The organism is Vibrio sp. TH_r3 (assembly GCF_033101115.1).
Lineage (GTDB): Bacteria > Pseudomonadota > Gammaproteobacteria > Enterobacterales > Vibrionaceae > Vibrio.
The window spans coordinates 1-57,671 of sequence record NZ_JAWMPW010000004.1 but is presented as its reverse complement, the minus strand read 5'-3'; the positions used below and the strand labels follow the sequence as shown (position 1 = coordinate 57,671).

General features: G+C 39.9%; 53 protein-coding genes, 1 tRNA gene, 1 pseudogene, 1 riboswitch and 1 other annotated feature (1 of these 57 running past the window's edge). Of the genes and pseudogenes, 31 read left to right on the top strand and 24 right to left on the bottom strand.

The window, feature by feature from the left end:
* Positions 1 to 517, top strand: the 3' portion of a protein-coding gene (locus R3X26_RS05720; protein WP_317716262.1) for an inosine/guanosine kinase. 788 nt of this gene lie to the left of the window's left edge; 517 of the gene's 1,305 nt are visible here — the last part of the coding sequence; the start codon falls outside the window, past its left edge; it ends in the stop codon at positions 515 to 517.
* 162 nt (positions 518 to 679) lie between these two features.
* Here the strand turns inward: R3X26_RS05720 and R3X26_RS05715 are convergent, their stop codons facing one another.
* Entirely contained in the window at positions 680 to 1,090 is a 411-nt protein-coding gene (locus R3X26_RS05715; protein ID WP_317716261.1) for an H-NS family nucleoid-associated regulatory protein, read from the bottom strand.
* A 392-nt stretch (positions 1,091 to 1,482) separates the two neighbouring features.
* A riboswitch (Lysine riboswitch) is annotated at positions 1,483 to 1,661 on the top strand.
* 91 nt (positions 1,662 to 1,752) lie between these two features.
* Here R3X26_RS05715 and R3X26_RS05710 point away from each other — a divergent pair.
* The 9 genes from R3X26_RS05710 to hisIE all read left to right on the top strand — a co-directional run bounded on the left by R3X26_RS05710 (position 1,753) and on the right by hisIE (position 10,968).
* Positions 1,753 to 3,336 carry a Na+/H+ antiporter NhaC family protein gene (locus tag R3X26_RS05710; RefSeq protein WP_317716260.1) on the top strand — a complete coding sequence of 528 codons (1,584 nt, stop codon included), beginning with the start codon at positions 1,753 to 1,755 and terminating at the stop codon, positions 3,334 to 3,336.
* Between the two features lie 109 nt (positions 3,337 to 3,445).
* Positions 3,446 to 3,573 (top strand) — a sequence feature (His leader region).
* 89 nt (positions 3,574 to 3,662) lie between these two features.
* Positions 3,663 to 4,559 (top strand): ATP phosphoribosyltransferase, encoded by an 897-nt coding sequence (hisG, locus tag R3X26_RS05705; RefSeq protein ID WP_317716259.1) that lies wholly within the window; start codon positions 3,663 to 3,665, stop codon positions 4,557 to 4,559.
* Positions 4,560 to 4,562: 3 nt separating this feature from the next.
* Positions 4,563 to 5,876, top strand: a complete 1,314-nt coding sequence (gene hisD, locus R3X26_RS05700) for a histidinol dehydrogenase (protein WP_317716258.1) — start codon at positions 4,563 to 4,565, stop codon at positions 5,874 to 5,876.
* A gap of 3 nt (positions 5,877 to 5,879) precedes the next feature.
* Positions 5,880 to 6,923, top strand: a complete 1,044-nt coding sequence (gene hisC / locus R3X26_RS05695; RefSeq protein ID WP_317716257.1) for a histidinol-phosphate transaminase — start codon at positions 5,880 to 5,882, stop codon at positions 6,921 to 6,923.
* Positions 6,924 to 7,029: 106 nt separating this feature from the next.
* Positions 7,030 to 8,103: a bifunctional histidinol-phosphatase/imidazoleglycerol-phosphate dehydratase HisB gene (gene hisB / locus R3X26_RS05690; protein WP_317716256.1), complete on the top strand. Its 1,074-nt coding sequence runs from the start codon at positions 7,030 to 7,032 to the stop codon at positions 8,101 to 8,103.
* 47 nt (positions 8,104 to 8,150) lie between these two features.
* Positions 8,151 to 8,771, top strand: a complete 621-nt coding sequence (gene hisH / locus R3X26_RS05685) for an imidazole glycerol phosphate synthase subunit HisH (RefSeq protein ID WP_317716255.1) — start codon at positions 8,151 to 8,153, stop codon at positions 8,769 to 8,771.
* 69 nt (positions 8,772 to 8,840) lie between these two features.
* Positions 8,841 to 9,578 carry a 1-(5-phosphoribosyl)-5-[(5-phosphoribosylamino)methylideneamino]imidazole-4-carboxamide isomerase gene (gene hisA, locus R3X26_RS05680; RefSeq protein WP_317716254.1) on the top strand — a complete coding sequence of 246 codons (738 nt, stop codon included), beginning with the start codon at positions 8,841 to 8,843 and terminating at the stop codon, positions 9,576 to 9,578.
* On the top strand, positions 9,560 to 10,333 hold the full coding sequence (gene hisF / locus R3X26_RS05675) for an imidazole glycerol phosphate synthase subunit HisF (protein ID WP_317716253.1): 774 nt from the start codon (positions 9,560 to 9,562) through the stop codon (positions 10,331 to 10,333). Before hisA ends, hisF begins: the two co-directional genes overlap by 19 nt.
* Positions 10,330 to 10,968 carry a bifunctional phosphoribosyl-AMP cyclohydrolase/phosphoribosyl-ATP diphosphatase HisIE gene (gene hisIE, locus R3X26_RS05670; RefSeq protein ID WP_317716252.1) on the top strand — a complete coding sequence of 213 codons (639 nt, stop codon included), beginning with the start codon at positions 10,330 to 10,332 and terminating at the stop codon, positions 10,966 to 10,968. The genes hisF and hisIE overlap by 4 nt, the downstream gene beginning before the upstream one ends.
* A gap of 144 nt (positions 10,969 to 11,112) precedes the next feature.
* Here hisIE and R3X26_RS05665 read toward each other — a convergent pair whose 3' ends face one another.
* The 4 genes from R3X26_RS05665 to R3X26_RS05650 form a co-directional block, all read right to left on the bottom strand.
* A complete protein-coding gene (locus tag R3X26_RS05665) occupies positions 11,113 to 11,565 on the bottom strand; it encodes a YchJ family protein (protein ID WP_317716251.1) in 453 nt (150 codons plus the stop codon).
* A 68-nt stretch (positions 11,566 to 11,633) separates the two neighbouring features.
* Entirely contained in the window at positions 11,634 to 12,851 is a 1,218-nt protein-coding gene (locus R3X26_RS05660) for an EAL and HDOD domain-containing protein (protein WP_317716250.1), read from the bottom strand.
* Between the two features lie 116 nt (positions 12,852 to 12,967).
* On the bottom strand, positions 12,968 to 13,699 hold the full coding sequence (gene lpxH, locus R3X26_RS05655; RefSeq protein WP_317716249.1) for a UDP-2,3-diacylglucosamine diphosphatase: 732 nt from the start codon (positions 13,697 to 13,699) through the stop codon (positions 12,968 to 12,970).
* Between the two features lie 160 nt (positions 13,700 to 13,859).
* Positions 13,860 to 14,357 carry a peptidylprolyl isomerase gene (locus R3X26_RS05650; RefSeq protein WP_317716248.1) on the bottom strand — a complete coding sequence of 166 codons (498 nt, stop codon included), beginning with the start codon at positions 14,355 to 14,357 and terminating at the stop codon, positions 13,860 to 13,862.
* 170 nt (positions 14,358 to 14,527) lie between these two features.
* On the opposite strand from R3X26_RS05650, the gene cysS reads away from it, so the two are divergent.
* Positions 14,528 to 15,910 carry a cysteine--tRNA ligase gene (gene cysS, locus R3X26_RS05645; RefSeq protein ID WP_317716247.1) on the top strand — a complete coding sequence of 461 codons (1,383 nt, stop codon included), beginning with the start codon at positions 14,528 to 14,530 and terminating at the stop codon, positions 15,908 to 15,910.
* A 233-nt stretch (positions 15,911 to 16,143) separates the two neighbouring features.
* The gene (locus R3X26_RS05640; RefSeq protein ID WP_317716246.1) at positions 16,144 to 16,722 is read left to right on the top strand and encodes a thymidine kinase; all 579 of its coding nucleotides are present in this window, start codon (positions 16,144 to 16,146) and stop codon (positions 16,720 to 16,722) included.
* 201 nt (positions 16,723 to 16,923) lie between these two features.
* On the opposite strand, the gene R3X26_RS05635 is transcribed toward R3X26_RS05640, so the two are convergent.
* The 5 genes from R3X26_RS05635 to cmoA form a co-directional block, all read right to left on the bottom strand.
* A complete protein-coding gene (locus R3X26_RS05635; protein WP_317716245.1) occupies positions 16,924 to 17,880 on the bottom strand; it encodes an alpha-L-glutamate ligase-like protein in 957 nt (318 codons plus the stop codon).
* A 4-nt stretch (positions 17,881 to 17,884) separates the two neighbouring features.
* Positions 17,885 to 19,393: an inactive transglutaminase family protein gene (locus R3X26_RS05630; protein WP_317716244.1), complete on the bottom strand. Its 1,509-nt coding sequence runs from the start codon at positions 19,391 to 19,393 to the stop codon at positions 17,885 to 17,887.
* Positions 19,394 to 19,456: 63 nt separating this feature from the next.
* Positions 19,457 to 20,305, bottom strand: a complete 849-nt coding sequence (locus tag R3X26_RS05625; RefSeq protein ID WP_317716243.1) for an ATP-dependent zinc protease — start codon at positions 20,303 to 20,305, stop codon at positions 19,457 to 19,459.
* A 185-nt stretch (positions 20,306 to 20,490) separates the two neighbouring features.
* A complete protein-coding gene (gene cmoB, locus R3X26_RS05620; protein WP_317716242.1) occupies positions 20,491 to 21,465 on the bottom strand; it encodes a tRNA 5-methoxyuridine(34)/uridine 5-oxyacetic acid(34) synthase CmoB in 975 nt (324 codons plus the stop codon).
* A gap of 119 nt (positions 21,466 to 21,584) precedes the next feature.
* The gene (gene cmoA / locus R3X26_RS05615) at positions 21,585 to 22,313 is read right to left on the bottom strand and encodes a carboxy-S-adenosyl-L-methionine synthase CmoA (protein ID WP_317716241.1); all 729 of its coding nucleotides are present in this window, start codon (positions 22,311 to 22,313) and stop codon (positions 21,585 to 21,587) included.
* Positions 22,314 to 22,630: 317 nt separating this feature from the next.
* On the opposite strand from cmoA, the gene aspS reads away from it, so the two are divergent.
* The 17 genes from aspS to nadA all read left to right on the top strand — a co-directional run bounded on the left by aspS (position 22,631) and on the right by nadA (position 38,302).
* The gene (gene aspS, locus R3X26_RS05610) at positions 22,631 to 24,406 is read left to right on the top strand and encodes an aspartate--tRNA ligase (RefSeq protein WP_317716240.1); all 1,776 of its coding nucleotides are present in this window, start codon (positions 22,631 to 22,633) and stop codon (positions 24,404 to 24,406) included.
* Positions 24,407 to 24,750: 344 nt separating this feature from the next.
* A complete protein-coding gene (locus R3X26_RS05605) occupies positions 24,751 to 25,437 on the top strand; it encodes a hypothetical protein (RefSeq protein WP_317716239.1) in 687 nt (228 codons plus the stop codon).
* Between the two features lie 75 nt (positions 25,438 to 25,512).
* Complete coding sequence (gene ruvC, locus R3X26_RS05600) at positions 25,513 to 26,031, top strand: crossover junction endodeoxyribonuclease RuvC (RefSeq protein WP_317716238.1); 519 nt, start codon at positions 25,513 to 25,515, stop codon at positions 26,029 to 26,031.
* 89 nt (positions 26,032 to 26,120) lie between these two features.
* Positions 26,121 to 26,741: a Holliday junction branch migration protein RuvA gene (gene ruvA / locus R3X26_RS05595; RefSeq protein WP_317716237.1), complete on the top strand. Its 621-nt coding sequence runs from the start codon at positions 26,121 to 26,123 to the stop codon at positions 26,739 to 26,741.
* Between the two features lie 68 nt (positions 26,742 to 26,809).
* Entirely contained in the window at positions 26,810 to 27,820 is a 1,011-nt protein-coding gene (gene ruvB, locus R3X26_RS05590) for a Holliday junction branch migration DNA helicase RuvB (protein ID WP_317716236.1), read from the top strand.
* A 554-nt stretch (positions 27,821 to 28,374) separates the two neighbouring features.
* Positions 28,375 to 29,961 (top strand): cytochrome ubiquinol oxidase subunit I, encoded by a 1,587-nt coding sequence (cydA, locus tag R3X26_RS05585; RefSeq protein WP_317716235.1) that lies wholly within the window; start codon positions 28,375 to 28,377, stop codon positions 29,959 to 29,961.
* Between the two features lie 13 nt (positions 29,962 to 29,974).
* Positions 29,975 to 31,111, top strand: coding sequence for a cytochrome d ubiquinol oxidase subunit II (gene cydB / locus R3X26_RS05580; protein ID WP_317716234.1), 1,137 nt, complete (start codon positions 29,975 to 29,977; stop codon positions 31,109 to 31,111).
* A gap of 12 nt (positions 31,112 to 31,123) precedes the next feature.
* Positions 31,124 to 31,231 (top strand): cytochrome bd-I oxidase subunit CydX, encoded by a 108-nt coding sequence (cydX, locus tag R3X26_RS05575; protein ID WP_009842723.1) that lies wholly within the window; start codon positions 31,124 to 31,126, stop codon positions 31,229 to 31,231.
* Entirely contained in the window at positions 31,224 to 31,529 is a 306-nt protein-coding gene (ybgE, locus tag R3X26_RS05570) for a cyd operon protein YbgE (protein WP_317716233.1), read from the top strand. Before cydX ends, ybgE begins: the two co-directional genes overlap by 8 nt.
* Positions 31,530 to 31,680: 151 nt before the next feature.
* A complete protein-coding gene (gene ybgC, locus R3X26_RS05565) occupies positions 31,681 to 32,079 on the top strand; it encodes a tol-pal system-associated acyl-CoA thioesterase (RefSeq protein ID WP_317716232.1) in 399 nt (132 codons plus the stop codon).
* 1 nt (position 32,080) lies between these two features.
* Entirely contained in the window at positions 32,081 to 32,764 is a 684-nt protein-coding gene (gene tolQ, locus R3X26_RS05560) for a protein TolQ (RefSeq protein ID WP_317716231.1), read from the top strand.
* Between the two features lie 2 nt (positions 32,765 to 32,766).
* The gene (gene tolR, locus R3X26_RS05555; protein WP_317716230.1) at positions 32,767 to 33,210 is read left to right on the top strand and encodes a protein TolR; all 444 of its coding nucleotides are present in this window, start codon (positions 32,767 to 32,769) and stop codon (positions 33,208 to 33,210) included.
* Positions 33,211 to 33,222: 12 nt separating this feature from the next.
* A complete protein-coding gene (tolA, locus tag R3X26_RS05550; RefSeq protein ID WP_317716229.1) occupies positions 33,223 to 34,320 on the top strand; it encodes a cell envelope integrity protein TolA in 1,098 nt (365 codons plus the stop codon).
* Positions 34,321 to 34,346: 26 nt separating this feature from the next.
* Positions 34,347 to 35,699, top strand: a complete 1,353-nt coding sequence (tolB, locus tag R3X26_RS05545; RefSeq protein ID WP_317716228.1) for a Tol-Pal system beta propeller repeat protein TolB — start codon at positions 34,347 to 34,349, stop codon at positions 35,697 to 35,699.
* Between the two features lie 33 nt (positions 35,700 to 35,732).
* The gene (gene pal / locus R3X26_RS05540; protein WP_317716227.1) at positions 35,733 to 36,254 is read left to right on the top strand and encodes a peptidoglycan-associated lipoprotein Pal; all 522 of its coding nucleotides are present in this window, start codon (positions 35,733 to 35,735) and stop codon (positions 36,252 to 36,254) included.
* A gap of 15 nt (positions 36,255 to 36,269) precedes the next feature.
* The gene (gene ybgF, locus R3X26_RS05535) at positions 36,270 to 37,043 is read left to right on the top strand and encodes a tol-pal system protein YbgF (protein WP_317716226.1); all 774 of its coding nucleotides are present in this window, start codon (positions 36,270 to 36,272) and stop codon (positions 37,041 to 37,043) included.
* Positions 37,044 to 37,255: 212 nt separating this feature from the next.
* Positions 37,256 to 38,302, top strand: a complete 1,047-nt coding sequence (gene nadA / locus R3X26_RS05530) for a quinolinate synthase NadA (protein WP_317716225.1) — start codon at positions 37,256 to 37,258, stop codon at positions 38,300 to 38,302.
* A gap of 184 nt (positions 38,303 to 38,486) precedes the next feature.
* Here nadA and R3X26_RS05525 read toward each other — a convergent pair whose 3' ends face one another.
* Positions 38,487 to 39,056: a UPF0149 family protein gene (locus R3X26_RS05525; protein ID WP_317716224.1), complete on the bottom strand. Its 570-nt coding sequence runs from the start codon at positions 39,054 to 39,056 to the stop codon at positions 38,487 to 38,489.
* A 357-nt stretch (positions 39,057 to 39,413) separates the two neighbouring features.
* Between R3X26_RS05525 and R3X26_RS05520 the strand changes: the two genes are divergently transcribed.
* On the top strand, positions 39,414 to 39,863 hold the full coding sequence (locus R3X26_RS05520) for an L-alanine exporter AlaE (protein WP_317716223.1): 450 nt from the start codon (positions 39,414 to 39,416) through the stop codon (positions 39,861 to 39,863).
* A gap of 65 nt (positions 39,864 to 39,928) precedes the next feature.
* Here R3X26_RS05520 and R3X26_RS05515 read toward each other — a convergent pair whose 3' ends face one another.
* From R3X26_RS05515 to R3X26_RS05475, 9 genes are all read right to left on the bottom strand, one after another.
* Positions 39,929 to 40,771 (bottom strand): hypothetical protein, encoded by an 843-nt coding sequence (locus R3X26_RS05515; RefSeq protein WP_317716222.1) that lies wholly within the window; start codon positions 40,769 to 40,771, stop codon positions 39,929 to 39,931.
* The gene (locus tag R3X26_RS05510) at positions 40,771 to 41,661 is read right to left on the bottom strand and encodes an ABC transporter ATP-binding protein (RefSeq protein ID WP_317716221.1); all 891 of its coding nucleotides are present in this window, start codon (positions 41,659 to 41,661) and stop codon (positions 40,771 to 40,773) included. Before R3X26_RS05510 ends, R3X26_RS05515 begins: the two co-directional genes overlap by 1 nt.
* Positions 41,658 to 42,047, bottom strand: a complete 390-nt coding sequence (locus tag R3X26_RS05505; protein ID WP_317716220.1) for a GntR family transcriptional regulator — start codon at positions 42,045 to 42,047, stop codon at positions 41,658 to 41,660. The genes R3X26_RS05510 and R3X26_RS05505 overlap by 4 nt, the downstream gene beginning before the upstream one ends.
* 153 nt (positions 42,048 to 42,200) lie before the next feature.
* On the bottom strand, positions 42,201 to 43,256 hold the full coding sequence (gene fbpC, locus R3X26_RS05500) for a ferric ABC transporter ATP-binding protein (RefSeq protein ID WP_317716219.1): 1,056 nt from the start codon (positions 43,254 to 43,256) through the stop codon (positions 42,201 to 42,203).
* 19 nt (positions 43,257 to 43,275) lie between these two features.
* Entirely contained in the window at positions 43,276 to 45,375 is a 2,100-nt protein-coding gene (locus R3X26_RS05495; RefSeq protein WP_317716218.1) for an iron ABC transporter permease, read from the bottom strand.
* Positions 45,376 to 45,535: 160 nt separating this feature from the next.
* Complete coding sequence (locus R3X26_RS05490; protein WP_317716217.1) at positions 45,536 to 46,573, bottom strand: ABC transporter substrate-binding protein; 1,038 nt, start codon at positions 46,571 to 46,573, stop codon at positions 45,536 to 45,538.
* A gap of 329 nt (positions 46,574 to 46,902) precedes the next feature.
* On the bottom strand, positions 46,903 to 48,234 hold the full coding sequence (gene uhpC, locus R3X26_RS05485) for an MFS transporter family glucose-6-phosphate receptor UhpC (protein ID WP_317716216.1): 1,332 nt from the start codon (positions 48,232 to 48,234) through the stop codon (positions 46,903 to 46,905).
* Positions 48,234 to 49,964 carry an MASE1 domain-containing protein gene (locus R3X26_RS05480; protein ID WP_317716215.1) on the bottom strand — a complete coding sequence of 577 codons (1,731 nt, stop codon included), beginning with the start codon at positions 49,962 to 49,964 and terminating at the stop codon, positions 48,234 to 48,236. The genes uhpC and R3X26_RS05480 overlap by 1 nt, the downstream gene beginning before the upstream one ends.
* Positions 49,961 to 50,590: a response regulator gene (locus R3X26_RS05475; protein ID WP_317716214.1), complete on the bottom strand. Its 630-nt coding sequence runs from the start codon at positions 50,588 to 50,590 to the stop codon at positions 49,961 to 49,963. Before R3X26_RS05475 ends, R3X26_RS05480 begins: the two co-directional genes overlap by 4 nt.
* 288 nt (positions 50,591 to 50,878) lie before the next feature.
* On the opposite strand from R3X26_RS05475, the gene R3X26_RS05470 reads away from it, so the two are divergent.
* A tRNA-Ser gene (locus tag R3X26_RS05470) sits at positions 50,879 to 50,966 on the top strand.
* A 677-nt stretch (positions 50,967 to 51,643) separates the two neighbouring features.
* On the opposite strand, the gene R3X26_RS05465 is transcribed toward R3X26_RS05470, so the two are convergent.
* From R3X26_RS05465 to R3X26_RS05450, 4 genes and pseudogenes are all read right to left on the bottom strand, one after another.
* Complete coding sequence (locus tag R3X26_RS05465; protein ID WP_317716213.1) at positions 51,644 to 53,002, bottom strand: hypothetical protein; 1,359 nt, start codon at positions 53,000 to 53,002, stop codon at positions 51,644 to 51,646.
* A complete protein-coding gene (locus R3X26_RS05460; protein WP_317716212.1) occupies positions 53,002 to 54,099 on the bottom strand; it encodes a hypothetical protein in 1,098 nt (365 codons plus the stop codon). Before R3X26_RS05460 ends, R3X26_RS05465 begins: the two co-directional genes overlap by 1 nt.
* A 69-nt stretch (positions 54,100 to 54,168) precedes the next feature.
* Positions 54,169 to 56,952: an AAA family ATPase gene (locus tag R3X26_RS05455; protein WP_317716211.1), complete on the bottom strand. Its 2,784-nt coding sequence runs from the start codon at positions 56,950 to 56,952 to the stop codon at positions 54,169 to 54,171.
* Positions 56,953 to 57,443: 491 nt separating this feature from the next.
* Positions 57,444 to 57,671, bottom strand: a pseudogene (locus R3X26_RS05450) (transposase); the annotation flags it as partial.

Genomic DNA, 57,671 nt, shown 5'->3' with positions numbered 1-57,671 from the left:
ACTGTCAGATCCACTGCTAGCGGCAGATAAAGCATTAGAATGGGTGGATTTAGTATTATGTACTGCTGGTCCTGTTGGACTTTATATGGCTGGCTATACCGAAGATTCTGCTAAGCGGACAACTTCATTGCCATTATTGCCGGGTTCGATTGCAGAATTTAACCAATACGAATTCAGTCGCCCCAGTATTAAAGCTTCATGCGAGTCGCCGATCAAAGTCTATTCACATATAGCTCCTTATATGGGCGGTCCTGAAAAAATAAAGAATACCAATGGCGCTGGTGATGCTGCGCTGTCCGCTTTATTGCATGATATGGCTGCTAATCGGTATCATAAAGATAACGTGCCTAATTCGAGCAAACATCAATATCCTTACTTAACTTATTCTTCGTTTTCTCAAGTATGTAAATATGCTAATAGAGCTAGTTATGAAGTATTAGTGCAGCATTCTCCAAGATTATCTAGAGGCTTACCAGAAAAAGAAGATAGCTTAGAAGAAGCGTATTGGGAACGATAAACGTATATGTGTATTTATTTATAGGAATGATTAGAGCTCCATACGGAGCTCTAATTATATTCAGCTGGCAGACTCATATTATTTAACTTGAAGGGTTAACATTATAAAATTAACAAACTAAATTTATATGCTTCAAGTTTCTTAATATCAGAGTCTTCTATTTTAAATTAAGAAGTCGTCAAGCGATTTGCCTGCATCTAGCTGGGTTTGGATTGATGAAGGTGTTCTACCTTGACCCGTCCAAGTTTTTTCTTCGCCTGTTGCAGCATCAATATATTTATATTTTGCAGGGCGTGGTTCACGTTTTTTACGTGGTTTGCTCTTAGTTTCGCCAGACAGTGCTGAAATTAAATCTTCAACATCAATTCCATCTTTTGCTATCATCTGTGCGTATTCAGCTAATTTAGCTTCTCTTTCTGCTAATGCTGCTTTCTCTTCTTCTGCAGCTGCACGACGCTCTTCAACCACGATTGTTAATTTCTCTAAGGCTTCTTCAAGTTGCTCAAACGTTAATTCACGAGCAAAAGCGCGCAAACTGCGAATATTTAGCAATGTTTTTGTAAGTTCTGACATGTGTATTACCATCTGATTATTATTAAACGTTGTAATGATAACAGTCAATTTTAATTATACAAATTATTTTAATTAAAATATTATATTTAATCTGATATTTTATTAAATATAAATGTTAATTCCATTTGTATTCTTTAGATATAAAACTATAGAATTGTATTAATTTATAATCCTACTAAATGGTTTTCGATAATAATTATTCTAATGTATAGTTTATAAGAAATACATTGTTGTTTCATTCAATGTATTGTGCAATCTTATGCGCATTTCTATTGCTTTGTGGCTGTTTATTAGAACTTTGATCTTGCAAATGGCTTATGAATCCGTACAATCCTGCCAAACTTATTCGGTATGGCAGTTTATGAATTTTTTATTCATAGTTATTAACTGAGTACCGAGGTAGAGGCGCAATAACTATCAGTACATTCTATTGGGGTGATGCCATTGAATAGTTTAGAAAGGAGTTGTTGCCGAAGTACGTATGTTTATCGAGCCACGTACTGGGGTTGTATTTAAAAAATATAACACTGCCATAGTCCTTTTATTTTAACTATGGAGCGCTACTGTAGATTGGAGGAATTATTTTTCTCTTTTACTTACTATTAACATATGTCGTTGTTAATTTTGCAGTAGATCTCTAGCCAATTTGGTTTTTGCAGATCATGAACTTAGTCGATTTTTCTTTTTCTCCTTTATCTTTACTGCCTCCTTTATTAGCTCTCGGGCTTGCTATTTTGACGCGCCGTGTACTTATTTCTTTAGGCGTGGGCATTATAGTCGGGGCTGTCCTATTAGCTGGTTATTCGCTACCTAATTCACTTCACTATATTGCTACAACAGTGAAAGGTGTCGCTATAGACGATGGTGAGCTTAATACTTGGAATATGAGTATCGTCGCTTTCTTGTTGTTACTTGGAATGATGACCGCAATACTCACGTTATCAGGAGGAACTCGAGCTTTTGCTTTATGGGCTCAAACCAAGATTAAAAGCAAACGAGGTGCTAAATTACTAGCGGCATTTTTAGGCGTATTCATTTTCGTAGATGATTACTTTAATAGCCTAGCTGTTGGTGCAATTTCACGTCCTGTTACTGACCGTTACAATATTTCACGAGCCAAGCTTGCTTATATTTTAGATTCTACTGCTGCCCCTATGTGTGTGTTAATGCCAGCCTCTAGTTGGGGAGCGTATATAATGACAATCATCAGTGGTATTTTAGTTACCCATGGTTTAACTGAATATTCCGCACTGGGTGCCTATTTACGTTTAGTTCCGATGAATTTTTATGCGGTCTTCGCACTGTTAATGGTTTTTGCTGTTGCATGGTTCCAATTAGATATTGGTAGTATGAAACAACATGAGTTGAATTCATCTAAAAATAGTTCGGCTCCTGAGGGACAAGAAAATAATGCTGAATATGAAGCATCTGACGATTTAAATATTGCTGAAAGTGAATACGGAAAAGTTTCAGATTTAGTGCTACCTATTGTATTTCTAATATTAGCAACCATCGGTTCGATGTTATTAACCGGTGGTCAAGCACTAGCAATTGTCGGAGAAAAATTTACGGTATTGGGTGCTTTTGAAAATACTGATGTAGGGACTTCGTTAGTCTATGGAGGACTAACTGGTCTAATTGTTGCTTTAATTACCGTAATAAAACAGAAACTTTCTATATTAGATATTGGCAAAACCGTTTGGATTGGTGCTAAATCAATGTTTAGTGCAATTTTAATATTAGTTTTTGCTTGGTCTATTGGTTCGGTTATAGGCGACCTGAAAACAGGTGTTTATTTATCTTCATTGATTCAGGGTAATATTAGCGCTCATTGGTTACCTGTCATTCTATTTTTATTATCTGGCGTAATGGCTTTCTCGACAGGAACGTCTTGGGGAACATTTGGAATTATGTTACCCATTGCTGGGGATATGGCCGCGGTAACAGATTTAACCTTGATGCTACCCATGTTAAGTGCCGTTTTAGCTGGGTCGGTATTTGGTGACCACTGTTCACCTATTTCAGATACAACTATTTTGTCCTCTACTGGTGCGCGCTGTAATCATATTGATCATGTTGCTACGCAATTGCCATACGCTATAAGTGTTGCTTTAGTCTCTTGTATTGGTTTCATTATGTTAGGATTTACTAATTCGGTTATTACTTCCTTTACTGTCACTTTTGTTGCATTTATCTTAGTTTGTTTCATTTTGTCGATAATATCTCGTTCGACAAAGTTACAGTGAAAAAATAGCTAAAAAAAACGAATTTTTGGTTGAATATTTTACTGAGCTTAGTTAGTGTGTTCATAAGCTAAAGGAGCGACACAATTATGCGCAAATTTATAATGAACATTCATCACCATCATCACCCTGAGTAGTCTTTCGGGCGATGTGCGCATACCCGGGAGATTATTACTCCCGGAGGTCAAATCAGACAAAGATTCGAACCCTCGGGAATTTAAATTCCGAGGGTTTTTTTTGGTTTAGATACATTAAGCAGCAAGCTTAACGATGATATAAAATATAATTTAGAAAATTTGAAATAACGAATTTAGACAGGGAATAGAGAAATGCAAACACAGCGATTAAGAATTGCCATCCAAAAGAAAGGCCGCTTGAGTAAAGAGTGCCAAAATCTACTAAAAAAATGTGGTGTTAAATTTAATTTAATCGGCGAACGCCTTGTTGTTCATGCTGAAAATATGCCAATTGATCTTTTATTGGTACGTGATGACGATATCCCTGGCTTAGTAATGGACGGGGTCGTTGATTTGGGGTTCATTGGCGAGAATGAGTTGGAAGAAGTTCGCCTAGATCGTGTTGCATTGAATGAACCGAGTGAATTTGTTGCTTTGCGCCGTTTGGACTTTGGTGGTTGCCGTTTGTCTATTGCAGTAAACAAAGACGATGAGTACAACGGCCCACAAGACTTAAATGGTAAGCGTATTGCAACGACTTATCCTCACCTTTTGAAAGCATTTATGGATCAACAAGGTATTGAGTTTAGTACTTGTAACTTGCAAGGTTCTGTAGAAGTTGCCCCTCGAGCAGGACTGGCTGATGCCATTGCAGATTTAGTTTCAACCGGCGCAACATTGGAAGCGAATGGGCTGAAAGAAGCCGAAGTAATTTTCCGTTCGAAAGCAACTTTGATTCAACGCGCAGGTGACTTTGAGCTTGATAAACAAAATCTAATCAATAAGCTTTTAACGCGCATGCAAGGTGTGATTCAAGCTAAAGAATCTAAATACATTATGTTGCACGCACCAACAGAGCAACTAGAAGCGATAAAAGCGCTGTTACCTGGCGCAGAAGATCCAACCGTTCTTCCTTTGGCTGCCGAGAAAAATCGCGTGGCGGTTCATTTAGTCAGTACTGAGAATCTTTTTTGGGAAACAATGGAGCAACTAAAAGCGTTAGGTGCGAGTTCTATTCTTGTTCTTCCTATCGAAAAAATGATGGAGTAAGCGATGAAAACTGTTGTCTGGCAATCTTTAAGTGAATCTCAGCAAGACTCGGTATTGCAGCGACCTGCGATAACTGAAGGTGCGAATATTACATCTGCAGTTGAACAGGTTATAGCTCAAGTTCGTGCCGAAGGTGATACAGCCTTGTTGCAACTGACGCAAAAATTTGACGGTGTGACACCAGAATCTATTCGCGTTTCAAACCAAGAAATAGAGGCAGCTAGTGATCGTCTTTCACAAAAAATGAAAGAGGCACTACAACAAGCGTATAATAATATTTCTGTGTTTCATAAAGCACAGAAGCCGCAACCGCTTAAAGTAGAAACTCAAACAGGTGTGGTTTGTGAACAAATAACTCGGCCAATAAATAAAGTTGGGTTATATATTCCCGGTGGAAGTGCACCATTGCCTTCTACTGTGCTTATGTTAGGTGTTCCGTCACAGATAGCAGGGTGTCGTAAAGTGGTACTTTGTTCTCCGCCACCAATCGCCGATGAGATCCTTTACGTTGCTAAGCTGTGCAACATCGATGAAGTATATAATGTGGGTGGTGGCCAAGCGATTGCCGCAATGGCTTACGGAACAGAAACGGTCTCAAAAGTTGAAAAAATATTTGGCCCTGGTAATGCCTATGTGACGGAAGCTAAACGCCAAGTCAGCAACGATTTTCGTGGTGCCGCAATTGATATGCCAGCGGGGCCTTCTGAAGTATTGGTTATTGCCGACGAAAGTGCTAATCCAGAGTTTGTTGCTGCCGATTTACTTAGTCAGGCTGAACACGGTCCAGATTCACAAGTTATCTTACTGACACCTTCTGCGATCATTGCAGATAAAGTCGCAGACGCAGTTCAGGCTCAGTTAAAGCGGTTGTCTCGTGCTGACATTGCGCAACAAGCATTAGCTTCTAGTATTATCGTGATTGCTGATTCTATTCCACAATGTGTGTCTATTTCTAATGCTTACGGCCCAGAACACCTAATTGTGCAAACTCGCAATCCACGAGAATTATTACCATTGTTAGATAATGCTGGATCAATTTTCCTTGGTGATTGGTCTCCGGAGTCGGCTGGAGATTATGCTTCTGGAACCAATCACGTGTTACCAACATATGGATACACGAGAACCTATTCAAGTCTAGGGTTAGCCGATTTTTCTAAGCGTATGACAGTACAAGAGCTCACTGCGGATGGTTTAAAAGGACTGGCTCCAACGGTGGTGACAATGGCGGAAGCTGAAGGGTTAGATGCGCATAAACGCGCTGTTACTGTTCGTATAGAAGAGCTTGCTCGTACAGATGCCTTAGCGAAAGGAGAGTAGTTAATGGAAAAACTCGCTCGAAAACAAGTCCAGCAGCTTACTCCTTACCTATCAGCAAGAAGAATAGGGGGAAGCGGTGATGTGTGGTTAAATGCCAATGAATCACCATTTGATAATCAATATAAAACCACGTTTGATAAACTCAACCGTTACAGTAGTTGTCAGCCGACTGAATTGATTGAAGCTTATGCGTCTTATGCTGGCGTTTCCGCTCAACAAGTACTTACTTCCCGCGGTGCGGATGAAGGGATTGAGTTATTGATTCGGGCATTCTGTGAGCCAGGTGAAGACGCGATACTGTATTGTCCTCCTACTTACGGGATGTACGCTATTAGTGCTGAAACGATAGGTGTTGAACGAAAAATAGTCCCTTCTAAATCGGACTGGCAGTTAGATCTTGAGTCGATAAAAGCCAATCTCGATGGCGTTAAATTGGTTTTTGTCTGTAGTCCGAATAACCCGACCGGCAACCTAATTGATCGCCAAGATATTATTGCTTTGTTGGAAATGACTAAAAACAAGGCGATTGTTGTTATGGATGAAGCGTACATCGATTTTTGTCCAGAAGCATCGACGAAAGGTTTGCTGGCGGAGTACGAAAACCTGGCTATTTTGCGTACCTTATCAAAAGCGTTTGCTTTAGCAGGATTAAGATGTGGGTTCACCTTAGCTAATAAATCCATTATCGATGTTTTACTAAAAGTTATTGCACCATACCCTGTTCCGATCCCAGTCGCTGATATCGCTTGTCAGGCACTATCTTCAGCAGGCTTACAAAGAGCACGAGCTCAAGTCGAGGAACTCAATAAAAACAGAGCCTATTTGGCCGAACAGCTCTCAAGTATTGATGAGGTAAAGGTTTTTGAAGGCTGGGGCAACTACCTTTTAATTCAATTTCCTAATGGCGATGATATATTTAAAAGCGCATGGGATAATGGCATTATTTTGCGTAATTCGCCTATTAAGGATTGCATTCGTATTAGTGTTGGCAGTAAGCAAGAGTGCCAAACAACCGCCAATTTTATAAAAAAGCAATTGCAAGGCTAGAAGATTGTTACAACACTACAAAACAGTTACAACACTAGTTAATTTAATATAGAACCAGTTACAGATTAAGCATAGTCGACAGCACGCACGGTATAAGGAAAGTTAAGTGAGCAACCAACAAAAAATTCTATTTATTGACCGCGATGGTACATTAATCGTCGAACCACCTATCGACTTTCAAGTTGACCGCCTAGATAAATTAAAACTAGAACCGTATGTTATTCCTAGCCTGCTTGCGCTACAAGATGCTGGATACCGATTGGTTATGGTGACGAATCAAGATGGTTTAGGTACAGAAAGTTATCCGCAAGAAGAGTTCGATGCTCCACATAATATGATGATGGAAATCTTTGAATCTCAAGGTGTTAAGTTTGATGATGTGTTACTTTGCCCACATTTTGAAGCAGATAATTGTACTTGCCGTAAACCTAAATTAGGTATGGTTAAGGACTATCTCAAAGATGGCAAAGTGGACTTTCAAACGTCCGTGGTCATTGGTGACCGTGAGACGGATCTACAACTAGCGGAAAACATGGCCATTCGTGGTATTCAATATCATCCGGAAAAAATGGGTTGGCCGCAAATCTTACGTGATTTAACTGTAAAAGAACGCACCGCAAAAGTGGTGAGAACGACTAAAGAAACCGATATATCTGTTGCTGTTAATTTAGATGTTCAAGGCGGAAATAAAATTTCAACTGGCCTCGGTTTTTTCGACCATATGCTCGATCAAATCGCGACTCATGGCGCGTTTCAGCTGCAAGTTAATGTGGATGGTGATTTGCACATTGATGACCATCACTCAGTTGAAGATACGGCCTTGGCCTTAGGCCAAGCACTGAAAGAAGCGCTTGGTGATAAACGCGGTATTGGTCGATTTGGCTTTAGCCTGCCAATGGACGAATGCTTAGCACAATGCGCATTAGATCTCTCTGGACGTCCTTTCCTTAAATTTGAAGCAAAGTTTGGTCGTGAAGTGGTTGGTGATCTTTCTACTGAAATGGTGGAACACTTTTTCCGCTCATTAACTGACACTCTTGCGTGTACGTTGCACTTGTCGTCGGCAGGTCATAATGATCACCATATTATCGAAAGTTTGTTCAAAGCATTTGGACGTACACTTCGTCAAGCGATTAAAGTTGAAGGTAATGAAATGCCAAGTAGTAAAGGTGTTTTGTGATGGTAAGTTCTGCAATACGGTGCTCAGAATTAGAGAGGGAAGCAACGATGACTCAAAATCAGAAAGTTGTCATTATTGATACTGGTTGTGCCAATGTTTCATCGGTTAAATTTGCCATTGAGCGTTTAGGCTACAAAGTTAGCATTTCTAAAGACCCTGAGGTGGTATTGGCGGCAGATAAGCTGTTTTTACCCGGCGTAGGTACGGCAAGTGAAGCAATGAAGAACCTTGCCGAACGTGATTTGATTGAATTAGTTAAAAAAGTACACAAGCCGCTACTTGGTATCTGTTTAGGTATGCAATTACTCGGTAAACTTTCTTATGAAAAAGGTTCAAATGGTAATGAAGCCGTATCATGTTTAGGTCTGTGCGAAGGTGAAGTCCGTTTAATGGAAACAGGTGATTTACCGTTGCCACATATGGGTTGGAATACGGTTACTGCAAACGAAGGTAACCCATTATTTGCTGGTATTGAAAAAGACGAATACTTTTACTTTGTGCACAGCTATGCGATGCCTGTCGATGCCAATACAATAGCATCGTGCGATTACGGTAACCCTTTTACTGCTGCTGTACAAAACGGCAACTACTACGGTGTTCAGTTCCACCCAGAACGTTCCAGTAAAGCAGGTTCTCGTTTAATTAAGAACTTTTTAGAGCTCGTTTAGGCACAAATTATGGCTCAACTGAGATGACTTGTGTTTCAGTTGACCGCAAAAGAATAAAAGGATTCAGTAGTGATTATTCCAGCACTCGATTTAATTGAAGGCCAAGTGGTTCGCTTATTTCAAGGCGATTATGGCCAAGTTACAGAATATAAAGTTAATCCAGCAGAGCAATTCGACCTTTACCATAAAGCTGGCGCAGATTGGCTGCATTTAGTGGATCTTACCGGTGCTAAAGATATTAAGGCACGTCAACTCGATCTTATTGCTAGCTTGTTAGCGAGTACCCCAGCTAAAGTACAAATTGGTGGTGGAGTAAGAACCGAACAAGACGTTATAGGATTGCTAAATGCCGGTGCAGAACGTGTTGTAGTCGGTTCTACCGCGGTTAAGCAACCTGAATTGGTAAAAGGTTGGATGGAAAAGTATGGTGCAGAAAAAATTGTACTGGCGCTGGATATTAATATTAATGACAAAGGCGAACGAAAAGTAGCCATTTCGGGTTGGCAAGAAGACTCTGGTGTCACAATTGAAGCGTTAATTGAGGATTATCTGACGGTTGGCTTACAACACGTTTTGTGTACTGATATTTCAAGAGATGGAACATTGACCGGTTCCAATGTAGAGCTTTATGTTGACCTTTGTAAGCTGTATCCACAAGTACAATTTCAGTCATCTGGTGGAATTGGTAGCCTAGCGGATATTGAAGCTCTTAAAGGTTGTGGTGTTGCCGGTGTGATTGTTGGCCGCGCGTTGTTAGATGGTAAATTTACCGCAGAGGAGGCTTTCCAATGTTGGCAAAGCGAATAATTCCTTGTCTTGATGTCCGTGATGGTCAAGTAGTTAAAGGTGTTCAATTTCGTAATCACGAAATCATTGGTGATATCGTTCCTCTTGCCCAGCGTTATGCTGAAGAAGGCGCAGACGAATTGGTGTTTTATGATATTACGGCCTCTTCTGATGGCCGAGTGGTGGATAAAAGTTGGGTAGCGAGAGTCGCGGAAGTTATTGATATCCCGTTTTGCGTTGCTGGTGGTATTAAATCGGCACAGGATGCGTCGCGTATTTTGGAGTTTGGGGCAGATAAAGTCTCAATCAACTCACCAGCGTTAGCGAACCCTCAATTGATTACTGATCTGGCCGATAAATTCGGCGTACAGTGTATCGTGGTGGGTATTGACTCTTATTTTGATGCAGAAACTGGTAAGTATCAGGTTTATCAGTTTACCGGTGATGAACAACGTACTAAAGCCACTCAATGGGAAACACGTGATTGGGTACAAGAAGTGCAAAAACGTGGCGCGGGTGAAATAGTGCTCAATATGATGAACCAAGATGGCGTGCGTAATGGTTATGATCTTGAGCAGTTAAATATGGTGCGCGAAGTGTGTCATGTTCCTTTAATTGCTTCTGGAGGAGCAGGCGCTATGGAGCACTTTGCTGAAGCGTATAAAAAGACCAATGTAGACGGTGCGCTTGCGGCATCGGTTTTCCACAAACAAGTCATTAATATTGGCGAACTTAAACAATACTTAAAACAACAAGGAGTGGAAACACGTTTATGAGCACTGCAGTAGAAAATAATAACGTGAGCTTAGTTGATAGAATTGATTGGGATAAAGTAGATGGTTTAATACCTGCCATTGTACAAGACTTTCAATCTAGCCAAGTGCTCATGATGGGCTATATGAACGCCGAGGCGCTTAACAAAACCTTGCAAACTGAGAAGGTAACGTTTTTCTCTCGTACTAAAGCGCGTCTTTGGACCAAAGGTGAAACGTCTGGTAATGTCTTGCAACTAAAAAATATCTCTTTAGATTGCGATAATGACACCTTGTTGGTGCTGGTTAATCCGATTGGGCCAACATGTCACACTGGAACCACAACCTGTTTCGATGGCGATAAGCAAGAAGTATCTCAATTGGTGTGGCTTCACCAACTTGAAACTCTGCTGGCCGAACGAAAAAATGCCGATCCAGATTCCTCTTATACAGCCAGTTTGTACGCCCGTGGTACCAAACGTATTTCGCAGAAAGTGGGCGAAGAAGGGGTTGAAGTTGCGCTTGCGGCAACGTCGGGCGATAAGGCGGAATTAGTCTGTGAATCAGCCGATTTGATCTATCACTTGTTTGTTTTATTGCAAGACCAAGGTTTATCAATGAATGATGTGATTAATAAGCTAAAAGAAAGACATAAGTAAGTTGTTTGTTTTTTGAAGCTAAAATCCCCGCATAAGGCGGGGATTTTTATATCAACCAATAGTTTTTATATCAACCAATAACTTTTACATCTACCAATAAGTACTAAATAACCAAGAAGTAGTAGATAACCAAGGCCGCTAACGCTAAGCGCAACACTTTTTGTATTTTTTGCCGCTACCGCATAAACAAGGATCATTACGACCTATTTTTTGTACTGGAAAGTGGCCATCTAGATAATACCAATGTCCCTTTTCTTTAATAAAGCGGGAACGCTCATGCATATATTGTTCGGAGAGTGCTTCAATATAGTAGGCTTTAAATTCGACAATACCAGTGCTTCCATCAGGTTCAGGCGCTGCAATTATCTCTAAGCGCTGCCAATTGAGTTGAACAGAATCGGTAATACCTTGTCGATCGTTGTGCGCATTGCAACTGGGGTGATATGTATCGACGATAAAATCAATATTCTTTACGATGTGAGCGGAATACCGAGCTCGCATTAATTGCTCTGGCCTAACTGCCATCGCATGATTATCATGCACTTTTTTACAGCAACTATTATAGTTATTATTGCTTCCACAAGGGCATAAGGTCATACAAACATCCTTTTTAGTCGCCATAAATATTTTTGGGTTGGTCATGCTATCTTTAGGTACTGAGCAGTCTAAATATCAGACACGCCAAATAGTTCTTCAGTCCACTCTATTGACTGTTGGTAGTATCCGACCAACTGATCTTCATCTAGGTTCAATTTAGTCTGCAATGTGTGGGCTGTTTCCCAATCGGCTGATTCATAAGCCGTTACCATAGTAAGAATGTCGCCTAACACGCCTTTACGTTCTAGCAGCGCCGATTTAATCGCCTGATCAATTGGAATTGAGTGCACAATCAATTCAAGTGGTTGGTCTAGTAAAGAGTCTAATAACGAAAACATCCCCGTTAAGAAAGCTTGGCTACGTTGGTTTGGACCACAAGCAGTTTGTGATATCAACTCACAAAATCTTGCACGTTGTATTGACAGTGAATAGAGAGATTCAGGTTTGTCTCTATCGCTGGAAGCAACCGCAACAAGAGAAACAAACTTTCTAAGTTTCTGTTCACCTAAGTAAGCCAAAGCTTGGTGAAATGATTGAATAGGTGAAGAGAGCAAAGACGACGAATTAACATAACGCAGTAATTTATAAGAGAGTGTCACATCACCAGTAATAATGTGCTCTACCTCTCGGTAATCCACTTCGTCAGCGGCTATCACTTTACATAATTGCACAATAGTTAAAAAAGATGGCTCGATAGACTTTTTTTGGATTATTTCTGGTTTACTAAAAAAATAGCCTTGAAAATAGTGGAAGCCAGCTTGAACTGCTTTTTGATATTCTTGATGGCTCTCTACTTTTTCGGCTAAAAATTCTATTTTTGAACCTTCTAACTTCTGGATGAATTTTTGAGCTTTTTCAATGGGTACGATTTGAATATCAAACTTAATCAAATGAATATGTGGTAGGAAGCGTCGCCACTCTGGACTAGGTACAAAATCATCTAACGCGATCTTATATCCTTTCTTTTCTAAACAAATAATTGCTTTAAGTAACAGGTCAGTAGGTTGGCAATCTTCTAATATTTCAACAACAATTTTCTCTTTTGGGAACAGGCCAGGAATTTGGTTGATTAAACTGCGATAGGGAAAATTAACAAAGGCTAATTTATCACCAATGACACTGTAATCATCGCCTAAAAATTGGTCCGAGAGTAGGCGATTAGTGGCTTTTTCTGGTTCGATTTCAGGAAAGGTGTTTTTGGGACCGTCTCTAAAAAGAAGTTCGTAAGCAACCGTATTTTTATTTATGTCTAGTATTGGTTGGCGAGCAACGTACGAATATTTCATATAAGCGTTAATTCCAATCTATCAAACTGCGTTAGTAAGATTAAGCAAGATTAGTTATGTTTTGTAATATAACATCATTGAAACTGTTTTTTTCTAAAGTGTTATTATTATTTGTTTTAGTTTGTATAAGTCTCATTTTCGAATGAAAATGATGTTTTATCAAGCTTTAATATTGAACTTTGTGCATACCAGTCACCGAGAACGATTCTGGTGCATCTATTTTGGCCTTCAATATTAAAATGATGAATATTAGGTCGGTGAGTATGACCGTGAATCATTAGATTACACTGATATTGTTCTAGGACTGATTCAACCTCTTGTTGATTCACATCCATTATATCAAGAGATTTCTCTTGCTTGTCTTGACCAATATCAGACTGAACTTTAGAGACAATTTTCTTTTTTATAAATAATGGTAAGCGATTGTAAACCCACTGTAACCAAGGTTGGTGTACTTTTTCTCGGTAGGCTTGGTATTTCACATCATCGGTACAGAGCGTATCACCATGCAAAATAACCGCTTTCTGCCCATATAGATCAATTAAGGTTACATCATCAAGTATTTGCATACCTGTCTCTTGTTCGAAGCGTTTCCCTACTAAGAAATCTCGATTGCCTCTAATGAAATAACAAGGAACACCTGCTTGAGTTAGGGTTTTAAATTCATTTTTGATTGATTGATTAAAATCGCTTCTGTCATCGTCACCTACCCAAAATTCGAATAAATCCCCAAGTACGTATAAAGCGTCAGCGTTGATGGCTTGTGTCGCCATGAATTGTTTAAAGCTCTTAGTAATGTCGGGTCGTGAAGGGGTAAGGTGTAAATCTGATATAAATAAAGTCGTCATAGTAATAAGTTATTAAGAGCGAAATAAGGCATTAACAACGCAATAAGCCACTAATGGTCAGTTTGAGCGGTCAACGGTAGCAACAGGTAGCAGAGAAAATTAACCCACAGTAAGCAAGCTAGATAAATAAGGGAGCTTTAAATCGCTCCCTAACTAACTTTTACTCTTCAGTAATTGTTGTGCTAGTAATGACAACTTCTTCTAGAGGCACATCTTGGTGCATACCCATCGAGCCGGTGCTTACTGCTTTAATTTTGTTTACTATTTCCATACCGTCAACAACATGAGCAAATACACAATAGCCCCAGCCATCCATGCTTTCAGATTTAAAATCTAGGAAAGTATTGTTGTTAACATTGATGAAAAATTGTGAGCTTGCAGAATGAGGTTCCATCGTACGAGCCATCGCTAGTGTGCCGACACTATTGCTTAAGCCATTGTTGGCTTCATTTTTGATTGAGGCGCGAGTGGCTTTCTCTTTTAAGCCAGATGTCATGCCACCACCTTGAATCATAAACCCATCAATTACTCGGTGGAAAAGAGTATTGTCGTAAAAACCATCGCGACAATATTGCAGAAAGTTCGCGCTAGTTTCTGGTGCTTTCTCTTCGTTTAACTGAACTGTAATATCACCGAAATTAGTGTGAAGGATGATCATGGTTTAAACCCTTTTTAGATTGTATTGTTTGCAAGTGTGAATTCTAGCTTATCACAGCCGCTAAGCAAATTATTCTGATTTTATTTGACCGCATAAAAACGGTTACCTATTCAAATCGGAATTGATATACTCACCATCAATTTTATTTTCATAAAGACCAGATAAAGATTATGTTAAAAATATACAACACACTCACGCGTCAAAAAGAAGAATTTAAACCAATCACCGCTGGAAAAATTGGCATGTATGTGTGTGGGGTAACCATTTATGATCTTTGTCATATCGGCCATGGACGTACCTTTGTTTCATTCGATGTGGTTTCTCGTTATCTTCGATTTTTGGGTTACGATCTGAATTTTGTCAGAAATATCACAGATATAGACGATAAAATTATCAAACGTGCCGCTGAAAATGGTGAAAGTTGTGAAGAGTTAACGGAGCGACTGATTGAAGAAATGTATCAAGATTTTGATGCGCTTAATATGAAACGCCCAGACATAGAACCTAGAGCGACACACTTTATCGCTGAAATAATCGATTTAGTTGAGCGATTAATTGAGCGTGGATTTGCTTATGTCGCAAGCAATGGCGATGTGATGTTTGAAGTGAAAAAATTTGAACAATATGGTCAATTGTCAAAACAAGATTTGGACCAACTACAAGCCGGTGCGCGAGTAGATATAGATAGCGCCAAGCGTAGTCCGCTCGATTTTGTGGTATGGAAAATGTCTAAACCAGGCGAGCCTACTTGGTCATCTCCGTGGGGAGACGGTCGTCCAGGGTGGCACATTGAATGTTCGGCGATGAATTCGGCTATATTAGGTAACCATTTTGATATCCATGGTGGTGGTTCAGATCTGCAATTTCCACATCATGAAAATGAAATTGCTCAATCATGTTGTGCGCATGATACAAAGTATGTCAATACTTGGATGCATAGTGGCATGGTGATGATTGACCAAGAGAAAATGTCTAAATCCTTGGGTAACTTTTTTACCATTAGAGACGTGTTGCAACATTACGATGCCGAAACGGTGCGCTATTTCTTAATGTCAGGCCACTATCGCAGTCAACTTAATTACAGCGAAGATAATCTTAATCAAGCACGTTCAGCCTTAGAGCGCTTATACACAGCGTTACGTGGGTTAGATAGAGATGCCGTGCCAGATACCAAAAGTGACTATGTGCGTCGCTTTACCGATGCAATGAATGACGATTTTAATACTCCAGAAGCGTATTCAGTTTTGTTTGATATGGCGCGAGAAGTCAATCGCCTTAAAACAGAAGATTTAGCTGCTGCGTCAAAACTTGGTGCCTTAATGCGTGAACTTGCTGATGTTATCGGGATTCTGTATCAAGACCCGGATACTTTTTTACAAGGCGATTTAAGCAACAATGATGAAGTGTCCGAGATAGAAGCACTAATTAAGTTACGCAACGATTCTCGTGCTTCTAAAGATTGGGCCAACGCTGATTTAGCGCGTAACAAGTTAACTGAAATGGGTATTATCTTAGAAGATGGTCCTGAAGGGACAACGTGGCGCAAAGGTTAATGCGTATTATATAACTTAATAAATAAACCGTTATAGCCGCTATATTGAATTTTATGTTCGATGTGAAAAACCTTAGGATATAACTTTATTACGGGCAGTTGACTGGTAATACGTTTCTCGGTTCGCGTATTAATCACGTTGCTGCCTTTGCTATGTTTTGTGGAGTAACTTTCACAAGATGAAAAACAAGAACCGCAAGTTAATAACCGAAAATCAGTAACCGAGAACAAATCATGGCTCAGATGTACTTCTATTACTCGTCAATGAATGCGGGTAAATCTACTACGCTTCTTCAATCTTCCTTTAACTATCAAGAGCGTGGTATGAATCCGTTGATTTTTACCGCTGCACTCGATGATCGCTATGGAATGGGAAAAGTCAGTTCCAGAATTGGCTTACAATCCGATGCCCAGTTATTCAATGCCACCACCGAAATGTTCCAACAAATAGACCAACTGAATAACCAACAGAAGCTGCATTGCGTTTTGGTTGATGAGTGCCAATTTCTATCTAGACAACAGGTTTACCAGTTAACTGAAGTGGTTGATAAACTGCATATTCCAGTGCTTTGTTATGGTCTGCGTACTGACTTTCAAGGTGAATTATTTGAGGGCAGCAAGTACTTGCTTTCTTGGGCTGATAAGTTGGTAGAACTAAAAACCATTTGTCATTGCGGAAGAAAAGCCAACATGGTTATTCGTACCGATGAAAACGGCAAGCCAATCGCAGAAGGCGATCAGGTTGCTATAGGTGGTAATGATAAATATGTGTCTATGTGCCGAGCGCATTATAAAGAAGCGTTGGGTAAATGAAGATGTCACTATTTGGTGGGGTAAATGGTTCTTTAAATCAAGCCCATGGTTATTTATGGCACTAATTAGTATGAACATAATTCAGACACTAAAACTATTGGTGTCCGAATCATATTTTTAATAAATAATTGCCTTAACTTAACCAGTTAGTTTGTCTAAAACGAGTGTTCTGGGTTGCAAATAATGCTCTGATTGACAACACTATGCACCAAACTGCTTTGCTGCATATGCAACCCTTTCTGCTGGTTTTGGATAATCGTTCTCGTGCTCTAGAGCTTCTATATGGCGAAGTCTTGGTAGTAATCCTTCACCATTGGCAATTTGAATGGCTAAGCCGGGTCTAGCATTCAGCTCCAGTACCATGGGCCCTTCTTCTCTGTCCAAAACCATATCGGTTCCCATGTAGCCAAGTCCGGTCATTTCCCACGCACTCGATGCTAATACCAACAGTTTTTGCCAATGAGGGACTTGAAGTAAAAATAGGTCTTTGCCGGTATCTGGATGTTGTTTGATAGGTTGGTCGAATTGCACTGCGCGAACTGCTTTACCTGTCGCGATATCGATACCAACACCTACCGCACCTTGGTGTAAGTTTGCTTTTCCGTCAGAGGCCGCCGTTGATAAACGCATCATCGCCATAACAGGGTAGCCTTTAAATACGATAATTCTAACGTCAGGCACACCTTCGTAGCTGAACCCTTCAAAACAGTCGTCGAATTTAATTAAGTTCTCTACAACGGCAACATCATTTTTACCGCCTAACGAGAACAGTCCTGCTAGTGTGTTACTAATGTGGCGCTCTACATCTTGTTCGTTACAGGTTGCGCCAGATGGCTTGGTGTAAACACCATCTTTGTGCGACACAATAACTAAGATACCTTTTCCGCCACTGCCTTGAGCGGGCTTAATAACAAAACCCGGCCACTGCTTAACCATGGCATGAACCTTTTTTACTTCAGCTTGTTGTCTTATCACACCAATCAGAGCGGGTGTAGTTGCACCAGCTTTTTCGGCGATTATTTTGGTCTTAAGTTTATCATCGACTAAAGGATACTTGGAACGGTCGTTATATCGTCCGATATAGCTGTGGTTCCTTGTATTCATGCCCATAATGCCTTTGTCTTTAAGTTTTATAGGGGAGGTGAAACTTGCAAACATGTTGTTAATCCTCCGCCAATGGCTTAAAGCGGCGCAATTCTGTTAATCGATACCCTGTGTAATTACCTAGAGCTAAAATAGCCGCTAAAATCAACAGTTGTATGCCAATGAAGTTAAACGTTAGGTGTTGGATGATATCGTTGGTCATGGCCAAATAAACAATAACTGAGGTTAATAATGATCCTCCACCTTGCATAAAGACTTCTTTCGGCCCTTCTTCTTCCCATAAAATGGACATACGTTCGACTGTCCAAGAAAGAATGATCATTGGGAAGAAAGTAATACTGAGTCCTTCTGTTAATCCGATGCGAAAGGCGACCACGGTAAACACAGAGATAATCAGTATTACCGTTATGATCACAGCGGATATTCTTGCCACTAATAATAAATTAAGCTTGGAAAGATAACCGCGTATAATTAACCCTGTTCCGACAATAAGTAAGAAGCCAATGATACCCGTGAGCAGCTGAGTTTGAACAAACGCTACAGCGATTAAAACCGGCATAAAGGTACCAGATGTTTTGAGGCCAATAATGACGCGTAAAAACACCACAATCAACGCGCCAATAGGAATGAGCATGATGGTTTTAAACATGGATTGCTCTTCTAATGGCAGAGTATGGATAGAAAAATTGAGTAGATTATCAGCATTGACCTTGCTATCAGTCGCGGCCGCAGGAGAGATATCTTGCGCTATCATTGAGAAATGTACTTGGCTATTTTTGCCTCCAACCACATCGAGCAGTGACACATTCGATTCGTCCCAAATTAATACGCCATCAGATTTTCCTTGGGTGCCGGAATCTGGGTCGAATAATACCCAAGTTTGGTTGTCCCACACTTGAACCATTTTATTAATATTTTGTCGACGACGGCCATCTTCAAGATAGATTACGCCAACAATTTTGTTGGGGATCTGTGCATAGGAAAGCAGTTTGGATATCATTTTTGTTTTACTTGACTGATCAAGCAGTAATGCTGCATTTTGGCTATCAGCATCGTTCAACCGTTTTATTAATTCTCGAGTAAAAGTAGCGTTATCAGCACTGCGTTGCGAAGCTTGATCAATGAGCGATTTTGCCGCTGCGTCTTGAGGACCATCAAACGTGGGCTGTAAAATCGGTTCGTCAGAAGGTGGTATAGGTTGGACGTCGGCTTGCTCATCGCGCAAAAATTGTGTTTTGTAATAAATAGTCTGTGCGCCACTGGCTTGTCGTATTGACCATTCCGCACGTCGACCAGCATCTGAGTCGACGTATGCAATTCCATACCCCGGTGATGATGCGGATTCATTTATTAATGTATATCCAGATTGTGTATTAGGGGCAGCAAGAGATACTTTGGCTGGTTGATCCATTCCATTGAATTCTATCCGCGCTTCTACTTCCCAAACTTGGCGTTTTTCTCCCGGAGACCAAGGAACACCATAGTTATCATGACGCATGATATTTAACCAAGTTCCGACTGCAACCAATATTGCAATCAGAAAGTAAAAAGGAATTCTTGAGGTCATAGTTGTTTCCTTGGCATCATAGTGGTTTACTTAAGATCATGATTGTTTCCTTGAAGATAATCATTATTCTTTTACAGTTAGTTTTGTCGCTATATTGGCATCATTTATGTTTTCTTTGGTTAGTAGAAATTTTTTACTGACATCGACTAGAGCAATATCTCGAATAAATTCTCTGCCTAGTAAGATAGGTTGGCTCATTTGATCTCTATTCGCCAGTGTAAATTGCGCTTTTTCATGAATATTGCCTATTTTTACCCATAATTCGACTACGGCACGTTTTTCTAACGACTCGGAAGCCAATAAACGAATATTGGCAAACCTTACAATCGGTGCTTCGATGGTGTGTTTTTCGAGCGTAAGTGGCTGAGAAGATATATCTTTAAGCGAATCTGGATCACTAAGATCAAATCGAACCCACTTTTTCCCTTCACGTTCAAAATGTTCAATATTATTAGCATGCAATGATGACGTGGCCGAGCCAGTATCAATTCTTGCAGAGTAGAATGGTTCCATATTGGCCACTTGGATTTTTTCTATTGCGCCAAGTATGAGTTGTTTCGAAGGGGGGGACGACGTTAGATTACGTGATATTTGTGTTGTTTGTTGCGTTGCACTATCCGGTTTAAGAGTATTGATCTGTGCTCTTAATCCATCAGTTTGTAATTTCAACTGGTGTGTTTCTGTTTTTAACGCGGTTGTTTCTTGCGTTAAATCAGAGACTTTATGTTCAAGTCTTTCGATAGAATTAGACTGATTATTCAACAACGTATTTAGATCATTAAGATTATTAACCATCGTTTTTTGTGAGGCTGTGATTGCGGCTAAGGTTTGTTGATTCTGTTTTTCTAATTTGTTTGATACACATCCTGCAAGCAAGGTCGTTGCGATAACAGGGACAATAATACTTCGCATTTTTTACCTTAATTTCATTAGGATAACGGATAATTTGACGCGGAGTGTAGCCCACGTAAAAGAGTGCGAAAAGCACCTTAATGTCAGTATTTGGTTAGTATTTCATATGCAGTCAAAATAATAGCCATCGAATACCAAGATATTCGATGGTTGTTTGTCGCTCATTCTAATGCTTTATAGCTTATCTACTCTGGGTTTTTAGCGACTAAAATTGCTCGTTTTGGTGCGGGGTACCCTTCAACCGTTTTACTTGGGTCATTCGGGTCCAAATAATCGGGTAATGAATTGTGTTTCATCCATCCTGTACTGCGTTGTTCGCCGACTGTTGTGACGTTTTCATCTACAATACGAACTTGGTCAAAACCGCATTTTTCTAACCAAACCTTTAATGCTTTTGCTGAAGGGAAAAAGTATACGTTACGCATTTGTGCGTAGCGGTCTGTTGGAACTAATACCGCATTCTCATCACCATCGATAACTAATGTTTCCAGCACTAGTTCCCCGCCAGCAACCAACTGATTTTTCAATTGCATAATATGGTCTAACGGTGAGCGACGATGATAAAGTACGCCCATACTAAATACCGTATCAAATGCTTTTAGTTCAGGAAGTTGTTCAATTCCAAGCGGTAAGAGATGTACACGTTGGTCATCTCCCATCAGTTTGCGAATTGCTTCGAACTGAATTAAAAAAAGGTGGGAAGGGTCAACGCCCATACATAATCGAGCACCTTCACCGAGCATTCTCCACATATGGTAGCCATTACCACAACCAACATCTAACACCGAGCGGTTGTTAAGTGGTGATATATGTGGCAATACTCGATCCCACTTCCAATCTGAACGCCATTCAGTATCAATATGGATGTCATGAACAGAATATGGCCCTTTACGCCACGGATGAAAGGTTCGTAATAGGTTGTCGAGTTTTTTCTTTTCGCCTTCCGCTAAAGGTTGCAGATTAGATAAAGTAACGGATGACTTTAATTCAATGTTGTCGGGCTTATTATTAGGTAGTTTTTTTAGTGCTTTTAGCCAACGGTCAAAGTCACCGTGATCGGCGGTTTGCCAATCGGTTAATTGTTGCGGAAGAACATTAAGCCATGGTTGCAGTTTTGGTTCTTGGGCAATGAGTTGGTAAACATTTGCAAAATTGAACATTATTTGAGAGATCTTTTATTGTTAAGTGAAGGCAATATATGACTTGTTGCTTTTTCAGTATTGGTCGCCATGTTATATCAAGTAACTAGCCTGTATATAAAGAAAAAGCCAAGAGTTGGTTATTTTATCGCCAACATAGAGCCAAAGTTAAAGCATTGAAACCATACTTCAACAGTAGAAAAACCGATTTCTTTTAGGCGTGTTGTGTGCTGGTCAATCGAGTCTGGAATCAATACGTTTTCTATTGCGCTACGTTTTTGGCTAATTTCTAATTCGCTGTAACCGTTAGCACGCTTAAAATCATGATGTAAATCGATGAGCAATTGATTGGCGTTATGATCTTCAAAAATATACTTTTCAGACAGAATCAAGATACCACCGGGGCGCAAACCGTTATAAATTTTTTCTAACAAGGACAGTCTGTCTTCAGGAGACAAAAATTGTAGAGTGAAATTCAATACCACCATGCTGGCGTTATCGATTGAGATGTCACGAATGTCGGCTTCGATTACTTCAACTGGTGTATCTGAGCGGTAAGCATTGACATGCAGTTTGCATCGTTCAACCATCGCTTTAGAGTTATCGACGGATATTATTTTACAACCTTGGTGGTGAATGTTGCGTCGAATAGACAAGGTCGATGCGCCAAGCGAGCACCCTAAATCATAAACAACGGAGTTAGGTTTCACAAATCGTTCTGCTAGCATGCCAATTGCTGTGATTATATTGCTGTAACCAGGCACAGACCGCTGAATCATATCTGGAAACACTTCGACGACATTTTCATCGAAATTGAAGTTACCGATATTGTCGATAGGGGCTGAGAAAATATTATCTTTATTGCTCATGGTTGCCTGCAATTAAACCTGTAAATTGGGTGGCGTATTTTAAGAGAAAAAATCTATCGTGTCACCTACCATTAAAACAATGGCTCAATACGCCATTTAGCAATGGATAATACAAAGTAAAATATTGATAAAAGTGATGGAAAATAGGGCGAAATTGCTGTTTTTATCATCGAATGGCCGTAACTCGATACAAAATAAAATAAAAAGTCATTGCAAAGGTCGATTTTCACACGCTTTGAGGGTATAAATGTTGGTTGAATTGGCAGTAGTCACTGTCCAAAAATTTAATAACTAATTAAGAGATTGGGAATTTCATTATGCGTACCCAGTATTGTGGTCAACTGAACAAGTCCTTTGTAGGGCAAACTGTAGAACTTTGCGGATGGGTTAACCGTCGTCGTGACTTAGGCGGCCTTATCTTTGTTGATATGCGAGATCGTGAGGGAATTGTTCAGGTAGTGGTCGACCCAGATATGCAAGACGTATTTGAAGTTGCCAACCAATTAAGAAATGAATTTTGTATTAAGTTTACTGGAGAAGTACGCGCTCGTCCTGATAGCCAAGTAAATAAAGATATGGCAACAGGAGAGGTGGAAGTTTTAGCCACTCATCTAGAAATCATTAATCGTTCAGAGGCATTGCCTTTAGATTCCAAGCAAAATAACTCAGAAGAGCAGCGTCTAAAGTATCGCTATCTTGACTTACGCCGCCCAGAAATGAGTGACAAAATTAAACTGCGTGCTAAAGCATCAAGCTTTGTTCGTCGTTTCCTCGATGATAACGAGTTTCTTGATATCGAAACACCAGTATTAACCAAAGCAACACCAGAAGGTGCACGTGATTATTTAGTGCCTAGCCGTGTACATAAAGGCAGTTTTTACGCATTACCGCAGTCGCCTCAGTTGTTTAAACAACTTTTGATGATGTCTGGTTTTGATCGTTATTATCAAATCGTAAAATGCTTTCGTGATGAAGACTTACGCGCTGATCGCCAGCCAGAATTTACCCAAATTGATATAGAAACGTCTTTCTTAACCGCTGACCAAGTCCGTGCTATAACGGAAAAAATGATCCGTGAAATGTGGCTAGAATTGCTTAACGTTGATCTTGGTGACTTCCCAGTGTTGTCATTTGCAGAAGCGATTCGTCGCTATGGTTCAGATAAGCCAGATTTACGTAACCCGCTAGAGTTGGTCGATGTAGCAGATCTAGTTAAAGATGTTGAATTTAAAGTGTTCTCTGGCCCGGCAAATGATGCCAAAGGTCGAGTTGCTGTTCTTTGTGTTCCTGGTGGCGCTTCACTTAGTCGTAAGCAAATTGATGAATACGGTAAGTTTGTCGGTATCTACGGTGCCAAAGGGTTAGCGTGGATGAAAGTTAACGATCGGGATGCAGGTTTAGATGGTATCCAATCGCCAGTAGCTAAATTCCTTTCTGAAGAGGTGATTCAAGGCATTTTACAGCGCACGGCTGCGGAATCTGGCGATATTATTTTGTTTGGTGCTGACAAAGCTAACATTGTTTCAGAAGCAATGGGCGCATTAAGACTGAAAGTAGGTAATGATTTAGAGTTAACCGATAAATCAGCGTGGACTCCGCTTTGGGTAGTGGATTTCCCAATGTTTGAAGAAGACGATGAAGGTAACTTGCATGCGATGCACCACCCATTCACATCCCCATTGGGAATTACTGCGGAAGAATTGAAAGCAAACCCTGCGGCGGCTAATTCAAACGCATACGATATGGTAATCAATGGTTATGAAGTGGGTGGTGGTTCTGTCCGTATTCATAACTCAGAAATGCAAGAAACCGTATTTGATATTTTAGGTATTGATGAAAAAGAGCAACAACTTAAGTTTGGCTTCCTACTTGAAGCCCTTAAGTATGGTACGCCACCTCATGCGGGCTTAGCCTTCGGTTTAGACAGATTAGTGATGTTGCTTTGTGGTACAGATAATATTCGTGATGTTATTGCGTTCCCTAAAACCACCGCAGCAGCGTGTTTATTGACTGATGCTCCGAGTTTAGCTAATCCAGTTGCTTTAGAAGAGCTGTCTATCGCGGTTAAATTGGCAGAGAAAAAAGAGTCGTAATTGATACGAAAGCGCATTGTCGACTAGCAGATATAAGGTTCGACGAATAAGCATCTTGGTGTTGGAATCGTAATTTGTTGGATAATAAAAACCAGTTCATGTTGTGAACTGGTTTTTTTGTCTCTCAGATAATCCGACAGTAAGCATTATTCGACTCAATGTAGGACGTTTTTAGTGTCAATTTTGTGATGCTCTCTGTTTTAAAGTAGCAATAAAGACTTTTGTTTCATAAAGTGTCTGAATACAATGAAATTTGTTGTTACGACCAGTTATTCTTACTGGAATCTCTGCGTGTTTACTTTAGCGTACGGTATATAAAGAGCGAAACAAGGATGATACGGCTTATGCGTTATGTTTTGATAGTATTATTGGCGTGTATATTGACCTCTTGTTCAGCAAAGAATGGTCGCCCTTTTGATATTAGAAATATTGCTAAATCGGATATTGACTTGGTTACCGATATACATATTGAACAGATCAGAAAGCTCACCAGAGATTTGATCATCAAGTTGTATAAAAGGAATCCGAGAGAATTAAAAAAGAGCTCTGGAATGACGGTAGATGCTCGACTTTCCCAATTAATGACGGTTGACCGACCAGTCAACGGATTTATTGAACTCGGTAATATGGATGGAGTAGATGTATTACCGTTGGCTTTTTCTAAGGAGTTTAAAGGCGACAGAGTTTTCGCTTTGATGGCTGGTATTACAGGCATGTTGAGCGCATCGTATAATAATCAGTTAGAATTTTATATTTTAGATGAAATTGATCAGCAAAAATTGTACGCCAGTGCTCGTAATTTAGAGACCATTGCTTGGCAAATCAACAATCAAAAATATGATAATGGCGAATACTTGTTATTTACGAATGGGTTCGATAAAAATGGTGTGCCCAATTACAGCTATGAGCGAGTTTTAAGCCAAATGATTATTGTACAAGATATGATGGCTATTTTAGTTTCCGATAGCACTAACCGAGCGATAAATAAAGTGGTACAAAGTGTCGCGTCGATGACTTTTATTCCCATCTAAAGGCTTATTCCGATCAAAGCCGTTGTATCGTTTGATGCGACATTAATTACTATTTACAGAAGCGTAGGAAAATGAATGATCATCCTTGGTATTGATCCAGGTTCAAGAATTACAGGTTACGGTGTTATACGCCAAGAAGGACGTAACTTACTTTATTTAGGTAGTGGCTGTATCCGGATGTCTGAAGCAGAGTTACCCGGTAAACTTAAACAAATTTATGCTGGTGTTACGGAATTGATCACTCAGTTTCAGCCTGATGTATTTGCTATTGAACAAGTTTTTATGTCTAAAAATGCTGATTCCGCATTAAAGCTAGGCCAAGCACGAGGTAGTGCTATTGTAGCAGCAGTAAACGCTGACTTAGAGGTGTTTGAATATTCTGCTCGATCTATTAAACAAGCGGTAGTAGGGACAGGCGCAGCGGATAAATCACAGGTACAGCATATGGTGAAAAGTATGCTTAAATTACCTGCAAAACCACAAGCCGACGCTGCGGATGCACTAGGAGTGGCAATTTGTCACGCGAATACTAATAAAACGCTTATCGCATTAGCTGGTAGAGCGACCAGTGCAAAAAAAGGTCGTTATAGATAAAGCGACGAATTGCGCCTATCTCGAACTGGTTATTTATCCAGTAATATATTATTATCCGTCAATATTAATCGTTTCAAAGGATCGTTACTGTGATTGGACGCTTACGTGGTATTTTGCTGGAAAAGCAGCCACCTGAACTGTTGATTGAAGTTAGTGGTATTGGTTATGAAGTACAAATGCCAATGAGTTGCTTTTATGAGTTACCCGAAATAGGAGCAGAAGCGACCGTTTATACGCATTTTGTTGTACGAGAAGACGCTCAGCTACTCTATGGTTTTAATAGTGTAAAAGAGCGAGCTTTGTTTCGCGAAGTAATCAAAGCTAACGGAGTGGGTCCAAAGCTGGGTTTGGCTATTCTTTCTGGCATGACGGCTGCACAGTTCGTTTCCTGTGTTGAACGAGAAGATATTTCGACTCTAGTTAAATTACCGGGAGTAGGGAAAAAAACAGCTGAACGTCTAGTGGTAGAAATGAAGGATCGATTAAAAGGTTGGGGTGCAGGGGATCTCTTTACACCGGTTACAGATGCGGCTCCAATGGATAACCAATCTCAATCTGCGCCAGTACAGAGTTCGCAAGATGAAGCGGTTAGTGCTTTAATCTCTCTCGGTTACAAACCTCAGTCAGCATCAAAAGTGGTATCGCAAGTCGCGCAAGAAGGCATGACGAGTGAATCAATTATCCGCGAAGCATTAAAGTCTATGGTTTAGCTTGTTTATTCAACACTAATGATCAATACCATGGTTATACTTAATGGTATAGAAGAGAGAGAGAATTAATGATCGAAGCAGATCGCTTAATTGCTCCGGAAAATCCGGTATTTAAAGATGAAGAAGTGATAGATCGTGCTATTCGACCAAAAAAATTGGTGGACTACCGAGGTCAGGATCATGTCCGAGATCAGATGGAAATCTTCATCAAAGCGGCTCAACAAAGGTATGAAGCATTAGATCACTTATTGATTTTTGGTCCTCCAGGTCTGGGTAAAACCACTTTAGCCAATATCGTAGCAAATGAGATGGAAGTGAATATACGTACCACTTCTGGACCGGTATTAGAAAAAGCAGGAGACTTAGCCGCACTTCTCACAAATTTAGAAGAAAATGATATTCTTTTTATCGACGAAATCCATCGATTGAGCCCTATGGTTGAAGAAATTCTGTATCCAGCAATGGAAGATTATCAGCTAGATATAATGATAGGCGAAGGTCCTGCCGCTCGTTCTATTAAGATAGATTTACCTGCCTTTACTCTGATAGGTGCAACAACACGAGCAGGTTCGTTGACCTCTCCATTACGTGACCGATTTGGTATCGTGCAGAGATTAGAATATTACAATGTGGCTGATTTACAGCATATTGTGCAGCGCAGTGCCGGTTGTTTAAATCTTTCAATGGATGAAGATGGTGCGCTAGAAGTAGCCAAACGTGCTCGTGGTACACCAAGAATCGCAAACCGATTACTAAGACGTGTTAGAGATTATGCCGAAGTGAAAAGCAATGGACATATTTGTGCCGATATTGCAGATAAGGCGTTAGATATGCTCGATGTTGATCAAAAAGGTTTTGATTATATGGATCGAAAACTATTGGTGGCGATTATGGATAAATTTTCTGGTGGCCCAGTTGGTTTGGATAACCTAGCGGCTGCAATTGGTGAAGAAAAAGATACCATAGAAGATGTATTAGAGCCGTTTCTTATTCAGCAAGGTTACTTACAACGTACGCCAAGGGGACGAATTGCTACTGAGAGAGCCTATTTGCATTTTGGTTTTGAAATAAACAATTAAACGGCCTTATGGGTATTTTTGATAAGTACCCAATATTTTATTTGCCTCTACTTTAAGCTAAGTCCAAGATCTAGTTACATTCATTTTATCTCTATACTTCAGTTGCGTTTCTATCTAATTTTATTGATATCAATATCTATAAGTGTCACTCATTGATAAACCACTATTAATAGTGTTCTAGCCGCTTTTAAATTGTACTGGATTTTTTTTAGTGGTGTATATAGCGTGCTACTAGTTGCTGATCTATATCATACTCTTATCTCGTAAGTGGGTCCCCAGCTGTTTTTCTTGATGTAAATCAAAGCGAAATTATTTATAGAAACCTTTTGAATCTGATGATGTTTATCGATAATATTAGCAGCAGCTATATTAGATATAACTTAACAAAAAACTAACCAAAAAAGTACAAAATATTAACAATTAATGATTTTTATTGATTTTCGCTGTCGATTTACTCGGTAGGTCGTCAATTAAAATATTATAGTTAATCTTTAATGCTTAAACACGATACCAAACGTATCAGTGTCACTCAGCCGACACTAAAAGGAGTTACCATGATTGACATAGTTGATCTATCGCGGTTGCAATTTGCATTTACAGCGATGTATCACTTCCTGTTTGTTCCACTGACTCTAGGTATGGCATTTTTACTTGCCATCATGGAGTCTCTATATGTAATGACTGATAAACAAATCTACAAGGACATGACAAAGTTCTGGGGTAAGTTATTCGGTATAAACTTCGCCCTTGGTGTGGCCACTGGTCTAACCATGGAATTTCAATTTGGTACCAACTGGTCGTATTATTCGCACTATGTAGGCGATATATTTGGCGCTCCACTCGCTATAGAAGCATTAGTCGCTTTCTTTTTAGAATCCACTTTTGTAGGCTTATTTTTCTTCGGGTGGGATAGGTTATCAAAGCGTCAGCATTTAGTGGTGACTTGGCTTGTGGCATTGGGATCTAACTTCTCTGCACTATGGATATTGGTTGCAAATGGTTGGATGCAAAATCCAGTCGGTTCGGAATTCAATTTCGAAACAATGCGCATGGAAATGGTTAGCTTTGCTGAAGTGGTATTGAATCCGGTTGCTCAAGTTAAATTTGTGCACACTGTCGCCGCTGGCTACACAACAGGGGCTATGTTCATTTTAGGTATCAGCTCTTACTACTTACTGAAAGGCAGAGATATTGCTTTCTCGCGTCGCTCATTTGCGATTGCCGCTTCTTTCGGTATGGCCTCTATTCTTTCGGTTATCATTCTGGGTGATGAATCTGGTTACGAATTGGGTGATGTACAAAAAGTAAAACTAGCTGCGATCGAAGCTGAATGGCACACAGAAGAAGCACCCGCCGCATTTACTGTTATTGGTTTGCCTAATCAAGAGAAACAACATACTGATTTTGCAATTAAAATTCCATACGCGATGGGTATCATAGCTACTCGTTCTTTAGATAAAGAAGTAACGGGTCTTTCTGATCTGAAACTTGAGCATGAAGAGCGCATTCGAAATGGCATGATTGCTTATGATCTTCTACAAAAACTACGTTCAGGTGACAAAACGCCAGAAAACATGCAAGCGTTTGATGACATAAAAGATGACTTAGGCTATGGATTACTGCTTAAACGTTATACCGATGATGTTGTCGATGCGACTGAAGAGCAAATAAAAGCGGCCGCGGATGACTCTATTCCAACGGTTTGGCCTCTGTTCTTCTCGTTCCGTATCATGGTAGGTATTGGCTTTGCGATGTTGTTTATTTTTGGCGCAGCATTCGTGCAAACTTGCCGTCAAAAAATCACGCAAAAACAGTGGGTATTAAAAGCAGCAATGTACGGAATTCCATTACCTTGGATCGCCATCGAACTGGGTTGGTTTGTTGCTGAATATGGCCGCCAACCTTGGGCAGTAGGTGAAATATTACCCGTTGACGTAGCAGTGTCAGGGCTAACCACAGGTCAACTTTGGGCTTCGTTGTTCGCTATTCTTGCATTGTATACAGTATTCTTGATTGTAGAAGTGTATCTGATGGTGACATTTGCACGTAAAGGGCCAAGCAGCTTGAAAACAGGCCGCTACCACTTTGAACAAAACGGTGACTCTGTCCAAGACAAAGTTAATCGCCAAGTAGAAGCGTAAGGGAGATTAAATAATGTTTGATTATGAAGCATTGCGATTTATTTGGTGGCTACTAGTCGGCGTACTGCTTATTGGTTTTGCCATCGCGGATGGATTTGATTTAGGCGTATGTGCTCTGGTACCGATTATTGGTAAAACAGATAGCGAACGTCGCGTTATGATTAACTCGATTGCCCCGCATTGGGACGGTAACCAAGTTTGGTTAGTGACAGCAGGTGGGGCATTATTTGCCGCATGGCCTCTTGTTTACGCAACCTCATTTTCTGGTTTCTACTTTGCGATGATCGTAACGCTAGCGGCGTTATGGTTGCGTCCGATTGGTTTGGACTATCGTTCAAAAATCGAGTCAGATAAATGGCGTAAAAACTGGGATATCGCGATTAGTGCCAGTGGTTTTATTCCTTCTATCATCTTCGGTGTCGCATTTGGTAACCTTCTGCAAGGTGTGCCATTTACCTTAAATGATTTTATGATGTCGACTTATCATGGCTCGTTCTTTGGCTTGCTGAATCCATTTGCGTTACTGTGTGGATTAGTTAGCTTATCAATGTTCCTCGTTATGGGTGCGACATGGTTGCAAATGAAGGCGACCGATGACGTGCGCGAACGAGCAAGTAAAGTTGCTCAAATGGGTGCTCTTGCTATATTTGTGCTATTTGTTTTAGGTGGTTTTTGGGTGCAAAATATTGATGGTTATGCATTGCAAACGGAACTTGATACCTTTGCCGCGTCTAATCCATTAAACAAAGAAGTGATTCGTGAAGCGGGTGCTTGGATGCAGAACTTTTCCGATTATCCTTTACTATGGGCTGCGCCTATATTAGGGGTGGTGATGCCGTTAATTGTTATCATCGCGTCGCGAGTAAACAGTGGAGCTCTGGCATTTTTAGCGGCTAGCTTGGCTTCTGCCGGTATCATTCTGACTGCTGGTTTTGCGATGTTCCCATTTATTATGCCTTCGAGCTTGGAACCAAGCCAAAGTTTAACTATGTGGGATTCAACGTCTAGTGAATTAACCTTGAAAATCATGACCATTGTTGCGGCCGTTTTTGTTCCTATCATATTGGGTTATACCAGTTGGACTTATTACAAAATGTTTGGTCGTCTTGATGATAAATTCATCGAAGAAAACAAAAATTCACTTTATTAAGGAGTCATAGAAATGTGGTATTTTGCATGGATTCTAGGTGTGTTGCTGGCTTGTGCGTTTGGTATTATTAACGCGTTGTGGTTAGAACATTCCGAAATGATGGATAAAGATAGTGACTAAATTTGCTACTCAAATAGCGAATTTACACCGTCCAATAGATAAAGCCCTATTTAGGGCTTTATCTTTCCTATTAGCAATAGGTCATGTGGTGTTGTTGATGTGGGAGCCAACGTTATACGGCGAGGCGATTGGTGGGTTTACCCCATATATCGGCCCATTATTTGTTTGGGCTGTCTGTTCAGGCGTTATATTTGGAGTGGGTTTCACACCTATTTTCGTTGCTTGGAAAATAATATTTTCACCGTATTTTTCATTAACCATCCTCAGTTATTTCACATTCGCTTATCTTTTCGTTTAAAATTCTTTTAAATTGAAGCACTCTTGATCAGATTGCTTCAATTTTTTACTATTTATTTCAAAAAAATCCGTATGATAAAGACTATTGCCATATCTATAAGGTATAGTTTGATGTTAAGTTTATTTATTATTAGGAATAGGTTGTACCAGATTTGACGAATTCATTTAAATGGCCTGTCACTATCTATTATGAAGATACTGACGCGGGTGGTGTAGTATATCATTCGAATTATCTCAAGTTCTTTGAACGTGCAAGAACAGAGTTGTTGCGTGATAAGGGCATTTCTCAACACGATTTGTTAGCACAAAACATTGGCTTTGTGGTGCGTCACATTGATATCGATTTTATGCAAGGCGCTAAATTAGATGATCAACTGATGGTTGTTACCAGAGTGGCAGAGTTGAAAAAAGCATCCATTGTGTTTTGTCAGGAAATCGTCAATCTTGAACAACGTACGTTGTGTAAAGCCATAGTTAAGGTAGCATGCGTGAACAGTGAAAAAATGAAACCTCAAGCTATACCAAGCTCAATAATCGCGGAGTTGAATTAGAGTGAACGCTGAACTTTCAATCTTAGACCTATTTTTACAGGCAAGCCTTTTAGTTAAGGTGGTAATGCTTATTTTACTCGGTATGTCCGTAGCATCATGGGCTATGATTATTCAACGTAGTAAAGTGCTGCGGACTGCAGTAAAAGAAGCGAACGAGTTTGAAGACAAATTTTGGTCAACACAAGACCTGTCCAAACTCTATCAAGAAGTCAAAGAACACAAAGACGACTTATCTGGTACGAAAGAAATATTCTTCACAGGTTTTACAGAATTTGCTCGACTAAGACGAACTTATGGTTCATCGAGTGAATCTGTTATGGACGGTACTGGAAGAACTATGCGGGTAACGGTCTCCAAAGAGGTAGAATCACTAGAGACAAGCTTGCCATTTTTGGCCACAGTTGGATCGATTAGCCCGTATATCGGATTATTTGGTACCGTATGGGGAATAATGCATGCCTTCATTGCTTTAGGACAAGTAAAGCAGGCTACATTAGCCATGGTTGCTCCGGGTATAGCAGAGGCGTTAGTCGCAACGGCGATGGGGTTGTTTGCTGCAATTCCAGCGGTCATGGCTTATAACAGCTTAAGCAATCGCGTTGCCAAGTTAGAACACTCTTACGCTACATTTTCAGAAGAATTTCACAGTATTCTTCATCGCCAAGCAATGAGTGATAAGGAATAATCATGGCGGGTTATCAACCTAAGAAAAGGAAGTTAACCGCAGAAATCAATGTTGTACCTTATATTGATGTCATGTTGGTGCTTCTCATAATTTTTATGGTGACGTCTCCTTTTATTACTCAAGGTGTCGATGTTGAGTTACCGCAAGCGTCAGAAGCTAAACCTGCATCTGAAATTGCGGGCGATTCAGATGCAAGTTTTATTATTGTCGAAATAGATCAAGATGGTAATTTAGGATTGAGTGTTAATGACGAAGAGGTACAACGTGGCCTCTCGCTACAAGATATGATTGTTCGTATAAAGGCGGAATTGTCTATTTCGCCAAAATCTCCTGTCGCGGTGGGTGGAGATGCCGCAACACCGTACGCGGAAATTATTTTAGTTTTAGATGAATTAAGTCGAGCAGGAGTACCTAAAGTAGGCCTGTTGACAGATATCAAGGAATAGCGTTAGCTGTAGATGAAAAAAAATAATAAGTTAACATCAGCCATCATTATTTCTGTCACCCTTCATTTGTTGCTAGTAGCGGCATTGCTTTGGGGGACAGATTTTAATATGTCAAAACCAAAGCCAATAGGTAGCATGGTCGAAGCGGTGGTGATTGATCCTGCTTTGGTAGCAAAACAAGCGAAAGAGATAAGAGAAAAACGCAAGTCTGCCGCAAAATCTGAACAAGAACGTTTGGATAAATTGCGCAAACAAAGTGAATTGTTGGAAAAAAATCGTCAAGCAGAAGAAGAGAGAATTCGTAAACTAAAAGAAGAACGTACTAAAGCGAATAAAGCAGCGCGTGATGCGGAAAAGCAGCAAAAGCTTGAACAAGAAAAAGTGCGACTAGAGAAAGAAAGAGCGGCAAGCGCAGAAGCTGAACGAGTTAAAAAGCAGCAACAAGCTAAAGAAGCAGAGCAAGAACGTATTGTAAAAGAAGCCGCAGCGGCTAAAGCAGAAGCTGATCGGATTAATCGTGAAAAAGCCGCTCAAGAGGCTCAGGAAAAAGCTCAAAAGCAAAAAGAGTTAGCTGAGCAAGCCGAACGAGACCGAGTTGCCGCCCAAAAAGCAGCGGAACAAGCAGAGAAAGAACGAATTGCTAATCAAAAAGCGGCAGAAGAAGCTAAAGTCAAAGCACGACAAGAGCAAGAGCGATTAAAACAGTTAGAAGAAGAACGTAAACGAGCCGAAGCTGAACGTAAAGAACGAGAAGCGGCATTAAGTGATATATTTGCTGGGTTAGAAGAAGAACAAGCACAAAATAGTTCAACTAAACAGCAAGTTATCGCATCAGAATTAGATAGGTATGGTGCAATCTATAAGCAACTTATTCAGAATAATTTGCTTATGGAAGATTCATTCCGAGGTCGTTCTTGTAAGGTTAATCTGCAATTATTGCCTACGGGAAAAGATGCAATGCTAAGTCGTGTTGCAGTGGTTAGTGGCGATTCAAGGTTGTGTGCTGCAACAGAGCGAGCAGTCGCGCAGGTAAGTAGTTTTCCTTTACCAGCGGATCAAGATATTATTGATAAGCTGCGTAACATTAATCTTACGGTTGCACCTGAATAATAAATTCGTAGTAAAAGGGATGTATTTTGATTAAAAACCTTATTACAGGACTGTTGATATTAACAGCCAGCCTTAGCCAAGTGGCTAATGCCGCGTTGGAACTGGTAATAACAGAAGGTATTGACTCTGCTAGACCTATCGCTATCGTGCCATTCAAGTGGGAAGGAGCGACAGATCTTCCGCACAATGTATCTGACGTGATTGCATCCGATTTGCGTCGTAGTGGTAAATTTAGCCCAGTTGCTGTCGACAAAATGCCGCAAACACCTTATAGCGATACTGACATTCAATTTGCGGATTGGACTAACTTAGGTGTCGATTCATTACTAACTGGAACGATAACTCAAGACGCCGAAGGTAATTATGTTATTAGATACCAGCTAATTGATGTTATTCGAGGGCAATTAACGATGGGACAAAGTAAAGCTTTGGGCCCAGATGGTGAATTAGTCCTTTCTAAAGATCATATTTTATTTAACAAACGTGCGACGGTACCGGGCGAGCGATTACGTGAATATGCGCACAGAATCTCTGATTTGGTTTATGAGCAATTAACCGGCGAGAAAGGGGCGTTTGTCACTCGTATTGCGTATGTTGTTGTTAATGAAGAAGACCAATACAGTTATCAGTTAAGAATTGCAGATTATGATGGATTCAACGAACGTTTAGTTCTACGTTCTAAGCAACCACTTATGTCTCCTGCATGGTCGCCAGACGGACGTCAGCTTGCTTATGTTAGCTTTCAAAATAATCAGGCAGAAATATTCTTAATGGACATTTACACAGGGAAAAGAGAAAAACTTACTTCATTTCCTCGTCATAATGGTGCACCAAGATTCTCACCAGATGGAAAAACGTTGGCGATTGTATTATCAAAAACGGGCAGTCTGCATGTCTATACCTTAGATCTGGCGACACGTAAGTTACGACAAATAACGAGCGGTAGATCAAATAATACCGAACCTTTCTGGGGAACAGATGGTCAATCATTGATATTTACATCAGATCGGGGTGGTAAACCTCAGATATATCGAGTAAATTTGGTAGACGGCTCGACCAACCGTCTAACTTGGCAAGGCAGCCAGAACTTGGGTGGGCAAATTACTCCAGATGGAAGATTCCTAATTATGGTGAATCGTTCAAATAGTGGTTTTAATTTGGCAAAACAAGATTTGGAGACAGGGGCCGTTCAAGTGTTAACTAAAACACTACTGGATGAATCCCCAAGCATTGCCCCAAATGGTAGTATGGTCATATACAGTTCTATTTATAGAAAGAAAAACGTGCTCTCTATGGTTTCTATAGATGGTCGATTTAAAGCTAGATTACCGGCAACAAATGGGCGTGTTAGAGCTCCCGCATGGTCACCGTTTTTGTAGCAACTAAGTTTGATAAAGTAAGGAATATAACAGATGCAACTTAACAAGATTTTTAAAGGGCTGCTTATTGCGCTACCTATCCTAGCTGTTACAGCTTGTAGCTCAAGTGATGAAGCTGCTGACGCTGCTTCTCAAGAAATGAACAAGCAAACAGAAACCACTACTGTAGCGACGCCTGTTGATCAAGCAACTCAACTTTCTGAAAGAGAGATGCAAGAGCAAGCACTTCGTGAAAAAAGCACGGTTTACTTTGCATTTGATAATGCATCAGTATCTGGTGATTATGCAGAAATGCTAGCAGCACATGCTGCGTTCTTAAGCAAAGATGCGGGTATTAAAGTGACTGTTGAAGGTCATGCTGATGAGCGTGGTACTCCAGAGTACAACATCGCACTTGGCGAGCGTCGTGCTGAAGCTGTATCTAAATACCTTCAAGCCTTAGGTGTTCAAGCTGATCAAATCTCAATCATGAGCTATGGCGAAGAGAAGCCATTAGTTTTTGGTCAGTCTGAAGATGCCTATGCGAAAAACCGCCGCGCGGTTATCGTATACTAATCAAAGGTAGACCTTATGTTCAGTAACTTTAAGCGAGCTGTTTCGCTTACGTTACTGGCGAGTGTGGCGAATCTAGTGTTCGCCGCACCGGCTCCAGTATCTGATATTAACAGCAGCAACTCTAGTTTATCTTCGGTAAATTCTGGCCCTGAAACAGATGTACAAAGGCTAGAACGTTTGCTGAGCAATTCCTCTCGGGTTCAATTGCGTCTGCAACAACAAATTGATGGTATGGCATCAGAAATTAGTGAACTTCGTGGAATGGTTGAGCGAAATAGCTACGATATGAAGCAGATGTTAGATCGTCAAAGAGAGTTATTTATTGAATTGGATAGGGTGAAAAGCCAAAAGCAACAACCGACCACAGATAGTTCGGAACAGAGCTCTACTTCGGTAGCCGCTGGCGGTGTTTATACGGCAGATGAGAGCGAAGAAGCTGCGTATAAAAAAGCAGTGTACTTAGTTCAAGTCGAAAAAGATTATACAGGTGCGTTGGACGCATTTGCTAAATTTCAAAAAGATTTCCCCAATTCATCGTATATTGCCAATTCTCATTACTGGGTAGGGCAACTTAATTTTGCTCTTAAGAAAGATATCGAAGCAGCCAAAAGCTTTGCTTCTGTCGTTTCTTATAAGGATTCCAATAAGAGAGCTGATTCATTAGTTAAACTTGGTGATATTGCTGCTCGCAATGGAAAACAAAGTGTTGCTAATAAGTATTATCAGCAAGTCGTCGACGACTACCCTGGCTCCGCATCCGCTAATATGGCAACGTCAAAAATTAAATAATAAAAATAGACCGCGATGGTCTATTTTTATTAACCATGGTTCATCGTAACGAGTTCATCTAGTTGTAAGCCATAAATCAAACCGTAAATCTGTTGGGTATTAGGTGGGACTGATTTAATCGGATTTTATCAAATATGTAACAACGCTAGAAAAGCACGTCGCATCAGGTGTACAATGTCCGGATTCGCGGAAGGTGCATAGAGCAAATAATAATGAGTCATATTTTAGATTTAATAGAAAACACGGTTTATCCATTTCCTCCTAAACCAAAGCCTCTTACCGATCAGCAAAAACAAGCTCATGTCGAGAATATAAAGCAATTGTTGCAAGAGAAGGATGCGGTATTAATTGCCCATTACTATACTGATCCTGAAATCCAAGCCCTTGCAGAAGAAACGGGTGGATTTGTTGGCGATTCGCTAGAAATGGCTAAGTTTGGTAATCGACATTCAGCCAGTACACTTATTATAGCTGGTGTCCGTTTCATGGGGGAGTCTGCTAAAATACTGACTCCAGAGAAAACTATATTAATGCCTAATCTAGAAGCTGAATGTTCGTTAGATTTAGGCTGTCCAGCCGACAAGTTTACCGAGTTTTGTGACGCGCATCCAGATCACACAGTGGTTGTTTATGCCAATACATCGGCAGCGGTCAAAGCCAGAGCTGATTGGGTCGTCACGTCGAGTATTGCACTTGAAATTGTCGAGCATTTAGATGATGAAGATAAGAAAATCATCTGGGGACCTGATCGTCACTTAGGATCTTATATTGCTAATAAGACAGGCGCAGACATGTTGTTATGGCAAGGTGAATGCGTAGTGCATGATGAGTTCTCGGCTAAAGCATTGAAAGACATGAAAGCATTATATCCTGATGCTGCCGTGTTGGTGCATCCAGAGTCACCTGCTTCAGTGGTTGAATTGGCTGATGCCGTTGGTTCAACCAGCCAATTGATTAAATCGGCTAAATCATTACCTAACAAAAAGCTAATTGTTGCAACTGACAAAGGTATTTTCTTTAAAATGCAGCAATTAGTACCTGAAAAGGAACTGATGGAAGCGCCAACCGCGGGTGCGGGTGCAACTTGCCGTAGTTGTGCCCATTGTCCTTGGATGGCAATGAATGGGCTGGCTGCGATTGAAAGTGCACTTACTGGGGAATCTAAACAACATGAAATCTTTGTCGATGAAGAGATTCGAGTCAAATCGTTGATTCCTCTTAATCGCATGCTCGATTTCGCAGAACAGATGCAAAATTAATTTTTAAGTTATTGTTACTGATTAGATATTGTTACTGATTAATAGTATGTTTTTATAAGCCACCAGAGCGGGATATTCACCAAGCTTTGGTGGCTTTGGACTATTTATACTGGTCTATCTATTTATACGACTTATCTATTGATATATTGATTTATCAATTTGCGTACAGGCTTTACGTACCGATTTACTGCTGTTGAGCTAATTCAGCACCTCGCTGAGTTAAACCACATAGCATCACCGGAATAGCTGCATAAATTTCTTCGAATTGTTCTAAACCTTCCACACCATGCTGCTTAAGTGTTTCTATCGCAGTATCTGGATCATACAACATACTTAAAGAGAGCAAGACACCACCGAGCAAGGCATTGTCTTCACTGTGCTCTGGCATCAATGTTTCCCAGTCGTCTCGAGCCAATTGCCAACCTTGCAGTAAACCTTCGACAAAGTCTCTAGCATCTTGAGAAACGATCTCTTTTTCATCTAGCGTATAGCCTTCTGGCCACTGCCAAGTACCATCTAATAGCTCTGGGCGGGTAGTGTTCCACACCTCGATAACTAAATCGGCATAGTGTTCAAATTGCGCACCATCACTGAAGGGAGCGATTTCTTCTCCACCCCAAAGAAAAGGGATCCATTCTGTTGGGGCGAGTAAAATCGGTGCCGCGGCCATAGCGGTAATAAAACCGCGTGTTTGAGCTTCGCCGAGAAGCTTATTTTCAAATTCAGGTTGTTGAAGCAATTCTTTCAATGTCACGTTACATTCCCAAAATGAGTTTAGCCCGTATCTTAACACGTATTTGAGTTTATTTGAGCAGACAGATCTCGTGTTTTATTCCCTAATGACTTAAGTGAACAAGCTAAAAACCAGACTTATATTATGGTTATAAAGGTAAATGTTCACGAATTAATCATTGTAATTTATTTTAGTTCAATTCACTATTTTTAAGTTAATAATTGGTGTTATCAACTGCCAAAATACTTAAAATTTGGTGATACAAGCTGCAGTTTTTCTGTTTTAATAGCGATAAAATCTAGAGTCAAATATAAGGCTCAGTGGGCGTTTTTTAACTGTTTTTTTGTTGTAATTTTTATCTATTTTGCCGAGGAAAAAATGAAATCACGTGCTCCTTTTTGCATTAGGAACGCAGCTGCAGACACATTTGCAATGGTGGTGTTTTGCTTTATTTCAGGGATGATTATTGAAGTTTTTATATCAGGAATGTCGTTTGAGAAATCACTCGCATCCAGGTTAGTTTCTATACCAGTCAATATATTGATTGCACTGCCGTATGGATTATTTAGGGATTGGGCACTTAGACAAGGTGCAAAATTATCGCCGAGCTCATTTGTCAAAAATGTCTCAGATCTTATTGCGTATGTTGCCTTTCAATCACCAGTATATGCCGCTATTTTGTTTTCAGTAGGTGCTTCTGTTGATCAAATAGTAACCGCAGTAACAACTAATGCGGCTATTTCTTGTGGTATGGGGGTGATATACGGACACTTTCTAGATAGTTGTCGTAAGTGGTTTCGCGTGCCTGGCTACGTATCGCATATATAAAATTCGGGGGCAGGTGTTTATTTTGTTGTTTATTAAACACAAAAAACAACATCTGGCCCCGGTGTTTATTGTCGAAAAGAAAGCTCATTGGTTTGACTTAAAGATAGACTGGCGAATAATGCAACGATCCCTAGTGTGTAATAGATAATCAGATTGAACACTCCTGCATGGATGAAACCAGTTAATGGTTCAGAACTGAAAATCAAGTTTGGAATAGATAATATTGCATCAAAAAATACACTTAATGCAGTAAAGCCAAACAGGTATAACGACACCCATTTTACGACGTAGTAGCCCAGTAGCATTATAAGTATTGGCGAACTAACCAGTTGGGAGGTCATTAATGCAATAGTTGCCAGCGGTAATAATGCCAAGGCGATAAGGCTCATTTTAAATAAAAAATCCAACCAGTTAATGATGATGTCGATAAATGAAACTTGCCCTAAGAATAGGGTAACAGGTTCATTGATTGAGATATTCGCCAACCATAATATTAAATTTGTACTCAATAATAACAACGAGCAAATTGCAGGGATGACTAACAAGCCAAAGCCGAGTTTCACACTATGGGTTAGGGCATGAGAAACGGGCATACTTCGCCAGAACATCGAGCTGCCTTCTACTCGTTCTTTACGTAAGGTTTTTGGTAAATATAGTGAGCTTAAAATAATAGAAACTAAGCTAACTGAATAACTCATTGCGGCATAAACATTTGATGAAAAAACATCAAACATGTCTACATTATTACCCGAGTAATGCATTTCAAATGCCATATGACTATTGTGGCTCGAGTTAGCTATTAGTCCGACAATCATGATAACCGCCACAATAAATAGAAAAAAAGGAACACGAGTAATGTTCTTATGTTCGATTAATTCTTTTTCTAGCATATAGATACTGGCGTGCATTATACGTCCTCTTTTTGTAAAGCAATAAACAGATCGGCCAAGCTAGCTCGATGAATATTCCCCCAATTTTCTGCGGTGGAGAGTTGGTCGCTTTTGAGTAAACACTTGACTGTGCCTAAGCTAATTTGGCTATTTAAAGGATTCAATGACTCAATTATTTCGCTGTGTTTTTGGTCCGCCTCTAAAATAAAATAGTCTTCGCCTATCTTTTCCATACTGCCTTGCAGTATGGCTTTACCTTGCTTAAGCATGACAACATCGGTAAGTAAATGTTCGATTTCTGAGACCTCATGGCTGGCAATAATCAGTGCACGCTCACCGTCATGAAACCATTCTAAAAGGTGTCGATAGAATACATCTCGATAGAGTAGATCCAATCCCAGTGTTGGTTCATCTAATATTAATACTTTACTGTCTGTCGCGATAACGATAGCGAGGTGCAATTGAACTTTCATACCTTTAGATAGGCTTTTGATTTTACTTGAAGGATCAATTTGGGTGCGAGCTAATGTGTGTATGGCTTTGTCTATATCAAAACTTGGATGCACCCCCGCCGTATATTTAAGTATTTGTTTGACGCTCATCCAATCGGGTAGCACGTTGACATCGGATATGTATGCTAACTGCAGCATTAATTCAGCGTGTTGCTGGATAGGGTGGCAGCCATTAATGTCAATCTCGCCTTGGTATCGGTGTGCCCCAAGTAATGCATTGATTAAGGTCGATTTCCCCGCACCATTGTGTCCCAGTAGGCCAAGAATCTGTCCAGGGTATAGTTCGAAACTGATGTCGTTTAACGCGACCTTAGTTTGTGAGTGCTTTGATCCTTTATACGATCTTGAAGCTTGATAATTTTTTGAAACGTTTTGAACACGGACTAAAGGTTTCATTGTTTACCTGCTGTCTCTTGTTGTCGCTTTTGAGTGTGTTTAATGTGTTGAATAAACTCGTCTATCGACATATCGATTTGCGATAATGTTTGAGCAATCATAGGGATTTGTTGTTGTAAAAAGTCTTGTTTCTGCTTGGTACGTAGAAGGGATAATGCACCTTGTACTACGAACATACCTTGACCACGTTTTTTTTCAACCAACCCCTGATCAACTAATAATTGGTAGCCTTTCATTACTGTTAAATGATTAATTTTTAATTCAGTCGCCACAGTTCGTACCGAAGGAAGCGGTTGTTGTTCTTGCCAGATACCTTGCAGAATCTGTTGGCAGATGCGTTCACTGAGCTGACGAAAAATAGGCTGGTCATTGTGCCAATCGGTCATTATGATCCTTGCTATGGAGTATAGTGATATACATGAGTATAACACTATGCTTCTTTAAGATAATTGCAAGGTTTTTTATATGATGAGTGTTAATAGATGAAAAAATAGGGGTCAGGCAACGCCTGACCCCTTTAGCGTTATATCATCAAGATGTTACGCGGCATTAGGTAATAGAAAAATACCGGTTGGATTAATGGTTAAATAAGCGTGATCTGAAATTTCTGGATCAAACTGTGAGGAGTTTAGCTGTAGTAATAGCTCCTGACCGTGCCAGTTTACTGCCACCTCGTACATTGACCCCATGTACACAATCCCTTTAACTTGGCACTGTTGGCATACTTCGCCTTCTCCTGCGATAAGAATGGCTTCAGGTCTCACGCCAATTTGATAATGGCCCTCAGGGAAACCATGGATAACGGCTGAATCTGCGTCAATTTTGTAGCCGTTAATTATTAGGTTGCCTTGCTTAAACTCGCCGTCAAATATATTCGCATCGCCCATAAAGTTTGCCATAAACATCGAAGCTGGCGAGCGATACAGGTTATCGGGTGCGCCTTCTTGCATGATATCGCCATCTTTCATCACCACAACTGTATCTGAAACGGCGAAAGCTTCAGCTTGGTCGTGAGTGACATAAAGCGAGGTAATATTAAAGCGTTGTTGTAGATCTCGGATAGTTTCACGCATACTACGTCGTAAATTAGCGTCAAGGTTACTTAATGGTTCATCGAACAATAATACTTTTGGCTTCAGAACCAGTGCTCTAGCCAGTGCCACACGCTGTTGCTGACCTCCAGATATTTGGTCGACAAAACGGTCGCCCATATCCCCTAAATCAACTAATGCTAATGCCTCATCTACCCGTTGTTTGATTTCATTAGCTGGTAATCTAATCATCTTTAAACCGTAGGCGACATTTTCAAATAATGACATATGTGGGAATAATGCATAGGACTGAAACACCATACAAATATCTCGATGTTGGATAGAGGTATTTGTCACATCTTCCCCATCAATAAATATTTGGCCGCTGGTGGGTTTTTCTAGCCCAGCAACTAAACGTAATACAGTGGTTTTACCGCAACCTGATGGGCCGAGTAGAGTAACCAATGTCCCTTTTTCTATTTCCAGATCCAGTCCACCAATTACCGTATTATCTCCAAAACGCTTGCATACATTTTTGAGTACTACAAAGCTGTTGTCTTTCATTTTTATTTTCTCCACAAATTTAGTCTTGGTTCTTGGCTTTTGAACGGGAAATTCGTGCCTCGCCTACTAGGTAGTCAAAGGTCAGAATGATGCTTAACATGACAAATATAAGCAGTGAGCCATAGGCGATAGCAATACCGTACTCGCCATCTTCTACACGGTTTAAAATGTAAGAAGTCGCTACACGAGTCTCAGGTGTCACAAGGAATATAATTGCGCTCACCGTTGTCATAGCGCGGACGAAACTGTATATCAGCGATGACAAAATAGCCGGACGAAGTAACGGTATTAAGATATAAATGATGGTTTTAAATGAGTTAGCTCGAAGGCTGAGCGACGCTTCATCTAAGGATTTATCTAGTTGGCCTAGCCCTGCCACACCAGCGCGAATACCGACTGGTACGTTGCGCATTACCATCGAAATGATCACAATAGCTGCGGTTCCGGTTAAGTAAATAGGCGCATCGTTAAAAGCAAGGATGTATGAAACACCCGCTACCGTTCCCGGTACAGCGAAACACAGCATAGTGATAAATTCGACCACTTTTTTACCATGAAATTGTTGTCGAACCACTATATAAGCGATCAGTAAACCAAAGGTTGCTGTAATTGGTGCGGCAATACCTGCATAAGTCATAGTACTAATCAATGATGGCCAAGCACCTTCACCAAAGCCCATGCCAAATAGGTTGATGTAATTATCCAGAGTCAGTGAATAATCGACGCCCCAGTTTACGGTAAAGCTACCAAAGACAATACTTCCGTACAGCAAGACGTTAAATATCATCCAACCATATAACGTAACTGAGACAAAAGTACGCAAACTGGTAGGTAGAGGCTGAACATCTCCTCGGTAAGATTTACCAGAAATCGTCACATAAGAGCGTTTTCCTATCCACATATACTGGATAACAAAAATAGCCAATGAGAAGATTAATAGTACCGCACCAAGTGTACTGGCTGAGGCATAGTCAAGTTGTGCGCCAGCAATATAGAAGTAAATTTGTGTAGCAAGGACATCGAAACTACCACCCAGTACTAACGGGTTACTAAAGTCAGCTAAGGATTGAACGAAAATAATTAAAAACGAGTTAGCCAGCGCAGGTTTAAGTAAGGGTAGTACAATGCCAAAAAACGTTTGGTAGCGATTCGCTCGTAACGTATAGGACGCTTCCTCCAAAGAAGGGTGTAATGACTTCATTGCCCCATCTAAAATCATAAAAGACATTGGAGCAAAAGCGAGCACTTGAGCCATCCAAATACCAGTAAAACCGTACAACCAATTGGTATTTTCGAAACCAAACCAATCGACCATCAATTCCGTCACATAACCAGAGCGGCCCAGCATTAATGTTACGCCTAATCCCACTACAAATGGTGGTGTTACAATCGGTAGAATAGAAAAGATTCGCGTAATAAACGCCGATTTCTCAGCAATACGGGTTGAATAAATTGCGAACATCAAGCCAAAAAAGGTTGCGGTAATACCTACAGACGATCCCAACATAATAGAGTTGAGAATAATTTGTATGATCTGCGCCTGCGATAAAATTTCAATGAACTGCCAAGCAACAAAGTTACCCATTTCATCTTGAAACATCGGCACAAAAATGGCGATACTTGGATAAAGTATAAAGGCCGAAATAAGACCAATAATCGAGACTAATGAGCCGATAACAAAGGCATCTCCCCCCATGTATTCGAGCCGTGCCATGGCCAGTGTCATGGTCATTGCTAAAGCAGCAAAAAGGAATAGGGTGGAATAACCCAAGCCCTGACCCGTTATTGCTGAGGAAGCAATAATAAATACGATACAAAACAGCGTGTAGCCAATATCGAACTTGTGGCGGGTGGTATGATATTTATTTAAGGCAAATTTAGGACGAATTAAAAGTACCAATGGTAGACTAAACCACAGCCACGCTATATTAGTACCGCTCCATGCCATTGCTTCAAAAAACTCATCAGATGTTGAGTCCATAAGCCCATAATCGAGTGAAAAAGTGGGCAAAAGTATGAAGGCAGCAATAATTGACATGATCCAATAAAATATTGGGTCACGTTGTGAATTTTCTGCAAGGCGATTTTTCAAGTCTGACTCTGTTGCAAATTGAGACATGATATTTCCAACCGAAAATTAGTGAATAACAGACCTAAGCGCTGGCAAAGTCAGCCCCTATAAAGTCAGTATTTATAAATGACTAGGTCTTATAAAATGATTCGCTCTTATAAAAAGAGAAGAGAGCAGCGCGGCTGCGCTACTCACATTAAAGGCCGGTTTATTCGCCCATTTTAACTACGTTAACCCATTTTTTAATTAAGCGTTTACGTGTGTCAGAAGCGCCGTAAGTATTCATATCATAATCGATAAGATCCAATTTTTGAGGATCTAACGCATACGGAGATTGCTCTGCGTCTACATTGGTTAAAATTTGGAAAGACTTGCCTTGTTGCCAAGCAAGTTGTTGACCTTCTTTAGACAGTACCCAGTCGATGAACAACTTGGCATTTTCCTCGTTACGAGCGCCTTTGATCATGCTGACGCCGCCGATCTCATACCCTGTGCCTTCACATGGAGAAATAAGTTCTAAAGGCGCACCTTGAGACTGCTCTAGAGAATAATCGTGTAAGAACCCAATACCAATAGCAATCTCGCCACGAGCAGAGTTACGAGATGGTGTCACACCCGATTTGGTGTATTGGGAAATGTTCTTGTCTAAGCTCTTAAAGTAGTCGAATGCTTTATCTTCACCCCAAAGTTGAATAAAAGTGGCGAGGGCAGTGTAAGCAGTACCTGAACTTTGTGGATCGGCAATTTGGATTTCATCTTTGTATTCTGGTTTAGTTAAATCTTCCCAACAACGAGGGATAGCCAAACCTTTTTCTTCTAAACGCTTGGTATTAACACCAAAGCCTAAGATACCCATATAAACCGCAGAAGAGTAGTTACCTTTGCGTTTTGCTGGGTCTTTGAATTTATCGATAATATTATCTAGTTGAGGTGATTTGTAAGGCATTAGAAGATCCATCTCACCGGCTTGTGATTGTGGATCAAGAGTCCCGCCATACCAAACATCCGCTCTTGGGTTCTTGCGTTCTGCTTGTATTTTAGCAAGCGTACTACCAGAACCATTACGGACAAAAGACGTTTTTACATCGTACTTTTCTGAAAACGCTTTGGTTTCTGCTTCGCACATGGCATTGGTTGCACTGCAATACACAATTAATCGGCCTTCTGCCATAACTTGTGGAGTTGCTAATGCGGTAGAACCTAGTATGCAAGCTGCTAGCAGATGGCGTTTAATATTCCCTTTCATTTTTTGTTTCCTCTTTTTATTGTATTTGCCTAGCCCAAAGCAGTGGTTTAGTGAAAAACATTCGCTTTATACGCCGAGCTGGTGTCACTTTTGGTGACTGGTTTTGTAGGGGATGCTTGTGTACCTTCATTAACCTTATGTAGGGAGATAACGTTATTGAGGTACAACTTAATAGTAGAAAAAAGACAAAGAAAATGAATGAGACAGGTTTTTAGCCCACTAGGAATTTTTCCTAGTTTTGAAGGATGAATGTAGGATTTGAGACTCGGTTCACAGTTAGATAAGTCCAATAGATAACTGTGAACCGAGGCGCTAAATAAACGGGCCAGCTAATTAGTTATAGAACGATTGCTTCGTTGTTGGGCTCGCACAAAAGGGATCAACAACATACCAATAGCAGCAGCGGCTAAAGTAATGACTGCAAAAAAACCTTGCCATTGAAATTGTTCGATGACGATAGAAATCGGATAACCGGCCAATGCTGCACCCAGATAACCAAACAAGCCGACAAAACCAGTCGCGGTGCCTGCTAGGTTTTTATGTGAACATTCTGCCGCAGCCATGCCTATCATCATTTGTGGACCGAAGATAAAAAAACCAATCGAAAATAAACATGCAGATAATATAAAAATATTATTCATGGGGGTTAACCATAATGCTGCGACAGAGATAAAAATACCGAGAGCAAAAATAAGATTCATTGGAGCTCGATTACCATGGAAAAATTTATCCGATCCCCAACCGCCAAGCAATGAACCTAAAAAGCCACCCACTTCAAACATAGAGACGGCGGTGTTAGCGGTGAGTAAATCAACGTGATGGCGTTCGACTAGATATAAACTTCCCCAATCATTTACCGCTATTCTTACTACGTAGACCAATAAATACGAACTACACAGTAACCAGATGTATTTATTGCCAAGAACGTAGGTTTTGACAATTTGCTGAAATGGAAGACCAATACCTTCTTGTTCCTGTTGTTTTTCTAACTGATCATCACGCCAATCACCAACGGTCGGTAAGCCCAGTGTGGTCGGTTTGTCTTGCATGCGAAATGACAAAACAATACCCACAATAATGGCAATAATACCGGGTACAATAAATCCGAATCGCCAGCCCCAAGTTAGAACAATATAGCCGATGGATATAGGAAGAAGAGCGCCACTAACATTAATGCATGTATTCCAAACTGACCACCAAAAGCCTCTTTCCGAGCGTGAGTACCAGGTTGTAAGTAGCTTTGCACAAGCAGGCCAACCCCAACTCTGAAAAAACGCATTCAGTGTCCATAAAATCAGCATGGCGGTTAATGATGAACTGAAGCCAAAAAGAACGTTAATAATGCCAGAAGCAATTAAGCCAAATCCCATAAAATAACTTGGATTGGACTGGTCACTTATCATGCCTGAAATAAACTTCGATGTGCCATACGTAATATAATAAACAGTCGCGATCATACCAATATCGGAAGGTTCCCAACCTAAATCGGTTAACATAACTGGCATACTGTAGTTTAAGCTTTTGCGAGTAAAATAGAATATACCGTAGCCTACATACATGGATATCATCAGATGTAAGCGCCAATAGTGATAGGTTGAATTAACGGTCTTTTGGTCGGTTATCGTAGCGACAGGTGGCTTTGCAGACAACAATCCAAACATTATCTATTCTCCCTAATGTCGCTACCAATGGTCGCGTCGGGCGAGGAAGCGCTCTGGTCTGTTTTTGCTGATAAAGATCGGCTCGCTTTAGTTGGTAGGCTGACCACGATCCGAATACCCATAGGTGTAAATTTATCAGTATTATCAGGTTTGCTGTTATTGGGTAGTTTATCGTTGCGAATTTGTTGACTCGTTGTATTTGCTGAACCATTGCTGATAGACAAACTGCCTCCTAGAGCAGTAATTCGTTCTGACAACCCTTTTAGTCCCGTTCCTTTAGTTTGCCAGTTTACGGGTAGTCCAATGCCGTTGTCCCTGTACTCCATGCTAAATAATGTTCCTGGTAAAAAGGTAAGGGTAATTTCGGTGGCGTGAGAATGTTTTGTTGCATTGTTGATCAGCTCTTGCACAATTCGATAAACCGTAACCGAAGTAACGTCGTCTAATTGTTCAGTGTCAAAACCAATATTTAAATTAAAGGTAACGTTGCGTTCAGAAAATCTCATTTCATTGGCAATTTGTTTTAAAGCACCTTCAAGCCCTAATTGGTCTAGCACATGCGGTCGCAGTTGAGATAATAGTTGGCGTGTCGCGCTATGCACTCTAAACGCCAGATCATTTATCGCAGTCGCAATTTGTTTGGTATTGCTTTCTTGTGTTGTTCGATTGGCTAACGTCGCCTGTATTTGTATCGCCGTGATATTTTGCCCTATTTCGTCGTGGAGTTCTCTGGCGACCGATTTACGAATATCTTCCTCTACATGCACTAACTGGCGAGTCAGCGCCTGTTTAACCGAGAGTTCATGAGCAAGTTCATAGTTCAGTTTTTTGAGTGTTTCTGACAACAAGTACTGGCGACTAATCGCGATACCAAGTCCTAAACCTACTAAGGCCTGGGTCGTTAAAAACAATTGCATCTCTTCGTAGGTTGAAAATGAGCCCATTACTTTTTTTGCCATTGTCAGTAATACGCTATTCATCACTGCTGCTAATATGCCGCCCTGCCAGCCGTATCGGTAAGCCATAAAAATATTTGGCAACAGAACCACGATTAAAAGCAGTGAAGCCATTTGTTGTTTAAAACTGAGCTCAGCAAGTAAACCAATGCAGAAAAATAATAACATCCATAAAAACGCAGACGGGCGCAACGTCACTTCGTTGTGCACTAGAGTGGGAGAGAGCGGAACCCAAACCTTTTGATTTAAGTAATCATGTAAAAGGTAAAAAAATGGCGCAAGGATAATACCGCCAGTGAGGGTGGCGATCATAGCGCTGTATATTAAACTGAGGTCAAGCAATAACGGCTTGCTTAAAAAGAAAATAACGCAGCCATATAAAAAACTATTTACAACAATTACGCCTAATAAAGCCAATAGTTGTTGCCAATAGGTGTCTAAGTATTGCCACCAGCGTTGTATAGGGCGAATAACACTGTAACTAATAAAAGGAGCAATAAATAACAACAGATCAGTTTGGCTAGGTTGCAAGGTTTGCACAATAACGCAAGTCAGAACAAACTCACTTAAAAATACAACCCACCAATGTTTAATTGGCATGATAAGCAATACTGCCAATCTCAAACCAATTGGCAGAAACAAGCCAGAAATGTAGATATTGCTGACCAGATAACCGCTAATACTCCAAAGACAAAACCAAGTAATACTGTAGATAACATAAATAAAAAGGCTGGTAAAAGCGCGACTGCTTATTTGTTCTTTTACGGTTTTCATTCGGGTAACAATTTATTTTTAATCGCGAAACGGATTAGATCGACATTGTTGGACAACGAAAGTTTACCCAGTATATTCGCGCGGTGGACATGAACGGTTTTATGGCTTAGCGATAAATCGTAAGCCACTTCTTTTACATCTTTGCCCTGAATAAGTTGCTCAAATATTTGTTTTTCTCGTTTGGTTAATTGGTCGAGTGCCGTAGAAGGCGCGTTGGCGTTACTCAAATTAAACAGCGCATCGGCGCAAAGATAGCGATCTCCAGCAGAGACAGTGCGAATAGCGGTTACCAATTCACCGGGGCCACATCGCTTAGAAAGATAGCCCAATGCTCCCGCATCGATGGCTTTACTAACAAATGAAGCCGAATCATAGATACTCAACACAATCGCTTTTAATTCCGGCTGAACGTTTTTTAAGCGAGCAAGCAACGACAAGCCACTTTCATCTGGCATAGAGATATCAATCACGGCAACATCTAACTCGGGAAGAGTAGCAAGGGCACTAAAAGCCTCTTTTGCTGAACTAAATTCGCCGACAATGGTTATATCTGATTCAACGCTTAGTAACTGGGCAAAGCCAGAGCGAACCATCACGTGGTCGTCTATCAAAGCAACAGATATCATAAATTATTATCCTTTTGTTACTGCGGATATTGGTAATAATGGATAGTGGCAAAAGCATCTCTGATGATCAAAATTGATGGTTCGAGGTGTGATGGAGTCGATAATTAATTTCATTTAGAGGCTAGAAAAAGGGATACTTGATGTAAGGTATTAATATGAGTAAAGGTTGTTTTGTAGTCAGTCGGCTACAAAAGCATGAGTTTTGTTACTTTTCCTCTTGACCAAACCGCATAGAATCATTAAATTAGCGCCTCGTTGTTAACGCTCTCGCGTAGCAACCCAAAATACGGTGAGTTGTCCGAGTGGCTGAAGGAGCACGCCTGGAAAGTGTGTGTACGGCAACGTACCGAGAGTTCGAATCTCTCACTCACCGCCAAATTCATGTCTAAAGACGCCTAATGGCGTCTTTTTTCTTGTCTTAAATTTATTTAAATCAATAAGTTAGTGTAAATTCCTGCACATTCTTGTCCATTTCTATCTAACTTTTAAAGTAATGCAATTAGTAATGCTTGTGTACTATATTAAAAATAGGCATTACATTTGTAATTAATTTTGGCATTATTTTTTCTAAATTACATTCAATTTAATTTGATATAACAAATTGATATTATTGTCTTAAATTAATGGTGTTACTCATATTTTGAGGAACAGGATTAGGCTTTTAGAAGTATTCCTTTCGGAATGAGCATGGCTAAGTTACAGCGAAAGAAGTAGCAAACGCAAAACCCAGAGATAAAGCATATCGTCTTGTTGATGGTGGCGGGCTTAATCTACAAAGGGATATGGAGCGAAATCGGGAAACCAGGTGTTTCAACTCATCTTGGGAGGTATTTATCAGCCAGAACGACAGATTTGGTAACAGTGTAGTATTTGGCTTAGCATTAAATAGTTATTACGCCACTTTTTACATCTGACATTTATGAACTAATAGATTGAAAGGCAAAAAACTAGATAACCTACTACTAGGCTATCTAGTTTTACTTTGTGTTAATTAACTCATATCAAGATGGCTAACCATAGCCATTGAAACTGTCATCATTTGTCTGATTTGATTTAGCGTATATTGTTAACTTCGACAGCGCCTGATTCATTTTTATCACTTTGTGATAAGCTTTTATCTGAACCTTTTTGGTCATTTTCATCTTTATTTTTGGTCGAACTAATGCCGGTATTATCGGCAAATACTTCTAGGTATTCTAGGTGACTAGAGCAGAGCGATACTATTTTTATTAAATCGCTTAATTCGTCGCCTTTTACAAAATACAGTCTTTTGGACAGCAAAGATATTTCATATCTTATGTCTTCCATACCATCTTTTGAATATATCCCTTCTACATCGGTCGCTTTTTTATTTAGATAGTTTTCAACCATTTCACCGGTAGGAATAGAGCCGAGTAATAGTGGAATAAAAATAAAGCCATGGTTTTCACTACGGTTATGTAGCTTAGAGTTACCTTTACTTCTGAGTAGTAGTAAACCAAGAAACAGCCATGCAGCGTCAGATATTTCGATTTTACTTTCGTCAACATGACTATTTTGTTGTAGTTCGGTAATTCGCATTAAATCTTTGTGAAAATGTTCGAATAGATCTTTTGCTCTTAGTTCCATTAAACCGATACCAAAATTTCGGACACCGGATTGTAAACCGTCGAGTATATTAAAAAAGTGTTGGTCATTGTCGATAATATCGATAGTTTGTTTACGAACTTTTTCATCTATAAAAAATTCGCTAATTAAATGTTCATTATTGTTTACCGCTAAATCACTTTGTTCTTCACTGGCGCACTTTAATACATCACGAAATAGCGCATCTTTAGATGCTTCTTCGATTACCTCGACAAGAACCTCTATTTTTTGTTCTAGTTTAGTTTGTAAATTTTGTTCTAATTCTTGCTGTCTATCTATTGATTCGTTAGGGGATACTTCTGTTGTCTTATAGATAGAGTTGTTGAGATATTCAGGAACTCTAGGAGGTAAGTATTGGGTTCGATACAGTTTTTCAGCATGCAGTAGTACCGCAGCACAAGCACGTTTTGCATCATATGTCGCTCGAGTTAAACGAGAATTAAGTTCCGAAATTCGTTCAACTTCGTTTGCCCATAGGTTTACTTGCTCTCTTATCGAATCATTCTGTTGAATACTCGCGGCTAAACTAGCAATTCTAATTGCCACTAGAGCGCCAGCAAATCCTAACGCCCAACCACCGAGTGCATCAAATAAGCCGGTATTTTCTTGCGATAACTGACTTGTTGATAGCTCTAACGGCAATAAATCCCATTTTATAGTGAATAGAAATATGAGGAAGGTGATGGCACCAAAAAGTAATGTAGAAACTACAAGGTGCATAACTGGACTGTGTACAATTTGACGAAACCAATATTTGGCAAGGTTGTCTTTTTTTCTCTTAGCCATTAAATGCCCGCCCTTTTATCTTCATCATCACCATTATTTAGGATTTCTTCTATTTGTCTTTTTTGCTGTTCAGATAATTCATCAAGTTTTCCTTTTACCGATTCGAACCAACGTGCATTTGTTCTTTTTTTCTTGTGTGACTCAATCTTAGATTTGAGCTTGGATTCTGCTCCTTGGCTATCTTCAAGCATTTGACCAAAGATCTCATCGTAGGTTACTTCGGTGACTTGGTGGATAAACTTCACTAATCTATCAATTTGTTTGTGGCATACTTTAGCGCCATCACCTAAAGGAATATCAATACAAATGGTTAGTTCTCCATCGGATGGGTCTAAAGACATAGATAAAAACTTGTAGGTGAATTGATACCAAACAATTGCAGAAGCAATAAGGCTGTAGTCTGTTTTATCTAAGTCAAACTTGTAGAGCCAAGGAGTGGTAAAACGTAGTAAATCATCATCGGAGTAATCAATGACGATTTGTACACTATTATCTCCGTCACTATCTTTATATTTCTTGGTCGAGAAACCAAAAACAAAGCGTTTTCTATCGTTTAAGTGTTTATGTTTATAGCTATTTTCAACCAAGTAACTTTCAACAACTTGGCTTACATCCATCTCTTGAACTACGGTGGTTTCTGTCTCTGAATCGGTACTTTCTTCAGCTGAACTACTACTTTCACTGGCTTTTTGAACAGATTCTACCGATTTAATAAGCAATAATTCTGCTTTTTTAATACTTTGGTCAATACTGGCGATAACGTCTTCTGGGGTTGAATCACTGGTTTCTAATACGGCGGCAAAACCTTCATGATCGATGTAGATGATCAATCCGGAGTCTTCGTCTTTACGTACGAATTTTTCTTCACCTTGAGTTTTCAACCAATCTTTAGCTAATTTGGTTAGAGTAGTACTATTGTAGAGACTGAAAAAAATATGAACGGTCTCTTCGTTACCTTGTAAGAAGAGAGACAAAGGTAATTGTTGATCGGATTCCTTTCTAGTCAGAGTAAAAGGGCTGTCCGATGTGAAATCCCAATTCTCTTGCTGATGGCTAAATTCTTTGAATAGCTCAGTATAACGCTGGATTAAACTCATTAATAACTCCGTTTAGATAAGGTTAGTAGCGTTTCGATGACGCTAAGTTAAAAAAGTGACGAATGGACATTACATCAGTTCGATTAATTCTATTTCAGATAAAACTTCGTGTTCTAATAGAGCATTTGCGACTGCTTGTATGGTTGGCCAATGAGCATGAATAAGCTTATCTGTTTCTGCTGAAGCATCGTCTATCCATGACTTTATTAAGGTTTCAGTGTGTTGCTTGAAATAAGGTTCCCCTGCAAACTCTTGGATAGCAGTGACATCGATATTATAACTATCGGTATGCATACCGTAGCGAGCAATTGCCATCCATGCATAATACATTGCTTGTCTTAGGTCACCAGCGGCACCGGTATCTAAGCCGTCGTCTGCAAACTGTTTGACTTGTGCCGCTCTTCCTGCCAGTGCGATGCAAGTAAGAGAAAACCAGAATGATTTGGTATAGTCGATTTTTTCATCGTCATTATATGAGACCATTCCTAGTGATTTTTCTCTAGGAACAATGCTAATTTGCTCAATTACTCTTTCTGGGACTAAAACTCTAGAAAGAACGGCATGTCCGGCTTCATGGTAGGCGGTTTCCGCTAAAGATTTCTCACAACTTGCTTGCGATCGTTTTACGCCATATTTGAGTATATTTATTTGTTCTACAAGAGCGGCTTGATCAATGATGGTGTTGTTTTCACTCAGAGAACGAAGAACGGATTCACGATTGATTTTTTCAAGATCCGCGCCACTGCAACCTGCAGTTAAGTTGACGATTAGGTCTTTATCGATATTTTTATCGTAGCTGTCATTGGTTAAAAATCGATTTATAAACCACAATCGAGCACCTTTGTCTAAATAGGGGACTTCTAACTTTAGATCCAAGCGTCCTGACCGTAGTAAAGCGTCATCTAACTTGTGAGGTAGATTTGTCGCGGCAACAATGAACAAAGGATCTGCACTTTGACTAAAACCATCTATTTCAACCAATAACCGGTTGGTTAATGCATCGGCCATTGGCCCCGCTTGACCACGTTTCGGCAACGCATCAATTTCATCGATGAACACGATGCATGGTGCATATTTTCGAGCACGTTCAAATAATTTTTCGATGAATGACGTAGTGAGTAAATCATTCCCTGAGCAACTGATTATAGGCAGGCCTGCCTCATTGGCAAGCGCACGAGCCAACGTTGTTTTTCCTGTGCCAGGAGGACCATAAAGCAACATCCCTTTAGGTGGAATAATGCCTTTTTCAATAAGAGAACGCTGGTTTTTAATGATACTGATAATTTCAGTTAAACGTTGTTTTATTAACTCATGCCCTGCTATGTCAGCGAATGAAATAGTAGGAAGGTCAACGACAATTCCACCACTTACTTCGACATCTTCCGCTCGTATTAAGACATCTAGGCTGGGGGAGCTTAATTGTAGATTTAAGGTTGAATCACTTAACTTACAATTGGATGTGAAACTAAATACTTCATGGCGTAATTGCAATGATTTGAATTGAGATTCTTTGTCGTTAGTAGATAAAAATTGAACGATGTCATCAGACAGTGAAATACTGATCGAAGTTATTTTACTATCGGTATTTTTACGTAAAAAATCGCTTATAGGGTCAATTAATTTACTACTGATATTTGATTTTATATCTCGAATATCGAATAGAGGAGAAAAACTTAATACCAATAAATGACTTAACTCATGAGTTAAATCATTTACCTCTATTTGGCTAAGTTGACTGAATGCAAGTAGATCATTTTCGATTTGGCGATGTGCTACTCGCATTAACTCGGGCCACCCAAGTGTTTTAAATAAAAGGACGCCTCCCTGAGATATACGAGATAGTAATTCTGCTGGAACAGCTTGTACTTCTCGTCCACTTTCTATTTTAGTTTCTTTTCTAAGTTGCTCTAGTAGCGCCGCGCGTATTTTATTTGGGTTGGTATCTATGGCTTGGAGATATTCTTTTTTCCCATAAACCGAGCGGCCGAGATTAGAGGTGAAAATAATTATAGTGTCACGAAAGTCGATTTCTTCTTCGGTATATTCGTCCGTCATCCAACCGCTAGAGAGCAATCTCAATAACGCCATTAATACCTGAGTATGGGCTTTTTCAATTTCATCGAAAACAATTACAGATTTTGGATGTTTTTTTACAAAGGTGGTTAGCTGACCTGGTGCTGAATCATCGTAGGTTTTTTTTGCACCCACCAAACCAAAAGCTTCATTAGAGTTGGTGTAGTGTGTCATATCGAAAAATTTGTATTTATAATCCCCTATTAATTGTTTAGAAAAACATTCAGCTAAGTAAGTTTTACCTGTAGCAGGGGGACCTACAAATAGAAACGTGCCGTTTGGCCTATTTTGTTTACCATGCCATAAAGACGACGCGATATTATCAATTAGATGTTCAACCGCATGATCTTGACCGTACACTTCTTGTAATAATTTTGCTTTACTTTGCTCTAGTCGTGATAGTTTATTTCGATAATCAGTGTCATCTGTTGGTAAGTTAAATAACTTCACTTCTTCTATCCATGAAGAAAGTTCTTGTTCTTGTGATGGATTTAATTGTTCTAAAAGCTCACTAACACTGGTTGAAAAGGGGAGGAACTGCGCGTTTTCTGCATTATTTAAAGTTGAATGGCTCAGATCTTTTGAATATCCTTCGAACAAACTTAATTGTTCGTATGAAGGTAATTTAAAGCGCGCGGATAGTGTGTTAAATAATTCTGGCTCCGGTTTTTTTACATAATTGGCTAGGCATAAGTACGCGATTTCCACGTGCTCTTCATAAATAGACGTGGCTTTTTCTTGCAAGGCTATGTATTTCGCAAATAAAAGAAGGGTCTTCATGTACTCAATTTCCTTTTTTGTAACAGATTACTTTTTCTTTGGTTCTATAGACAATTAGTAAAACTTACTTTTTAATTGCTTCGAACACCTTGCTTAAAAAATCCATGTTAATTTTTGGCGCTATTAAGAATAGAATATGTGATTTTTATATTAATAAAATCAATTGATTGCCATCATCCTGTTGAATTCATTAAATGTCAACTGTTGTGTAGGGATTATATGGGGACATACACTTTAAGTAGAGGGAACTAGGATGGAATTGGGACAGACACCTTAGCTAGTATGAGATTCGAATAGACATAAATATTAGGACAGACACCTTAAATATCCAAATTTTTGAATATTAGAATAAACTTTAATTGGGAAATTGAACTTTTTAAAAATATTCTAGTTTGCGTTTAATATTAGGTTGTATCTGAAGATTCATTGTATGAAGCACAAGAATATAGTCGTAGTACGCTTCGAATAAAAATAGCCTTAGTTCAATTTGGTTAATTAAATTGGTATCCACGTATTCGACTTCGGCGTAATTTAGGCAGAGCCGATGGAAAACTTTGTCTGCACCCAACTAAAATGGCTCGTTGTTTCTCTAACTGTGAGCAAGCAATTACCCAATCTTTATCCGTTAGATTGAGTCTTTGTAAAATAGGCGGAGTACGCGGATTTAGGCTTGCTTTGCCTTCTTTTAGCTTTTGACCTGACCACTCAACAAGTTCTAG

Bases quoted from the DNA above. Each gene is read 5' to 3' on its own strand.
- R3X26_RS05715 (WP_317716261.1), bottom strand. From the start codon at position 1,090: ATGTCAGAACTTACAAAAACATTGCTAAATATTCGCAGTTTGCGCGCT.
- R3X26_RS05710 (WP_317716260.1), top strand. From the start codon at position 1,753: ATGAACTTAGTCGATTTTTCTTTTTCTCCTTTATCTTTACTGCCTCCT.
- hisG (WP_317716259.1), top strand. From the start codon at position 3,663: ATGCAAACACAGCGATTAAGAATTGCCATCCAAAAGAAAGGCCGCTTG.
- hisD (WP_317716258.1), top strand. From the start codon at position 4,563: ATGAAAACTGTTGTCTGGCAATCTTTAAGTGAATCTCAGCAAGACTCG.
- hisC (WP_317716257.1), top strand. From the start codon at position 5,880: ATGGAAAAACTCGCTCGAAAACAAGTCCAGCAGCTTACTCCTTACCTA.
- hisH (WP_317716255.1), top strand. From the start codon at position 8,151: ATGACTCAAAATCAGAAAGTTGTCATTATTGATACTGGTTGTGCCAAT.
- hisF (WP_317716253.1), top strand. From the start codon at position 9,560: ATGTTGGCAAAGCGAATAATTCCTTGTCTTGATGTCCGTGATGGTCAA.
- hisIE (WP_317716252.1), top strand. From the start codon at position 10,330: ATGAGCACTGCAGTAGAAAATAATAACGTGAGCTTAGTTGATAGAATT.
- R3X26_RS05665 (WP_317716251.1), bottom strand. From the start codon at position 11,565: ATGACCTTATGCCCTTGTGGAAGCAATAATAACTATAATAGTTGCTGT.
- R3X26_RS05660 (WP_317716250.1), bottom strand. From the start codon at position 12,851: ATGAAATATTCGTACGTTGCTCGCCAACCAATACTAGACATAAATAAA.
- lpxH (WP_317716249.1), bottom strand. From the start codon at position 13,699: ATGACGACTTTATTTATATCAGATTTACACCTTACCCCTTCACGACCC.
- R3X26_RS05650 (WP_317716248.1), bottom strand. From the start codon at position 14,357: ATGATCATCCTTCACACTAATTTCGGTGATATTACAGTTCAGTTAAAC.
- cysS (WP_317716247.1), top strand. From the start codon at position 14,528: ATGTTAAAAATATACAACACACTCACGCGTCAAAAAGAAGAATTTAAA.
- R3X26_RS05640 (WP_317716246.1), top strand. From the start codon at position 16,144: ATGGCTCAGATGTACTTCTATTACTCGTCAATGAATGCGGGTAAATCT.
- R3X26_RS05635 (WP_317716245.1), bottom strand. From the start codon at position 17,880: ATGTTTGCAAGTTTCACCTCCCCTATAAAACTTAAAGACAAAGGCATT.
- R3X26_RS05630 (WP_317716244.1), bottom strand. From the start codon at position 19,393: ATGACCTCAAGAATTCCTTTTTACTTTCTGATTGCAATATTGGTTGCA.
- R3X26_RS05625 (WP_317716243.1), bottom strand. From the start codon at position 20,305: ATGCGAAGTATTATTGTCCCTGTTATCGCAACGACCTTGCTTGCAGGA.
- cmoB (WP_317716242.1), bottom strand. From the start codon at position 21,465: ATGTTCAATTTTGCAAATGTTTACCAACTCATTGCCCAAGAACCAAAA.
- cmoA (WP_317716241.1), bottom strand. From the start codon at position 22,313: ATGAGCAATAAAGATAATATTTTCTCAGCCCCTATCGACAATATCGGT.
- aspS (WP_317716240.1), top strand. From the start codon at position 22,631: ATGCGTACCCAGTATTGTGGTCAACTGAACAAGTCCTTTGTAGGGCAA.
- R3X26_RS05605 (WP_317716239.1), top strand. From the start codon at position 24,751: ATGCGTTATGTTTTGATAGTATTATTGGCGTGTATATTGACCTCTTGT.
- ruvC (WP_317716238.1), top strand. From the start codon at position 25,513: ATGATCATCCTTGGTATTGATCCAGGTTCAAGAATTACAGGTTACGGT.
- ruvB (WP_317716236.1), top strand. From the start codon at position 26,810: ATGATCGAAGCAGATCGCTTAATTGCTCCGGAAAATCCGGTATTTAAA.
- cydA (WP_317716235.1), top strand. From the start codon at position 28,375: ATGATTGACATAGTTGATCTATCGCGGTTGCAATTTGCATTTACAGCG.
- cydB (WP_317716234.1), top strand. From the start codon at position 29,975: ATGTTTGATTATGAAGCATTGCGATTTATTTGGTGGCTACTAGTCGGC.
- cydX (WP_009842723.1), top strand. From the start codon at position 31,124: ATGTGGTATTTTGCATGGATTCTAGGTGTGTTGCTGGCTTGTGCGTTT.
- tolR (WP_317716230.1), top strand. From the start codon at position 32,767: ATGGCGGGTTATCAACCTAAGAAAAGGAAGTTAACCGCAGAAATCAAT.
- tolA (WP_317716229.1), top strand. From the start codon at position 33,223: ATGAAAAAAAATAATAAGTTAACATCAGCCATCATTATTTCTGTCACC.
- pal (WP_317716227.1), top strand. From the start codon at position 35,733: ATGCAACTTAACAAGATTTTTAAAGGGCTGCTTATTGCGCTACCTATC.
- ybgF (WP_317716226.1), top strand. From the start codon at position 36,270: ATGTTCAGTAACTTTAAGCGAGCTGTTTCGCTTACGTTACTGGCGAGT.
- nadA (WP_317716225.1), top strand. From the start codon at position 37,256: ATGAGTCATATTTTAGATTTAATAGAAAACACGGTTTATCCATTTCCT.
- R3X26_RS05520 (WP_317716223.1), top strand. From the start codon at position 39,414: ATGAAATCACGTGCTCCTTTTTGCATTAGGAACGCAGCTGCAGACACA.
- R3X26_RS05515 (WP_317716222.1), bottom strand. From the start codon at position 40,771: ATGCACGCCAGTATCTATATGCTAGAAAAAGAATTAATCGAACATAAG.
- R3X26_RS05510 (WP_317716221.1), bottom strand. From the start codon at position 41,661: ATGAAACCTTTAGTCCGTGTTCAAAACGTTTCAAAAAATTATCAAGCT.
- R3X26_RS05505 (WP_317716220.1), bottom strand. From the start codon at position 42,047: ATGACCGATTGGCACAATGACCAGCCTATTTTTCGTCAGCTCAGTGAA.
- fbpC (WP_317716219.1), bottom strand. From the start codon at position 43,256: ATGAAAGACAACAGCTTTGTAGTACTCAAAAATGTATGCAAGCGTTTT.
- R3X26_RS05495 (WP_317716218.1), bottom strand. From the start codon at position 45,375: ATGTCTCAATTTGCAACAGAGTCAGACTTGAAAAATCGCCTTGCAGAA.
- R3X26_RS05490 (WP_317716217.1), bottom strand. From the start codon at position 46,573: ATGAAAGGGAATATTAAACGCCATCTGCTAGCAGCTTGCATACTAGGT.
- uhpC (WP_317716216.1), bottom strand. From the start codon at position 48,234: ATGTTTGGATTGTTGTCTGCAAAGCCACCTGTCGCTACGATAACCGAC.
- R3X26_RS05480 (WP_317716215.1), bottom strand. From the start codon at position 49,964: ATGAAAACCGTAAAAGAACAAATAAGCAGTCGCGCTTTTACCAGCCTT.
- R3X26_RS05475 (WP_317716214.1), bottom strand. From the start codon at position 50,590: ATGATATCTGTTGCTTTGATAGACGACCACGTGATGGTTCGCTCTGGC.
- R3X26_RS05465 (WP_317716213.1), bottom strand. From the start codon at position 53,002: ATGGCTAAGAGAAAAAAAGACAACCTTGCCAAATATTGGTTTCGTCAA.
- R3X26_RS05460 (WP_317716212.1), bottom strand. From the start codon at position 54,099: ATGAGTTTAATCCAGCGTTATACTGAGCTATTCAAAGAATTTAGCCAT.
- R3X26_RS05455 (WP_317716211.1), bottom strand. From the start codon at position 56,952: ATGAAGACCCTTCTTTTATTTGCGAAATACATAGCCTTGCAAGAAAAA.